This window comes from Cryobacterium sp. M91 (assembly GCF_002929615.1).
GTDB classification, from domain to species: domain Bacteria; phylum Actinomycetota; class Actinomycetes; order Actinomycetales; family Microbacteriaceae; genus Cryobacterium; species Cryobacterium levicorallinum.
On sequence record NZ_PJJT01000083.1, the window covers coordinates 57,672 to 115,342 of the forward strand.

Here is a 57,671-nt window from a genome sequence, read left to right on the forward strand (position 1 = left end):
TGCCAGGTCGGCGCCGGTGAAGCCGGGCGTTTTACGGGCGAGGACCTCGAGGTCAACACCGTCGGCCATCGGCTTGCCCTTGGAGTGCACCTCGAGGATGCGCTTGCGACCGAGCATGTCGGGCGCATCAACGCCGATCTGCCGGTCGAACCGGCCAGGGCGAAGCAGAGCGGGGTCAAGAATGTCTGGTCGGTTGGTGGCGGCGATCAGAATGACGTTCGCCTTCACGTCGAAGCCGTCCATCTCGACCAGCAGCTGGTTCAGGGTCTGCTCGCGTTCGTCGTGGCCGCCGCCCATTCCGGCACCACGGTGACGACCAACGGCGTCTATCTCGTCGATGAAGATAATGGCCGGGGCGTTTTCCTTGGCCTGGCTGAACAGGTCACGCACGCGGCTGGCTCCGACGCCGACGAACATTTCCACGAAGTCCGAGCCGCTGATCGCGTAAAACGGCACGTTGGCCTCGCCGGCCACGGCCCGGGCCAGCAGCGTCTTTCCGGTCCCGGGAGGGCCATACAGCAGAACGCCCTTGGGGATGCGGGCTCCGACCGCCTGGAACTTGGCCGGCTCCTTGAGGAAGTCTTTGATCTCTTCGAGCTCTTCGATGGCTTCATCGGCGCCGGCGACGTCGGCGAAGGTGACCTGTGGGCTTTCCTTGGAGACGAGCTTGGCCTTGGACTTGCCAAACTTCATGACCTTGCTGCCACCGCCCTGCATCGAGATCATGAGCCAGAAGAAGGCACCGATCAGCAGCACGGGCAGCAGGAAGCTCAGTACGGAGAGCACCCAGTTGGGCTGCGGCACCTCGTCGGTGAAGCCGTCCTTCGGGTTTGCTGCGGTCACCGCGGTGATGATCTCTTCACCACGCGGAGCAACGTAATAGAACTGAACCTGGGTGCCGAGGTCGCCGCTGGCCTTGGTCAGCGTGAGGTCGACGCGTTGTTCGCCATCGACGATAGTCGCCTCGGCGACGTTGCCCGATTCAAGAAAGCTCAGGCCCTCTTGTGTGCTGACCTCACGAAATCCGGACATGGTGATGAGGCTTGACCCCACCCAGACGGCGATGACGGCGAGCACAATGTACAAAATGGGGCCGCGGAGTAGCTTCTTGACGTTCATGGTGACCTCAGGCTAGCGCGCGTTTACAAGGGAATGCCGTGTGTTCGCCCAAAGGAAAACTCGGGCGCAGAGCCGAACGCTGTTAGAGCGCGGCGGCCGCGACGGTGGAATACACGTGCGGGGCGAGAATTCCGACCGAGCGCAGGTTGCGGTACTTCTCGTCATAGTCGAGGCCATAACCGACCACGAACTTGTTCGGAATGTTGAATCCGACGTATTTCACGTCGATGTCGACGCGCGCGGCATCCGGTTTGCGCAGCAGTGCGCAGATTTCAATGGATGCCGGACCGCGGGTTTTCAGGTTCGCCAGCAGCCACGAGAGGGTCAGGCCGGAGTCGATGATGTCCTCGACGATGAGCACGTTGCGGCCGGACAGGTCGGTGTCGAGGTCCTTGAGAATGCGCACGACGCCGCTGGATTGCGTGCCGGAGCCGTAGGAACTGACCGCCATCCAGTCCATCGTGATCGGGTGGCGCAGTTCGCGGGCCAGATCAGCCATGACCATGACGGCGCCCTTGAGCACGCCGACCAGCAGCAGATCGGTGCCGGCGTAGTCGGCTTCGATCTCGCGGCTCATTTCGGCCAGGCGATCGCGGATCTGCTCCTCGCTGATCAGGATCTCGGTGAGGTCGCCGTCAATGTCGCGAGGTTCCATATGAAAGGTGCAGTCCATTTCTTCAGATTTATGCTGGCACGGAAAAAATCAACAATCCGCCCTGCCGTATAACTCTAATACCCGGCAGGCTGAGTGCCCCCTGTCCATGCCAATCGGTCACGAGGGCCGCCACCGCCAGGGTCTGCCGCCGGTCGAGCCACACCCCACACTCCTGCTCCACTCCCAATCGGATCACGCGCTGCCGCACCGCAGCCGGCTGCGCTGCGAGAGCGGCCGCGTCGATCGTGCCATGAGCCCAGTGCCTGCGCGCGACCGCGTCGGCAAGCTCATCGAGCGCGTCGGAATCCTCGCGCAGCGCCTGAGCGGTGCGGGCGAGCGCCACGGCGACGCCGGGACCGAGCTCGCTTTCCAGCAGCGGCAGCACGGTCTCGCGCGCACGCACCCGGGCATAGCGCGGGTCGAAATTCTGCGGGTCGGTCCACGGCACGAGGCCGGCATCCGCACAAAATTGCCGGGTAGCGGCGCGACGGATGCCCAGCAACGGTCGTAAAATCGGCCCGGTTTGCGCCGCCATTCCGCGCAGGCTGGTCGGCCCGGAGCCCCGGGCTAGCCCGAGCAGCACGGTTTCGGCCTGGTCGTCGAGGGTATGACCGAGCAGCACGCCGCTCGCCCCGGTCTGCTCGAGCGCCGCAGTGAACGCCGCATAGCGTGCGGTGCGTGCGGCCGCCTCCGGGCCGGTTCCGTCGCCGTCGACCGTCACGCTCCAGACGAGCACGGGGTCGAGGCCAAGCTGGCGGGCGGTCTCGGCGGCTGCGACTGCGACATCCGCTGAACCGGTTTGCAGATTGTGATCGACGATGACCGCGCCGGCACGGATACCCGCGCGCCCGGCCTCGAAGGCGGTCGCCGCGGCCAGCGCGAGCGAATCGGCGCCGCCGCTGAGTCCAACAAGCACGAGCCCCTCGGTCGGCAGCAACGCGCGCACGGCCCGGCGAATATCGGCGATGGCCGGGGTCAGACGCGGGCGGCGGGTGGATTCCATCCAGTAACGTTATCCGCAGACTTAGATCAAGGGAGAAACAACGCCATGGCCGAATACGACGCAGTTATCGAAATCCCCCGCGGGAGCCGCAATAAGTACGAGGTGGACCACGAGACCGGCCGGGTCTATCTCGACCGCGTGCTCTACACGAGCTTTATGTACCCCACCGACTACGGCTACTTCGAGAACACCCTCGGCCTCGACGGCGACCCGGTCGACGTTCTCGTGCTGCTCGACTACCCGTTGTTCCCGGGCGTTGGCGTCTCCGTGCGTCCGGTCGGCGTGTTCAACATGACCGATGACGGCGGCTCAGACGCCAAGGTCATCGCCGTTCCGGCTGGCGACCCGCGCTGGGACCACATTCAGGATGTCCTCGACATTCCGGAGTACACCCGCAAGGAAATCGAGCACTTCTTCGAGCATTACAAGGACCTCGAGCCGAACAAGTGGGTCAAGACCGAGGGCTGGGGTGACGCCGCCGAAGCCAACCAGATCGTGGTTGACGGCATCGCGAAGCTGGCCGAAGAGGGCCACTAGCCCGCAGGACCTTCCTGAGGGGGCCCAAATCGACCTAAAACCGGTTTCGGTTGAACGGTTTGCGCCCCCTCAGCGCGAAACAGCAGGCGGGCGCTACGAACAGGGGCTCCGGTCACCGGTTATCCGGCGGCAGGAGCCCCCTTTTTGGTGTCTGGCTCGGGGCCCCCACCCGCGGGGGCTACATCAGAAAATCCGCCAAGTGCTGGTGCGGTCGTCGCACTGGTCTGCTGGCCATCGCGCGATCCCGCGAAGATCTCCAGAATTAGCTACACGTCCGGTCTCATGCGGGGCCTGAGAGCTCCGCGCTACGCTGCGGGGCGACCGACGTAGGGCGCAACAGCCCAGGACGACCAGATGCTGTGCACCCGCACGCGCGCCGAGGGGTTCGGAGCTTCGAGAATCTGCCCGCCGCCGACGTAAATCGCCACGTGGTAGTAATTGCCGGGGCTGCCCCAGAACAACAGGTCGCCCACCTGCACCTGCGCGAAGGAGACGAGCTTGCCCTGCCGCGCCATGGTGTTGTACTGGTCCGTGGCCGAGTGGGTGCCGATGTAGATGCCCGCCGCGGCGTAGGCCGCCTTGGTCAGACCCGAGCAGTCCCAGGCGTCGGGGCCGGAACCGCCGAAAACGTACCGGTCGCCGAGCTGGTCGCTGGCGAAGGCGAGAGCGGTGTCGACGGCACTCGCATTCGGCGCCGGAACGGTCGTACCGCCGCCAGCCGGAGCGCTCGGCACGCTCGGCACGCTCGGCACCACCGGAGTGACTGCGCCAGACCCCGAACCATTGCCGGAACCGGAACCGGACCCAGAATCCGAGCCGGAACCCTCAGCGGCCGCGGCGTCCTGCGCCGCTGCGGCAGCGGCAGCATCCGCTATTGCCGCAGCGGACGCCTGAGCCTGCGCGAACGCTTTCGCTGCAGCGGCCGCTTCTTCGCCGACGTGAAAGCTGCGCTCAGCCTCGGCCGTGGTGTCCTTGAGCAGGGCGAGCTGCTCGAACAGCTCGCTCGACCGGCGTTGCTGAGTGTCGTAGGCTGCCTCGGCCGCCGCTGAGCTCGCAGCCGCCGCCTCAAAGGTGGTCTTGGACTCTGCGGTGAGGCGTTCGCGTTCGTCGGTGGCCGACGCCGCCTGGTCGCCGAGCGACTCGGCCGCGTTCTGGTCCTGGCGCGCTTCGGTGTAAATCTGCTCGGACTGCTCGCTGAGCTTGCTGGCTGTACCGAGCTGACTGAGCAGGTCATCGGCGCTGTTGCCGCTCAGGAACAGGTTGAGTGAGAGACCGTTGCCGCCGGACTTGGCGAGGTGGGCCGCGATCAGGCCGGCCCGCATCTTCGACGTCGCAGCGGCAGCCTCTGCCTTTTTCGCCTGCGCGTTCAGGCTGGCTTCCCGCTCGGTGGCGGCAGCCAGGGAGTCCTGGGTGATGCGATATTCCTCGGCCGCCATCTGTGCGGTCGTCACGGCGGTCGCCGACTGGGCGGCCAAACCGTCCAACAGCTCACCCAGCGTGGCAATTTCAGTCTGCTTGGTCGACTCGTTCTGCTTGGCCTTTTCGACGTCGTTCCAGCTCGGGTAGTCCGGCGCGGCAAACGCCGCCCCGCCGGCCGCGGCAACGGATGCCGTCACGGCCGAGACCGCGCCGATCGCGACGGCCGAGAACAGTCGCTTCGATCGTGCGTGAACTCGTGCACGTGCAGTGGTGCTCGGTAACGCTGCGGTATTCCGTGCAGGTGTGCTGTTGTTAGCCAAGTGCTGCTCCCCGGTCGGCCATGAATGGAACGGGATTGATGCGGTTTCCACCAATCCAAACTTCGAAGTGCAGGTGGCAGCCGTTGGCGGCCCCGGTCTGTCCGGAGCTGGCGATGAGCTGCCCCGCCGATACCGACTGGCCGACACCCACGTTGTACCCGCCGTCGCGAATGTGGGCGTAGCCGGTCGAGACGTTGTCGCCGTGGCTGATCTTCACGAAGTTACCGTAGGTGCCGAGGCGTCCGGCCCAGGTGACGACGCCGGCGTGGGCGGCGTAGATGGGCGCGCCGCAACCGGTGCCGAGGTCTGTCGCGTAGTGAAAGCTTCCGCTGCACTGTCCGCCGCTGCCGCAAATGGTCGAGCGGGGGCCGTAGCCGCCGGTGATGCGTCCGCTGGCCGGTACGCCCCAGCCGGACATGCTCACCGTTCCGCCGGAGCCGCCGCTGGCGCGCGCTGCAGCCGCGGCCACCCGCGCACGTTCGGCCTCAGCCGCCACCCGAATTGCTTCGAGGCGGGCACGTTCGGCCACGCCAGCCTCGTAGCCGGCCGTTGTCGTGGCCTGGGCGTCGCGCATGAACTGCAGCTGCTGCTCGAGCTCGATGCCCTTGGCTTCGGATTCGGCGAGGGCATTGGCCGCCGCCTCGGCCGCGGTCTGTGCCGCAACGAGGGCGGCCTCGGCGGCGACGCGCAACACTTCGCGTTCCGCCTGGGCGACCTTGGCCTGGTCCCCGAGCGACTGGGCGTTGTTCATGGCGGACTGCGCCTCGTCGTACACATCCGAACTGCGCTCAACCAACTTGCTCATACTGCCGAGTTTTGCCAGCAGCAGGTCGGCGTCGGCGCCGTCCCCTCCGCCTTCCAGGAACAGGTTGACGCTCAGGTCCGTGCCACCGGTGCGGTAGAGCTGGGCGGCGAGCTGGCCGGCCTGCTTGGTGGCGGTATCCGCTGTGGCCTTGCTGTCGTCTGCCTGCTTCTGGATGTCCTCGGCCCGACGGGTGGCATCGTCAAATTCTCGCTGCGCGTCTTCGAGTTCGATGGCGCTCTTCTCGGCGGCGGCCTGGGTCTCCTGCACCTGCACCTGCAGGCTGGCGATGAGATTCTCGATCGCGGTCACCTGCGCGGCGGCGGCACTGGTGTTCGCCTTGGCGTTCTGCAGATCCTGCCACGAAGGGTAATCGACCGCCCGCGCCGGGGCGGCCGGGGCAACCAGCGTGACCAGAAGGGTCATGGCTGCGACGACGCTGGTTAGCGCCAGGCCGTGCCGCGGCCACCGACTGCCCGCTCGAAAACGGCTGGCCGGAGCGTTTCCGGAGCGGCGGATCACGGCTGTAGAACGAATCATTGTTTCCCAACGGGCTTTCCAGCTGCAGCTTGCGCCGCAGCAGACTCTTCAGAGTAACAAATTGAGCAGGTTTGGCCCAGTTTCAACGCCGAATCTAACTCGCGAAAAGGGCTGTGGCCCGCACATTTGTGGGCGCGGTGCGAATTGGCGTCACAAAATGGGCAGCTTTCAAACGGATGCTGCGCGCGTCGATTTGGCCTTCGCCCCACAAGACCGTATGCTTACTCTTCGGCAGCCATGAACTTTATGGCTCACGGCCCCATCGTTTAGCGGCCTAGGACGGCGCCCTTTCACGGCGTTAACACGGGTTCGAATCCCGTTGGGGCTACGCAAACTGCACGTGCACACAGAGTAAGTGAAAAAGTAGTAGAGAAATAGAATAGTCTTACCGAGTGCCTCGCACACAGATTCACAATTTTCACCTCGAGGCCCTGTAGCGCAGTTGGTTAGCGCGCCGCCCTGTCACGGCGGAGGTCGCCGGTTCAAGTCCGGTCAGGGTCGCAAAGGAAATATAGCCCTTTCGAAAGGAAGGGCTTTTTTTCTTAGAAGACGCGTTTTGACGTATCTTTGGGGCCCTGTAGCTCAGTTGGTAGAGCGTTCGACTGAAAATCGAAAGGTCACCGGATCGACGCCGGTCGGGGCCACCAGAATCCTCGTAAGCCCAGTGCTTACGGGGATTTTTTTGTTTCTATGAAGTTTTTCAGTCGGCCGCCCCGCATAAACCCCGCACTTTCAAATTAGGCCATCGAGCCGCTTTTCCATTACTTCAGCAGCCCGCTTCGATCCCTTGACTGTGTTCATGTATACGTCTTGAGTCATGGACGGGTTCTCGTGACCGAGGTAATCGGCGATCTCAGTGGCCGAAAGCCCCTCCTTGTCGAGAATCGTCGCCACCGTCTTGCGAAACGAATGTGTAGAAAGTTCGGGATAGCCAAGCACGTCGCGCCGGTCACGAATCTCGCGCTGAGTGTTCGACGGATCGCGTAGGCGCATAAGCGGCGTAGGGAACAGGAGCGTCGTGAACTCCCGCAGTCGTTCATTACGGCGGTGGAGCATCTCCATCGTCTGCGCCGGCAAGGGTGTAATGCGTGCTGACTTCTCGGTCTTGGGAAAGTTCTGCCGCACGACACCCTTGCCCTTCACCCGAACGTTGATGGCCTCGACAGTGGCCGTGCCGGCTAGAAAATCCACCGAGCCGATTTCAAGGGCGCATACTTCCGCCACGCGCCAGCCGGATGAAAGCATGAACTCAATCAATCCGACAGTGTCCCACCTCATCAAGTCTGCATCGGCCCGGGCCCGGCCCAGAAATGCGGGCAGTTCGTCGATAGGGATGGCGGCGCTGCCTCTCCTCTTCCCTCTGCTTCGGGAGATTCGCTCCAGCTCACGCACGGGGTTCTTGTCTAAAGCGCCGTTGACAACGGCCAAAGCCATCATGCCGCTCAGTGTTGAGCGGCAGTTTTTCGCGGCGCCAGCCCCGCTCTCCTTCTCGATGCGGTTGAGGAACGGCTGCAGACGCTCCGGCTTAGCCTCGGCCACGGTGAGGTCGCCGATCTTCGGGATGATGTGGGCGGACACCGCATAACCATAGGTTTCCAATGTGCCCTCAGCTCGCCCCACATCACGCTTGGCGTTCAGAAACATCTGCGCGAGAACACGCAAGGATGTGGTCGGCTTCAACTCTCCGCCCCGATCCGCCTCGATGGTCGTGAGCGCCTGTTTCAGCGCAGTCGTCGCCTTTGCCCTACTTGAACCATATTTTTCCACTTGACGGGCCCTCCCATCGGTAAATCGGTAGCGGGTGCGCGCGCGCCATTTCCCGGTCTCGAGTTCACTCGTGTTGATGGTGCCGTACGTCCCAATTCCCATCCTCGGTCTCGCCATCAGCGCGCCTCCTTCATGAACCCTCGGATCTCGTCAACGAGCACGCGAGTTACACGGCCGCGGGCCTGCGGCGCGCTATCGGATCCGGCACGGCGGAATGACTCCTCCTCGAGCGAACGCGTCCAAAGGTCGAGAGCTAGCTGCCGGAGTCGGACGATGCTTATGCCGAGTTTCTTGGCTGCGCGTTCCTCGGCGAGGCTGCCTGCATTGCCTTTGGTCGGGTTCCGGGTCGCCGGCTCAGGGGGCATTTGGGACTGATCGAGGAGCTGGGAAACCTGGTCATATCGCTCAGCATCCGTCGCCTCCCGACCACGCATCTCGCGCATCTTGCGCAAAACCTCGTCCTCTAGCTCATCGTCCATCTCGTAGTCACTCTCGGAATCGACCCGATTGTCGAAGCTCGTGGTCACCTCAGCGCCCCTAAGCACGCCATCGACCCATGAGCGCTTCACCGGGTTCAGGCCGCCTGACACCAGAGTGAGAACCTCCGCGTCTCCCAGCAGGGCGGAGAGCGTGAGCGACCGCCCCAGGAGGTCCCCCAGGGCAAGCGCCAGCAGCAGCAGAGTAGGCAGCGTCAACGACGCCTGCCCGCGCTCGATGTTACTGACGCTGCTGGCGCTCCAACTCGCGCCGTAAGAACGGGCAGCCCGGGCGATCTGATCCAGGGTAAGGCCTCGTTCCCGTCGCATTTGCGAGACAAACGCGCCCACTGCAGCAGATATTGTTTCGGATTCTCTCATCTTTACAGGATACAGAACTTGTAGAAGAAAAAGAAAGCCGCTAGCATCTAGTTACACGTTATAGAACTTGTAGAAGGGAACATTGCAATGACAGTGCACCACCCAGAAGCGCGTCCATTCGCACTCCTAACGGCTAGGGACCTCTCGGCTCAGACCGGTATGTCGATGTCCACCATTTACCGCAAGCGCTCGAACGGCGAGTCTCTGCCTCGAGCCGTGAAGCTCGGAGGGCACGCGGTTCGGTGGCGTCAGTCCGACGTCGACGCCTGGATCGGGGAGCAGCTTGAACCCGAAGCGCGGTGAACCATAAGGCGCGGCCGCCACTCCCCCCGCCAGGAAAAGCAAAACGCCCCGGCAATTGCCGAGGCGCTCTACACGATATTTATCTCCAGCCGACGAGTTACCGCTCATTGTTCGGCTGAAAGGACGTAGTTATGACTCTAACAACAGACGCCGAGGGAGACAAGGACGCACACTCCAATCCCGTGAAGGGTTCGGAAGGTTCTCCCGAAAGCACCAAGAAGGGTGGCATCACTGCTGATAGCGTGCACGGACTGCACGGGCTTGCCGAACTTCTCTCTAATATCTTCTCTCACACGGAAGTTCCGCAGAGCTGTGCAGTCCGTGCAGTCCTCGCCCTAACACCCCCGAGCGGGGGTGAGCGCTGATGCGCGTTGAGCGGGTTTTGGAGCAGCTTGAGCAGGTCTCCGGTCCCGTGCGGTCCGGCAGTGGGCACAGGTGGAAGGCCTGCTGCCCGTCCCACGACGACAGTAGCCCGTCGCTCTCTATTTGGGAGGGCCCCGACAGCAATGTTCGGGTGAACTGCTTCGCCGGGTGCGAGCAGGCAGCTATCCGCAAGGCGCTGAGTTGGTCTGACGTCTGGATGCCGGGCAACGTACGTCACCAGATGACGTACCCCTATGTTGGCGTCGCTGGCGACCTGATCTTCGAGGTTCTCCGCGGCACCAAGAATGGAATGAAGGAGATCTCCCAGCGGGCGCCGGACCCAGAGTCCCGCTCCGGATATCGGTGGAGCTTGAAGGGTCTCACCGTTGAGCAGCGGCAAACAGTGTTCATGGCTCCGGCCGTAAGAATGGCAATCGACGCCGACGAAACCATCTATGTCGTCGAAGGCGAGAAGGACGTGCTCTCGGCGATGGCCCTCGGTTTGACGGCGACGTGTAATGCCGGAGGCGCCGGTAAGTTCACAGAACTTCACGCTCAGCAGCTCACGGGTGCTGACGTTGCAATTGTTCAGGATAAGGACGACGCCGGGCGCATGCAGGGCGCACAGGTTTATCGCCTGCTTGCGGGCGTCGCGAAAAGCGTGCGGCTTTTCGACGTCCATCCGAAACTGCCGGAGAAGGCGGATCTCACCGACCATCTGGGAGCGGGGTTCACTCTCGCGGATCTCGTCGAAGTGGATCCCACGCCTCTGGCTACGTCGAACTGTGGAAACGGCGGGAACGGCGGGAAGGTTGCGTCGGGCAGCAGCCCGGCCGACCCCGTGCCGTCGGGAGGTTCTGACTCTGAAGCATCGGAACGCCTCGTCGCCTGCGCGCTCCGGGGCGCGTTTCTGTGGACGAGGGCGGCTGACTGGCTGAGGTGGAACGAACGGGTGTGGTGTCTCTGCAGCGTTGAAACTGTAATTGAAGTCGCGCGGCGGTGGGCCAAGGCGGAAGTCATGGCAGCCGTAACCGCGTATGACCCGGACAACCAGGAGTCCGTGTCTACCCTCAAGAGGGCGCAGAGTCTTCTGGCGAAGAACAAGCTCGGTAATGTGGTCGCTCTTGCTAAGGGACAGCTTGAGTGTGACTTCGACGAATTCGACCTCGACGCGGACATATTCGTCGCCCTCAACGGGGTCGTCGATCTGCGGACCGGCACGCTCATGAAGCATGATCCGGCCCGGCTGGTGACGAAGTCCTCGTTGGTGGCGTACCGCAGCGGCGCGACACACCTGGACTGGCTTGCTGCGCTAGATGCTGTGCCGGACGATGTGGCCCATTGGCTCCAGGATCGCTTCGGTCAAGGAGTCACAGGCCACGTGCCGAATGACGACGTTATGGGTGTGCTGGAGGGCGGCGGGGAGAACGGGAAGTCGACGATCCTCGGTGCCGTGCTGAAGGCGGCTGGCAACTATGCCGGCATTATCCCGGACAAAGTCCTGCTCTCGGACAAGGGGAGTCAGCACTCGACCGAACTCATGACTCTGAAACAACTTCGGCTCGCGATCATTGAGGAGACCCCTGAGGAGCGGTTCCTCGATGTGGCCCGGATCAAGAAGATCCTGGGTACACCCGGCGTGGTCGCCCGGTACGTTAATCGCGACAACGTGACCTTCGACCCGACGTGGGCTATCTTCATTTCCACCAACTACCCGCTCGGTGTCAATGAGGTCGATCATGGCACCTGGCGACGGCTTGCGAAAGTCGTCTTCCCATATCGGTACCGTGACCTGTCCAAGGGCGATCTGATCGAATTCGCGAGTGACCTTCCGGGCGATCCGGGTCTGCGCGACAGGCTGAAGCATGGAGCAGCTCAGCAGGAGGCGGTTCTCGCGTGGCTGATCGAGGGTGCTGGCCGTTGGTATTCGAACAATCGGAGGCTTCCCGGCCAACCAGCCTCGGTCCGTGAAAGCACTCTGGAATGGCGAAAGGAGGCTGACCAATGGTTAGCCTATGCGGATGACCACCTAGTGCTCGAACCGGGCGCTGCAATCTGGCTCGAGGATGTGCAGCGCGCGCTCAACCTGTGGCAGCAGGGTCGAGGTCAGCGGACATGGGGAATGTCGACCTTCAAGGCACGTCTGCAGGCCAACCCGTGGATGAAGCAGGAGAGCGTCGCGTTCTCCGGGCAGGAGGTCCGCGACCCGGCGACGTTGAGCCGCCCTGACCAGCTGGTGATGGACCTGAAGCCAGCCCCATCCCGCCCTCGCTGCCTACTTGGTGTGCGGTTCCGTACGCCGGAGGATGACGTCGCGGTTCTGGAGGCCGTGGCGGCGGGGATTTCCGCGTCTCACGCGACGAAGAAGCGCATCCCCGTCGAGTCCGGTCGCCCGATGCCCGTCATCACCGACATCGACGAGGCGGAGGCTGCCTGATGCGAACCGTCTTCTTCGACCTCGAGACAGCTTCAGCCACGGAACTCTACACTCACGGCCCGAGCTTCTGTCGACTCGCCGGCTACGCCGTCGACGATGGTCCCGTTGTGCTCACGACGGACATGGCCCACCTGTGCGCCGTGCTCCGGGACGCGGATCGCGTCGTGGCGCACAACGCGATTATGTTCGACCTCGCAGCCCTAGAACGCTGGCACGGGCTCGATGTCGGTCAGCTGATTGCCGAGGGCAAGGTCCGGGACACGCTGTTGCTCGCGCGGCACAACGACCCTCCGTTTGCCGGCCATGCTGATGACCGTCGGTACAATCTCGACGCGATTGGGAAGCAATTATTCGGCCTAGGGAAAGATCTCTCGGTCTCCGGTGAGTCGACCCTTGACGAGCTGTCAAACAAGTTCGGTGGCTACGACCAGATACCCGTCGATGAGCCGTCGTATCGCAGGTACTTGGTCCGGGACGTTGAACTCTTGCGCGAGGTCGCCGCATACCTGAATTGCGACGAGTACGTTCTCCGGGAGCATCGCGTCATCTGGCGGCTGACTCACATCAGCAAGCGCGGTTTCCGTGTGGATGTCGTCGAGGCCCGCCGCCGGCTGGTTGCCCAGCAAAGGCGTGTGTCCTTACTCAAGCAGCGTATGGCGCAGAACTATGGATTGCCGACCAGCGGCACGGCACCCCAGCGAACGAAGGCCGGTATCGCCGCTCTCGAGAAGGCCTTCACCGATTGCGGCGTCGAGCCGCCACGCACGCCGAAGGGGGCGTTGGCGACCGGTAAAGACTCGCTGGGTGGCCTGCTCCAGGACCATCCCGACAACGAGGCACTCGTCGAGCTGGTAGAGACCTTGCGGGCGCTGAATGGAGAGCGGTCAGTGACCCAGACGACGCTCGACCACACCGGATCCGACGGTCGAGTGCACCCATCCGTGGACGCACGGCAGACCACGGGGCGGATATCGGTGACCAAGCCTGGATTGACGGTAATGGGCAAGCGTGACCGTGCGAACGTGCTCGAGCGGGCTCTACTGCTTCCGGACCAAGGCGACGTTCTCATTGCATTCGACCTGAGCCAGGTCGACGCACGGGCGATCGCCGCACACTGCCAAGACGCCGCGTATGTCTCCGCTTTCGAGCGCGGAAAGGATTACCACACCGAGATGGCGGTAGAACTATTCGGCGACGCCTCCCGTCGCAACGACGCTAAACCCGTCACCCACGCGACGACTTACGGAATGGGTGCGAAGGGTTTGGCCGCGTCGGCAGGGATCGGGCATTCCGAAGCTCAGGCGTTGCTAAACAAATTGGACGGCCGCTTCCCGGGCCTTGCCCGCTTCAAGAAGCAAGTGCGAGCAGAGGCCGAGAGGAAGCACATCCTCTGGAATGCGTTCGGACGCCCGATGCGTGTGCAGAAGGGCAGGGAGTACACCACGGCCGCTGCTGCTATGGGTCAGGGCACGGCACGGGACTTGATGATGGAGGGAATTCTCCGCCTGCCCGAATGGCTGTTGCCGTGCCTGCGAGCAATCGTGCATGACGAGATTGTGCTTTCGGTTCCGACCGACCGCGCCGAGGAGGCCGAGACCGCGGTGATGAATGCCCTGCAGTTCTCCTTCGCGGTAGCTGACGCCGATACTCCCGTCCTCGTTCTCGCCGACAAGTCGGAGCGCGGTCGTGACTGGGCGGACTGCTACCGCACTGAGAAGAAGGCGTGGCCCGAAGTTGCTCGCGCCCACCGCGAGCAGTTGACATGTGACGACATTCGTTGCACGTGGCACACCACTGATAACGACATCAAGGAAGGAAGTGAAGCATGAAAACCGAGAAAGGGTCCTCCGCTCCAGTTCGCGTCCCCCGTTGGCTGACCGCTGTGGCTGCAGTGTTGGTGGCTGGTATATCCATGCTCTCCTTCGTCTTGTCGTTCGAGGTGTTGCGTGACCTCGCGTCGCGCTCGGGTGTTCCTGCCGATATTGCGTGGGCGTGGCCACTGATCGTGGATGGCAGTATTGTCACCGCGATGCTCGTGATCTTCGCATGGCGGGGTCGTTCACGCCGTGCGACGACGTGGCCGTGGGTCACGTTGTCAGGGTTCGCTACCGTGTCGGTGGTTGGAAATGGTGTGCATACCGCAGCTGTTTACGACCCCACTCAGGGCATCTCGATAGGATTCGCAATCTTCGTGGGGGCAATCCCCCCGGTCGGGCTGCTGCTGTCCAGCGAGATGCTTGTACGCCTGCTGACACCCGCTGAGGAGCTTGTAACGGAGCTCGTGTCAATCGGGGAAGCTGTCGTGCCACTATCACCTGTGCCCGTCAGCTTGACAGTCGTGAACGATAAGGTTGCCGCAGCTGTCACGGCTGTCACCGCTGTCACTGTCCCCGAGACAGGCGCGACATCGCGGGTCGCGCCTGTCTCGATCCGCGACACGGCTGTCGTGATTGATGTCACTCCTGACACGACGCTGCAAGAGGTGACCGTCACGCTGTCCACGGGTGCGACAGAAGGTGTCGCACTTGTGGATCCGGTGACGCACCGGCACGCAGGTGTATCAATACCGACTGACCGGGCAGGACAGGTCAATTGGATCGTGACGCGGGCCACGACAGGGCGTGACGTGACAAAAGAAACACTGTCACAGCTATTCGAGCAGGCCGGTAATCCGGTGACCGATCGGACAGTGTTGCGTCGTCTCGCCGATGCTCGCCAGCAGTTTCCTGATGTCTTCCGCGCCAACGGGCCAGCGTATCTCGAACTACGTGGATCACGAGAAGAAGAGCTGGCGTGAGGCACACGGTGCCTCAACTCCATGCTGAACAGATCGCTCAGCTCCGGGCGACCGGGACGCTCACGACAGGAACGTAAAAGACGCCCGGAATGCAGCTGCGTTCGCCCGTTCCGCAACGTTCGAGAAGCAGCCCATGACGCTCGACGTGAGGTCGGAGCTGCTTACGACGCGCGAAGGCAAGGACCGACCGGTCCAGGTCTCGGCCTACAAGGACGAGACCAAAAGAGACGTGCGCCTCGTTGAGGCGGTTGGGTGCCTTGTCGGCGAGCGAGACGTGCGTGGCTGGTGCGTCCCAGCAGCAGCAGCCACACGCGGCGGCGGCTGCTTCCGGTCAGACGACGGGCTTCTACCTAGTCGAATGACCGGTGCGTCACCACAGCATCTGCCTTGGCGACGCGCTCGACGAAACCCCGTCGCTCCGCAAGGTGCGGCGGTGTTTCGTCGTCTTGGAAGGGGGGGGACCCGCCGTAGGCGGGGGGAAGGCGCCAGTCGTCCCCCAGGTGTCGGACCGGAGGTCTGACCAAGGAGTTACCCAAAGGCATGAGCAAAGCGATATGTCTGACGGATAAACTGCTTGCCCGTTCTTCTTGTAGGCTGATACCACCCTTGCGGAGCGTGGGAGATACAGGACCGGACTACAAGAAGAACCGAGCGGAGGGGGCGGACTGATGACGAGGACCGATGAGGCAAGCGGAGCGACGCCGAAGCGGCCGAGGAAGAAGGCCGTCAACTTCGCGAAGCGGCGCACATTGCGGTTCAGTGACAGCGAGGAACGAGCTGTCGAAAACGTGCGCCGGGCCTTGGCCAAGTCCAGCGGTCGCGACATCGCAGATGTCACCTTTAGTGAGGCGCTTCGGCTGCTCATTACGGACAAGATCGGCACCGCCGAGATTGAAGCGCAAGCGCTCGCAATGGAACGTCACGGCGTATCGCCGGGAGCGAATCTTGCCAGCATGTCCGACCGGCTCGGCTACGAGCTGGGTCCAATCAGAAATTTCCTTTCGCATATTTCTGGGAACGTAAATCAGATCGCGAAGAGGCTCAACAAGGACGATCCCGTGACAGCCGCCGAAGTCTCGAACGCACTGGAGGGCGTCGCTGAGATGAAGGCAATGCCTGACGAGATCGAACGGCGCATCGCGCACCTCGTCGCGCAAGGCCTCCCATCGCGCAGGGGTGCATAAATATGCCTGTCGTAGTGGCAAGTGCATCGCGCTCAGGCCATGCCCTCATCAGCTACGCCCTCGACGACAAGCCCGACCAAAAGGGAGAGCGCTACGTCATGGCTTCCGGCGTCGGTGGGCTCCTCGTCTCGGTCGCGAAGCAGCAGATGCGAGACGTTCGAAAGAAATGGGGCAAAGACAAACCTGGCGCGTTCGTTCAGGCGTACCACGTGATACAAAGCTTCGCGAAAGACGAGCTCGATCCAGATGATCCTGACTCTTGGATGACGGCGCAAAAATTGGGCCGCGCAATGGCTGTGGACCGTTTCCCTGGTCGGCAGGTGCTCATTGTCACGCAGCGCGACGGCAAGACAGGCTGCGTGCACAATCACATCGTCGTGAACAGCGTCGACACCAAAACAGGGCGGAGCCTCGACAGCAGCATCGTCATGCATTCCCGTCTCGTCGAAGCCCACGAGCGCGTCCTCGAAGCCGAAGGGTTCGAGCAGCGCGCTGACCTCAAAAAGGCGTTCTCCGATGCGACTGAGCGCCGAGAGCGTGGTGAGCCGAGCGGGCTCCGCAGGGTCGACTCCTCGCAGCGAAGTGAGCTTCGAGAGTTCCAGCGGTACATCATGTGGGAAGCAGACAGCGACATCGCCGACGAGTTCGGGGCAGCGCACAAAGCAGAGCCATTCAGCTCGACAGTTCTCAAGTCCCGCATCGAGCTGGCGCTTGCAGATCCGGCGGCTATCGACTGGGCGAGTTTTGTCGATGCGGGCCGCGCGCACGGCATACATATCGAGCAACGCGGCAAGAAGGGTCGCGGTATCTCGTACGGCATGCTGCGGGAACAACCGGACTGCACGCGCGCTGAACCTTCCGCAAGCGACCGTCGGCGGTGTGCGACGTTCGGTACTGGCTTTGAGATGGATGCGGTAGATCAGGCGCTGGCGCGCAACAGTGAGGCTCAGCAGGCTGTCGCCATTCCTGCTGCTCCCGTTGCGGTGCAGATGACGCTCCCCAAGCCACAAGACCGGCCGGCTCAGAAGGGATTGACTATGGAGGAACGCTTACGGGCCGCACTGGCTCGGGTCCAAAAAGAAGAAGACGTCAATACTCAGCGCAGGGTCGCCGAATACAAGACAACCAAGGCCTCCGGTGCTGAGGCGCGGGTAATTGAAGAGGCTCCCACGCAGCCCGACCAGCGGGCTGCCACGCAAATTCCCGGCGCTGTGTCGCTCTCCCGTCTGCGGGAGGCTCGCGCGGCGCACGAGGCCGCTCACATCGCTTTAAATGCAACGATTGAGCCCGAAGCCGCTGAGGTGGTCTCGACGCCTCAGGAAGTCCAGGCGGACGCCCAGAAGCTGCGCACGATCAACGAGCGTAACCGCCGGCTGGGTCTGCCAGCCGTATCGCCTGAGCAACACGCTGCCAACCAGGCCATGGCGCCCGAGATACGTAAACGCCGGCTGGAGCACCCCGAGTGGTTCGACGACACTGAGCCGGTCATGAAGCCCGGTGAACAGGAGCACGTGCTTTGAGGCTTCCACAAACGATGGACGGCCACCGGGACAGAGCGGTATCGATAGCGTCTCGACGCACGACTATAGTCAGCGGCATGACCGCTGAAAGCACTAACGCGTCCACTGCCGATCCGTTCGTTCACTGGTGCGAGTCGTGCGGCCGCGAAGAGATTCTGAGCACACAGGATGCTTTCGATGCCGGGTGGGATTTCCCGCCCAAAATGGGAACCTTCGGCGTAATCTCACCGCGCACGTGCCCTAATTGCTTGATGAATAGCACCGTGTGGTGGGCGATCTCGGTGGAGAAGGGCCGCATGGACGATCTGACGCCTCGCCAGCTGCAGGTTCTTGGCCGCATCCTCAATGAAGTCCCACCCAGCACGCGAAACGTGCGGCGGACGTCTCCCCTGCCCTAGGTCTGACGTTCGGGAGACCTACCTCGAAGCAGGCGGGGCAACTGACCGTCGAGGTCTTAGCTAACGACTCAACTATTCGAAATCTGCAAATCCTCTGGGAAACCTCCAGATCACGCCAATATGTGCGGTCTATCAGTTGCACTCATATCCGAGAGGAACGCGCACAACGCCAGGCAGTGGGGACTTTCCGAGGTCGATTTACACGCTCGCAACGTCGCCGAAGTGCCTCTACCATTCCACTCATGACCCCTTTCGTACCCACCGCAGTCGGTGCCGATGGGCGCATCGGCCAGCTCGTCGCGGAGGCGGCTGTTCGCCGCAGTGGTTGGATCTGCTCACACGCAATTCCTGTTCCTTGGCCGAAGGACCGGCGTCCAGAGCATTCGCACGCGGTCAGAGGGCAAAAGCCCGTGCCTCACGATCGTCCCTGTAGCGCAGTACATAGGACACAGGCGCCGGCTTATGCATGGTCAGGATTTAACATGTGCAGGCGGCAAGAATGAATGACCCGATGCCTCACCGAAAGATTGATCGAGTTGTGGTGGCCGTCCGGGCCAGCCGACTCGCGTTCCGGGTGGAGAGGGGCCTGGAGAGCTACCTGGAGGTCCAACTATCGCTTCTCCTCATGAATCTGGGACAGGACCTGTTGATCATTGGGAGACAAGTGAACACGGTCGGACGGCGCGTCGATCTGCTCGCGATCAACGCAACCGGTGTCATCTACATCATCGAACTGAAGCTGAACGAAGCCTCGCCCTCGATCATCGCCCAAGTGCTCGATTACCGGCGCTGGATCAGGCAGCTGACCAGGGCCGAGTTTATTCGCGTCGTCGCTGACGGTCCGCTGCACGTCGACTTGGTCGACGCCTTCCAACGGCACTTTGGCCACGCACTAGTGGATGCCGTGAACGAATCCCAGGTACTCATGATCATCGCCGCGTCCATCCACCCGAGAACGGCACGCGCCATCCTGGAGCTCAAGGACATCGGATGCTCGATCACAACATTCCGATACGTCGTCCGGTCCGGCGCCGTCAGCCTTATCCCGTGCTGTCGTGATGATCAGGACACGGAGGACTTGCACGCCGAGACGAGGCCCCCGGCTCTCCTGAAACGTTCGACACCTCCGGTGCTGCATTGGTCACCGAGGTACAGGGTGGGTATTGAAGAGCACGTTCGAGAATTCTGGCTGACCCACGCTCCGCAATTCGCATCACCCATCGTGCTCTTCAGCGTCATCTACGCGCAGTACAAAGAATGGTTTCGCGAACAAGCGGCGGAAGGCCTACAGTCCCCGGTCGTGGTAGGGCTATTCGGTCGACAGCTGGCTGCGATCGTGGCGGCGACTGACGAATGGGCCCACGTCTATGTCCCAACCGGTATCACTATGGAAACGCTCGCGGCGTTGAAAACGTTGCCGCCGACTCGGCCCCGCCAAGCAGCCGGCTTTCATACTGTGGCGTACATGAGAAACCCGGCCTCCCGGGAATTGGACCACTAGTCGAAACCGGCGCATTGCTACAGCGCAGCACGTCTCACTCGATTCGGCGCGCGAATTCAGCCATCTCGGCCATCACATCGGTGCACGATTGCGCTTGCGGTTGGGAAGCGCTGGTCGATGGTGTTTAGTACGCCGTCGACGCCTAGGGCCAGCAGGATGCCGGTGCCCGGAAAAGATCCAACGAAAAGAAGCACCCTGCACTCTCGTGGTCTATAGCTGTCACCATGCCATTTCATAGCCGGGGTTCAAGCCGGTTGCTAAAGCTGGTAACGGATGTAACGGCTGATAACTTTATCAACCATTACTGTGAATCTCTATTAACTTGTATTAATTCAATTGACATTCCGATCCCTCAGTCGGACCAAACGTGTGCCCCATGATCGCGGTCAAGGAATCGCTCGGCATGCGCGAGCTGATCGCCGTCAAACGCAGAGGTCATGTACTTGATCTCAGCAGTACTACTGCTGTGCTTCTGCGCTGTTTCGCGCCAGGTGCTGACCGCGCTGGTCATGCGGGAGAGGACCTCCGCGGCGTCATGCTTCGTGAGCCTCTCTGACGGCACATGTCGTACGTGCAGACGTGTCCCTCATTGCGGCTCCTCTGGATCAACGATCGAATCATTCGCGAGTTCCCGCCCTCCCCGAAGGTCGCAAGCCCAAACTGCGTTGCCCGGGCTGCGTCTACCAGCCAGGCGGGACATCGCGGTCAGGGTGTCGGTCCTCATCAATCGATATTTAGCGCGGATCTGATCTCCGGACACACACACCCGCCGCGACCCCAGCACGGGCTGTCTGGATGCTTTCCCTGATACCGGGCTGTGCCAGCCAGAAAAGCGTTTCCTGAAGCGACTCCCAGTCGTCGGCACCAATGAGAACAGCGGCAGGCTCGCCCTCGCTCGTGATCGTGACCGGCTCGTGCTTGTTGATCACAGCGTCGATCACCTCGCTGAGCTGTTTCTTCACTTCAGCAAGCGTAAAGATTTGCATGAAGTCATGCTCTGTCGGAATCACGCAGCGGGCACGATCTTTCTTGCGATCATCTGAAACTTCCAAATGAACGGTTGACGGCGGTTCGTGCAGCCGGGCAATCGCCGACTCTGCTCGCTGTTGCGGCTCCATCGCGAAGCGCACCCATTGTAGGGATAAGTGCGATTATCGGGGGTAAAAGACCAGACCCCTTGAAGTGAGACGAGGCTGAGTTAAAAAGGGGTCGGGGCGACACGTTGCGTGGCAACTCGTTGTGAGATTCGCTTGGACTTGACGCATGTTTCATCCGACTTGACGCATCGAGTCTGGAACGCGACCAACGCCCGGTTGGCTGCCGCTTCGTTCCTGTGGCGTAGATCACAATCGTCTTCCTCATCAGGCAATTGGGGCCACCAGCGGAGAGCTCTCGTGCAGGAGGTGAGTCGAGTAGCCGGGTTAAATGTCAACTCGGATGAAACGGCGAGCCTGGTGCGACGGTGCAAGACCCGCGGAAACAGTGGGGTCACGAACGCGAAATGGCGTCAGCTTCGATGGAATCTCACAGCTATACAAGCGGCCTGGCCGACCGGGCCGACCCGGCCACCAGCTGGGACGGTCGGTCCGGACAGCTCTCTCCCGGCCAACTATCCGGCCACCGGCCGCCTTGCTACGCGCTCAGCGCGACGAGCAGCCGCTCGATTCCCAGGTCGGCGCCCTCGATCATGGGGATGATGGTGCCATCCATGCGGATAGCTCCGATCGCGTTCTTGAGCAGCTCGCGGTCCCGTCTGCTCATTTGCCCAGCCAGTTGATCGCCACGGGTGATGAGGGTGGCGAGAACGGCGAAGTCGATGAGGTGCCGTTTCACGCCCAGGTCGAGTGGAACCGTGTAAGCGGCAGCCTTGAGGACAAGCGCTCCAAGGAGGTTCGGTCGTCAGATCATGGCCTGGCGCCCGTCATGGTTGACAGTGACCAGCTCAGCCTGGTCGATTGCTTGGTTGGATCCTCGGGCCTCCAGGGTGGTGGTGCCGGTGACACCACGTCGGTCTGCGGCCCTCTCACCGACCTGCTTTTATCGGCCAGCAGCGCGGGCGAGCCGTGACGCTTCAGCGCGCGCGAACGCCAGGGCGGCGTCTACGTCGGCGGCACCCCCGTCGGCTGCTCTGAGGCACTCCACGATGGAGCGACCGTCGAGGTCGTCGACGGGGGTGTTGAGCCACATGGCGATGGACCATTCATCAGCGAGGCCGGTGGAGAGTGTGCGGGCAGCGTCCATGAGGTGCGGGAGGGTGTCCCCGTCCTCGGTGAACTGAAATGCCGGGTAGAGGATGTCGTTCTTTTCGGTGTGCACGGCGAGGAGGGTCTTCCCGATCCGTTTGTGAATGGCTTGCCGGGAGACGCCAAGCCATCGGGATAGGCCGGCGGTGTCGTAGAACGGTCCGACGGCGGCGTCGAGCGCGGCGGTGGCCGGGTCGGCACGCAGCGTGGGTTCGGGCTTGCCACGCTCGAGATCGGCCCTCTCGAACTCGCGCCCGATCCGGGCCCAGTGTCCGACCTGTTGCGCCGCGCTGCGGCCGGCAACGGCGCCCGCTGATTTTGCCGCCTCAAAAATGTCGGCGTCCACTCGCACCTGGATTGTTGCGCTCATGCTGTGAAGGGTAATCCATGTCCAGTGCACCCAGACGGCGAGTCTGCGTTGGGAGCAGTCCTCCCAGTAAAGTGTGTGGGTGGCATCCAAAGGCAGCAAGTCGTCGAAGCGAAGTGCCGCGCCGCAGCCGAAGACCAAGCCGTCGCCGACCGATGTGCACGACATCGTCTACTTCCAACGGCACAAAAGCGATGACCCGACTATGTCAGCGCCCGGCCGTGCTGAGTTGCGCAGCTGGCCCGGGAGCGTCCGCGCCAAGGTGGCCGCCGTCGCGGCCGCTGTCGCCGCAGCGCCGCCGAATCGCTTCTCCGGTGGCGGATATTGGGAAGCCATGCACGGCGAGATGACGGGGTGGTACGAGATTCGCGTCGACGGTCCGGGCCGCGAGCACTTCCGCTTGTTCTGCCAGCTTGACTATGACGCTCTCACCAAAGACGGTGCCCCGGTAGATAAGCCCTATCTGGTGATCATCGACGGTCGGCGGAAGGCCTTTCGGACCACTCTTTCCGAGAGCGAGTACGCGAAGGTCCGAGCGCTGGGCATCGAGTACCGCAGTCGCAACAAGCCGCGATCGGCAATCTAACCAGGGGTCAGGCTGCGGCTCGCATCGGCTCTGTGATCTCGAGGCGTTCGGACTTCGTCATCTTTTCAAGCGTCACCCGGAATCCGAGGGTGGCCGCAACCTCGACAAGAGTCGACACCGTCGGGTTGACCGTGCTGGCTGTGAGTAGCCGGCGCACGGCAGCTGCTTGCATTCCTGCCGCACGCGCGATCTCGGCCTTGGTGAGCCCTTCGGCTTCCGCTGCATCATTCAGTGCGTTGACGATCGCGTCGATCGTGCGGATGCGAATCGCTTCACTGGCGTAGGCGCGCGCGAACTCGGGATCGTGTACGTCGTTGGCGACGTCATCCCAGAATGCCCCGGTCATGATCTTCTCCTGCTGTCGATTGGGTTAGCGTACCATTTATGTTACACCGCAATATCGCAGCCTGGTGAACTCATACGCCGTCTTTTACGTGGCATTTTCAGGCACCCTCGCGCATAATGAGCACAGGATCAGGAGGCACACCATGACGATCAACGAAATTCAGCCATGCGAGATTCAGCAGCGTCAGAGCGACAGCCGTCCCAGTCCGAAAGCTCAGGCTGTAGCCGCGCGCGTACGAGTGAACGCAGACCGCCGGGCCGGCGTGAAGACGCCACAGTGGATCGTCAAGCTTTCTCAGACGCCTGCCGCGAAGTAGTTTCTTTTCTCGCCAAGACAGCGAGCTCGTAACCGGTTAGATGTCTTCCTCGAGTGCGTGCCGCGGATCGAAATCGTTAGTCAAAACCTCGGTGCGCGTTACGATTTCGAGGCTCATTTTCACGCCATCGCCGCCTGGATTCGTCGGTCAAGATCATCCAGCTCGGCCAGCGCCTCTGACGCGGCCCACACGCGGTTCTTCTTGCGGCCGGTGATTTCCTGGATGTACCCAGCTCGGGTGAGCTGGTCGATGGCCCGGTAGGCCTGGGAGGCCACGGACCCGGACCGTGTCTCGATCTCGGCCGCACTCATCACAGGGTGGTCATAGAACGCCTGGATCAGTGCGGCGGCCGCGGATCCGGCGCGAGGGCGCAGCTCTGCTACCCAAGCATCGGGCATCGCCTTCAGTCGAGCGATCGTGCCGCGTGAGCACTCGGCGGCAGCACGCGCTGAGTGCGCGAACAAGCTAATGAGCGGCCCGGGATCGCCGCGGCGGTAGGCGCCGAGCGCTGCGAAGTAGTCGTCGCGGCGGGCGAGGAGACCACTGGCCAGCGGTACAACAGCGTTGCGGGTGACGCCGCGGCGACGCAGCACAGCGGATACCAGCGCACGTCCGATGCGACCGTTGCCGTCGGTGAAAGCGTGGATCGACTCGAACTGGGCGTGGCCGATCGCGGCCTGCACCATCACGGGGACGTCGTCGCGGTTGAGGTACGCCACCAGGTCTGTCATCAGCTCAGCGACTCGCGCAGGCGCCGGCGGCACGTGGAGGGCATCTCGGGGTGAGTAGTCGCTTCCGCCGATCCAGTTCTGCATGTCCCGCAGGCGTCCTGCGTGGCTCGCTTCATCGGGGTCGTCCAGCATCAGCGCGCGGTGCGCGCTCTCGATGTGCTCCAGCTCAAAACGGCCGTGCTGCTCAACGGTGGTGATGAGTTCGTGCAACGCAGCCGAGGCGGCGACCATGCTCATCGCAGAGGCATTGCCTCGGTTGCCTGCAACCGCTTGGGCGTAGTCCAGCGCCGAGGCAGAGATGTGCTCGATCTTCGAGGAAGCCACAGATTCCGAACGCACCATGAAACGGCTCAGCGCCGCGGAATGGCCTTCCGCGTCGGTATCAGCCTGCGCGACGGCGAGAAGGGCTTTCTCGGTTTCCAGCAACACGGCCAGAGGTGGCATGTAGTCGAGCGTCTGGATCATAGGTGGGATCGTCGCGTCGACCGAACTCAGCATCCGGTCTTCACGCGTGCCGCTGCGTATCTGCTGACGCCAGGGCAGAGTCTCAACCTCATGTGGAGGCCAGGCAGTGTTGGTGACTTTAGCGTGCATAATCACAATTTTACCCTGTCTTGATGGTGTTTGTTATCGCTAAACACGAATTAGAGCGAGGATGGTGGTGATTAGCTCCTTCAACGCCTAGACGTCGTCGATCAGGGCCTGCGCCGGTTGATGGGGCCGGAGAGCGCGTTGGATTGCCAAATAAAGTGTCGCCTGCGGTTATCGCCAACCCGGATTCGCCAGGCGTTGCTTTCACGCGTCAGCTCCTTGCAGCCAGCGGGTGACGGTAGTGGGAGCCGCTTCATCCCGATGGAAAGGCTGGGGCCGGTAACGTAGGCGTGTGCCTAAGTCGCTATCGATGAATGAGATCCGTACTCGAGCTGCGCGGTTTAGCCGTGAATGGAAGCACGAGCCGGGTGAAGAACGTCAGCAGGCGCAGTCATTCGTTCGGGATCTGCTAGGCGCGTACGGGATAACCCAGACCCGCGCCGCGTTCTACGAGAAGCGGGTCAAGCGTTCCTCCACCGGCTCCCGCGGCTACATTGATGCGCTCATTCCCGGTCTAGCGCTGATCGAGATGAAGTCTGCGGGAAAAGATCTGATCGCTGCGGAGCGGCAGGCCCTCGACTACATCGACGACCTGCCAGATCCCGAGGTTCCTCGATGGGTTCTCACAAGCGACTTTCAGAGGTTCCGGTTGCTGGACTTGCATGCAGAGATCGGCGTGGGTCCGGTGGAATTCTCGCTCAGCCAGCTGCGGGACAACGCCGAGAAGCTGGCGTTTTTGGCCGGCTACGGTGAGCGCACTTTCGGATCGAAGGCCCAGGAGGCCGCTTCGATCAAGGCGGCAAAGCTGATGGCGTCATTGTACGAGGCGCTCGAAGGCTCCGGGTACGACGACGACCACGAGGCATCGGTGTTCCTGGTTCGCACTTTGTTTGCGCTGTACGCGGACGACGCCGGCGTGTGGGAGCGAGACTTGTTTCTCGAGTTCTTGGAAACTCGCACTGCGCAGGACGGATCGGATCTCGGCCCGCAACTGTCACTGCTCTATCAGGTCATGGGCCGCGCCCCCTCCCGCCGACAGTCGAACCTCGATGAGCTGATCGCTCGGTTCCCGTACGTCAACGGGGGCGTTTTCGAGGACTCTCTGTCGATCCCGACATTCGACGCGGAGATGCGACGCCGACTGGTCGAGGCGACCATGTTCAATTGGTCGGCTATCTCGCCGGCCATCTTTGGCAGCCTGTTCCAAGCAATCAAGGACAAGACCGCGAGGCGCGAGCTCGGCGAGCACTACACGACCGAGACCAACATCATGAAGGTCATCGGGCCGATGTTCCTCGACGAACTCCGGCAACGCTTCACCGACGGTTTCCACGACACACGGGCATTGAAGAAGCTGCGCACAGATATGGGCGAGATGCGGTTCCTCGATCCCGCGTGCGGGTGTGGCAACTTTCTCGTGGTCGGTTACCGGCAGATGCGCGCGCTCGACCTCGAAGTGCTCCAGCGGATTCAGGAGCTCGCGACTGATACCGCGCGCACGATGTTCTTCACAGAGGACAATCTCGCAGTGCGGCTCTCCAGCTTTCACGGAATCGAGCTCGAGGAATGGCCGGCGCAGATCGCCGCGACCGCGCTGCACTTGGTCGAGCATCAGGCGAACCAGGCAATGGAGCTCGCGCTTGGAGCCGCCCCCGACACCCTGCCGCTCGTCAAAGTCCGCAGCATCCACGTCGGCAACGCGCTGCGCACTGACTGGGCCGACGTCGTCGAACCTAACGAGCACCTGTACATCATGGGCAACCCGCCCTTCTTAGGACATGCGACCCGCTCACTCGAGCAGGCACAAGAGCTGCGCGACGTCTGGAGGAGGGACGACATCGGCCGGCTGGACTATGTGACCGGTTGGTATGCAAAGTCTCTTGATCTGCTGAGCCGCCCCGGGTACGCCGGCGAGTTCGCTTTCGTATCGACGAACTCGATCGCCCAGGGCGAGCCGGTGCCTGCTTTGTTCGGGCCGGTCTTCGCAGCCGGATGGAGAGTGAAGTTCGCCCATCGAACCTTCGCGTGGACGAGTGAAGCCCCCGGCGCTGCCGCAGTGCACTGCTCAGTGATAGGTTTTGACCGCGCAGCGAGGAAACGGGCCCGGCTGTTCGAGTACTCCGGCAACCTCCGAGGGGAGCCAGTGGAGATCCCGGTGGTCGACCAGCTCAACGGGTACCTGGTCGACGGGCCGAACGTGCTCGTTGACCAGCGGCGCGCTCCCCTCTCCCCAGCGCTCCCTCTGATGGTGTTTGGCAACATGGCCCGCGACGACGGCAACCTCATCATCGAGCCAGACGACTACGACCACGTCGCGGCCGACCCAATCGCCGCCAAGTACACCCGGCCTTTCGTTGGTGCCCGTCAGCTGATCCATAACGAGCCACGTTGGTGTCTCTGGCTCGTCGATCTCGATCCGAGCGATATCGCCCGCTCTCCGATCCTCCGCCAACGTCTTGATGCCGTCCGTCGATTCCGCGCAGCGTCCAAAGCGCCCTCCACGAGGCAGATGTCTGAGACACCGCATCTGTTCGGGCAACGTTCCCAGCCCGACACCCCATACGTATGCGTCCCGCGTCACGTCAGCGAAACGCGACGATTCTTCCCAGCGGCTCTGTTCGGCCCCGATGTCATCTGCGGCGACGCAAACTTCAAAGCCGATGACCCTGACGGTGTCGCGTTCGCTGCGATTTCCTCTTCCGCGTTCATCGCCTGGCAGCGCGCTGTCGGCGGCCGCATCAAATCCGACCTGCGATTCTCAAACACGCTTACGTGGAACACCTTTCCTCTCCCGGCGCTCAACCACGAGCAGCGAGCCGCGATCATCGCGGGCGGCCATGCCGTGCTGGACGCGCGAGCACTCCGACCGCAACGGTCCCTCGCGGACCACTACAACCCTCTCGCGATGGCCCCCGAGCTACTGCGAGCACATCGCGAGCTCGACGCCGCAGTCGATACTGCCTTCGGGTTGCGCGGCGCCGTCACCGAGATTCATCGGCTGCGGGCGCTGTTCGCCAGCTACTCGAACTTTGCCAAAGCAGGACAACTTGTTATAGCGGCAAAGACGCCTCGCCGGCTAACAGTGAGCACGACGTGACTGAGGCGATCGACGAGTGGCCGTACCCGACCGTTTCCGTCGACGGAAACGCGACCGTGGACGACGACGGCGAGAACCAACTGTGCGAGTGCGGGAACGACTCGTGGGCGGAGGATTGGCGCCACGCAGACCGGGATGGCAATCTGTCCTTCGAGGCGTCCGGCTCATCCGACCCCGCCGAGTTCACTGTATGCCCAGTCTGCGGGCGGGTGTACACCAACCTCTCCCTGTTCGACGCGCGCGCCGTCGCCGCGGCCGCCGTCGCTCAATACGACGTCTCTAGTCCCCTATTCGCGGCAGCGCTCGCACGGTATGACCGCGACGCCTATGGGGCCACTCCGCCGGCGGGTGCGCGAACCTCGACAGCCCCAACGTTCAGGACCAGGCGCGCGAGCTCGCACGATGAGGAGGCCTGATGGTCTACGAAATCTCCATTCATGCGCAAGATCCGAGCGTTGGCCGGGTCGGTGTTGTGCTCGAGGCACTCGCGGACGCCTCCGAACGGGCCGGCGCCTATGAGTACGTCGACGTCGCGGTGGCATACGCCTCGGGCGAAGGCGTTCGTCTGCTGGATGAGAGGTTGTCCAGCGAAATTTGGACTGCGGCACGCAAACGGTTCCTCGTGAGCTTTGACTTTGGCTTCACTCAGCCAAAAGCACTCGCCCGCCTCAGCGCACTCAATAATGCGGAGGTCCGAATCCCGAACGGACGCGCAGTGCTGGCGTCACCGACCCTGCGTCCTCCGTCCGCGTTTCACGCGAAGGCATTCATCTTCCTCGGAGAGGAGTTGACAAAGGGGTGGCACCGTCCGTGCGCCCTGACCGTGGGTTCGGCCAACCTCACCGCCAGTGCACTGTCGACCGGGGCCGAGGTCGTTGCACAGCAGATTTGGATAGGTGCCCCTTCGACTCCAGAATGGCATCACATGCTGCTGGCAAAGCCAGTCCAGGACTGGTTCGAAGACACGTGGGAAACCGCAGATCCACTTTCGGACGTACTCGACGAGTATCGATCACGCCATCGCTCCCTACCCAAGCCTCGGCAACCGCCCGAGGAAAGAACCCCGGCGACGCGCCGCTACCTCGCATCGCCGGCCAAACACGAAACTAGTGGGCCTCTCGCTGTCCAGCTCGCTGCCGCCAAAGTTCTCTGGGTAGACGCATCCTCGATCATCAGGAACTTCGGTCCGAATCGCCCAGGCAGCCAACTCAATACACGCCGCGGAACAAGGGTCTTCTTCGGGTTTGATGCGGAGAAGGTTCCTCATAACACAACGCTTGGCAAGGTCGACATGCGAGTGGCTGGCCATGGGTTTGCAGAACGCACGATTCGATTCGGCGACAACGGCATGGACGTCATTAATTTGCCAATTGCCGAGCAGAACGGAGTGGATACCTACTTAGGTACATTCCTCGTGTTCACGCGCGAGCCGCTCGGAAACGACGGACGGGGACGGTTCACTTTGACAATTACCAACGCTGCTGGAGTTGACAGCCTAGAGGCCTCTGCCGCGAATAGCGTCGAACTTTCCATGCACGGAGGTAGAAGATACGGCCTGCTTTTCTAGGCGACGGCGACGGGTGTCCAGATTCCACCCGACTCGAGAACCTTGCTGCCAATTCGACATCGACGGAACCGATTTGAGGGGCGCCACCCTTGCGCCCACGCAGGGTGGCTAAACGAAGAGCTCGCCGTCGGCTGGCGTCGCCATGGTCGCCAGCTCACCGCGGGCTGTCGCATGGAAATACAGCTGTGCGCGCAGTTCTCGCTTCTGTGGCTTCGACAGCCTGCGGAAGTCGACGAAACAGTGCCCTGGCGCCCTCTTCCGCGCGTCTCCGAGCGGGCGCTGGGAGTCGTCGACGACATGACGACCTGACTCGATCACCTCGCCAACAGTGAGACCCCACACGCCGAGCGAAGGGCTCTTTGCATTCTGAGTGTGCCAGTCGCGGGACTCCTGCGGGCTTACCTCGTCCGAGCGGGAGTATGACGGCATGTCCTGGTCAGCAGAGCTGGGGCCGAACGCCGTGGTAGCGATCCGGTCACCGTCGACCATGTGCTGGGTCACCTGCCTGTAGGCAAATTCGCCTTCATTGATCATGAGCTGCTCGCCGTCGACCAGCTCAACGTCTGCGCCTGTCATGCTTTCTCCGCTTCGATGAAAGCGATTGCCTTAGTCAGGTCGGCGGTCTCCGAATTCTGGCTTGAACGTTGAGCGCGCTGGAGCGAGAACATTTCAAAGGTGCCGTCGGCCGTGATCTCAACACTCCGGACCCTCTCGGGGCTCGCCCACTCGATGAGCACGCCACCTTCGGGGTTCGGAAAGACGCCCGGCCGCTCGATCAGAGCCCTGTCCACAACGCGGAGGAGCATCTGCGCGGCTTCAAGGGCCACGGAAGAGATCTGGTCCCCCTCACCGTCCTCCCATCCGGACGGCAGAGATGCGAACTCAGTTAGCCTCGCACCCCACGCAGTGTCGTCAAACTGGATTCGTTGGATCGAATCGACGTCTTTGAACCGGAACGGCTTCCCGTCTTTGGTCTGGAGAGTTCCCGATATGCGGGTGAGCGGTCCCTCCTCGGTTGAGTTGACCACAGCACGAAAGTCTTCGAGGAGTTCGGGGTTCTGGCGATACCAGCCGTGAACCTTCGTCCTGTCAGCAAGTACAAGCGTGAACCTCTGGTCGTCTGCGTTCAGGATGGTGACCCGGCCGACGAGACTCTCCTCCGCTGATTGCAGCCCCTCCGTCGTAGTCGAGGAGTCGGGCGGCACGAGGAAGTCTTCGATGCGCGACAGCTGTTCCACTGCATTCCTGCGCGTCTCGACGGTAATCGTCACGGGCTGGGCGTCGGAAGGATCTAGATAGAACTCGATGCTCTGTTCAGACCGGAGCGTGAAGCCTATTTGAGAGACCGCTTCGCGAAACTCAAGGTCTTCCGCCAGCGAGAGCGCGGGCAGTTCAGGAATCGGAGCAGCAGAATACGCGGCGCCAATAATAGCGTCCGCTGCTTCCTGAGCCCCCGCCTGGTATTGCACGTACTCTGCGTGCTGCTCAAAAGCGAGAAAGATATCCGCGCTGCCCTCGTCAATGCGCTCAATGGTGAGGCTTATCGAGTTGCGAAGGTCACTTGGCGGTTCCTCGCCAGGATGCTCACGCCGCCACTCTGCCACGGCCGCGATTCGGACAACATCCTGATATCTCTGGAGCTCTACAAGCGAATCAACCGGGAGGCGGCCTCCATCAAAGCGCGCACCCGTGAGGCGCACGCGCTTGACACCTGGTATTCGCTCATCCCCCACATCAAACATGCTAGCGGTGCCGCTGCTCAACGCGAGACTCCGTATCACTGCCTGTCCATCAGGGTGTACCCAGTTGAGCAGTTCAAAAGTGCATCAAAATGTGACCGCGAGCGCTTTGTGGCGACGATTTGCGATCCCTCCTTAGACATCGAACTGATCTCCGGCACCGGCTTAGGCCAGGGTGATCGTCTTGTATCCGATGGGCGGTTTCGAGACCTATGGGTTGCGAGACGCCTCGGCTGCTTCGGGAGGGCGTCTGAGTGTTTACTTGACAATTACCTGAACGAGGTCTGCTAGCCGGTGGAAAAACGTCACCATCGGCTAGACCCGTCGCATGATCTCCTATTAGACGGTCGATAGGGAAGGTGTTTCTGCACAATGATTGTCGTACGACGTGGGAATGCGTCGACATAGGGGGCACCGTGATCCAAACCATTGAGCGTATCGACCGAGTTGGCACACTCAACGGCCTAGATGGATCGGCGTACCGGCTAGCGCGGCTCTCGCTCATCTACGCGGTCAACGGCTGCGGTAAGTCGACCCTGGCGTCCGTTCTGACTGCAGCCGGGAGCGGCGATGGGCGCTCGCTAACTGAACGACAATCGCTCGGAACGACAGTCGATCCGCACGTCCGGTTGATGCTTGCAGACGGAACAAAGCGTGTTCTTAGCCATGGCCAATGGACGGGCTCGGCCCCTCGCGCTCACGTATTCGATACCCAGTTCATAGATCAAAACGTTCACAAGGGTGGGGACGTAAGCCCTTCGCACCGTCAGGGATTACTTAACGTTGTGATCGGGCACACCGCAGTTGAGCAGCAAGAAGCACTGGAGGCAGCACAGCTTCTCGTGGCGTCGGCGAAAGAGAAAGTCGAGAAGCTTGATAGCGAAGTGGTCGCCATGGCGCACGCCATTGACCCTTCCATGACGTTCTCCACCTTTGAACGCCTCCCAGTCCTCGATGAGGGCGAGACGCAGGAGCAGCTGGCGAAAGCTGAGGCTGCCCTGACGGCGGGCAGAAACATTTCTCAAATTTTCGCCCTGCCAAGGCCCGTTGAACTAAGCAAGATTGACGTTGATCTGAATGACCTCTTTGAGGCTCTAAGCGCGCCGCTGTCCGCGCTTCATGGCGAGGCCAAGCGCCGCGTAGCTGAGCATGTGGCACATATCGACGGGAGAACGACCGTCGCAGATTCCGAATCGTGGCTGCGTACCGGGGCCGCTATTGCCCCTGTGGGAGAATGCCCATTCTGTGGGCAAAGTACCACGGGTATAGAGCTGGTCGACCTCTATGCCGAGTTCTTTGACAGCGCTTACGGGACCTTGCGCGACCGTGTTGAACGCTTACGCGCGCGGCTCGGCAGCTCGGCGCAAGAGGCGCTAGTGAAACAAACAACTACGGAGTACGAACGCGCGAGGTCAGCGGCGGCCTCGTGGGCAAGCCACTTAAACGTTTCGCCCTTACCTGAGCTTGTCCCAATCACACAAACACTGTCGGACATTGGCAGGCTTGTAGATGGGCTGATCGCTCGCAAAATTGAAAACTTTGAAAAGCCCGTCGACGCGGTCGGCCACGTCGATACACTCATCACCTTTGCTCACGCACTGCCCAACATCATTGAGGATGTCAACGCAGCTGTTCGTCAGGCTCAAACAGAGATCAATACATTCAAGAGTTCGCTCTCGGCCGCCGGAGTGCATCAGCTTGAAAAGGAGCTTGCCGCCGCACGACTAGCGAGCCTACGAGGAAGTAATGATGTGGTGCGGCTCCTCACGGAGCGGTCTGCGGCAAAAAAAGAAGTGGGACAGCAAGAACGGGCGGCAACAGAAGCGCGCGACGCCAGCAAGTCCGCCATGAACCAGATTCTCTCTGAGTTCGAAGTGAACATCAACGATCATCTTCTCAAGATGGGTGCGCAATTCAGTATCGAGAAAGTTACCTCAACCTTTGCCGGTGGCACGAGTCGGGGGAACTATGGCCTAAAACTACGAGGCACATCGATCGACGTATCGAATGGCCTGCCGCCGTTTCGTCTCGCACTGAGTGAAGGTGACAAACGCACGCTTGCCTTCGCGTTCTTCTGCGCGATCGTCCTTCAAGACAACGACCTGCGAGGGCAGGTAATCGTCGTCGATGACCCCGTTACGAGCCTTGACGCACACAGGCGCAGACACACCACTAATACTTTGAATGAGATATCTCTCCGTGGCGCACAAGTAATCATTCTTGCCCACGACGCAACTTATCTTCGAGACGTCCGCCAGTCCTTCAAGAAGAAGGAGAAGGACAACTACAACGCTTTGCGCACGTCAGCAGAGCTGCAGTTGATGCGTCCGAGCAGCGGCGATGCGGTCCTCACGAGCCATGACCTCGATCGGGAATGCGAGAGCAAGTACTTTCGCCATTACCGGCTGCTCAGGTCGTTCATCGCTGGCGAAAGAGAAAGTGGCGCGTGGGTCAGCCACACGGTTGCGGCCAATGCCGTCCGACCTCTTGTCGAGGGGTATTTACACCGACGTTTTCCTGGACGCGTTCCGGAGAAGACCCTCGGGGCTGTCGTCGTTGACATTAACTCGGCAACTTCCAGCGACGTTCTTGCACATGCGAAGCCCCTAGCTGCTGAGCTGAGTCAGATCAATGACTGGGCCGCGGGACCACACCATGACACCCAGTCTGATTTCGCAGGGCAAGACGCAGATTCGCAAGAAGTGCGGGCGTTCGCTATTCGTGCCCTGAAAATCGTTCACGGCGAGCCCTAGGGCGTCGCCAAGCCTTCGGTCTAATCATTGGACGACGGTATTTCGATCCCGTAAAGGTGCGGGGATCAGGAGAAGCGGTAGCGAAGGTACTCCGGCGTCCGATGCCCGCCCACGCACGCCGCCTGCTTCACCAACCAAAGCCGAACGAGTTGCCCTAGCTCCGGCCGCGATGTATCCCACGAGCGGGTCGCCGTCCTCGGCGAGGGCATCCATGACTCCAGCTGGCGCGTCGGGGTTCATCGCGACCAAGAGGGCGAGGTCGATGCTGCTGCCCGCGAGTGCAGCCAAAACTTCGGGTGGCGTCGCACCGTTGAACGCGACCGCGTGGCGCACGTCGGTGTCCTTATCGTCGGCGAGAAGCGCGAGGGTTGACGCAGGCGTATTCGGGTTGGCAGCGACGGCGCGCCTCACCAACGCGCTACCTCGCTCGCCGCCGAGAAGGCGAAGAATATCCGGGGGCGTGCTCGGGTCTAATGCGACTTGCATCCTCACTTCCGCGCGCGTATTCGCGACCATCTCCTCGAGCTTTGCTCTGCTCGTGGGTGACACCGGGTGCGCGTGTACCCAAGCGGACGTGGCCGCATCGCGGCACTCCGCGGTTGTCGCGGCGTTATTGAACGCGGCTGTCCGCACGGACCTGTCGTCATCCAAGAGCAAGTCGCCCAGCACAGCAGCATCAAGCCGCGGGCACCCCGCGGCTCGTGCCCGCACGATGGGTTCCTCGTCGTTCGCGAGCGCAATTATGAGGGCAACGTCCAGGCTCTCGTTGCCCGCCGCGGCTGCACGCACCCGATGAACCGGATCGGCCGCCAGCGCTGAGAGCGTCTCAGATGGCGTGCGGGAATTTCCCGCGACGGCGCAGCGCACAGACTCGTCGGCACTCTTGGCGAGCCGAGCCAAGGTCCGAGCTCCTGTGCGTTCGTTGTCGGCTGCTGTCCGGCGCATGTCAGGGTCACGAACGCGGCTCTTAGAGATTCTCTCGAGCGCGTCCTCAAATAGTTCATCCGTCAGCTGAATGTCTGGCCGTGTAGCCACCGTTTTAAGCACTTGGAGCAACTCCTCGCCCGTGCTGATCTTGAGGAGGGTCTCCGCAATGGAAGCCGCGAGTGCCACGGGCGCTCTCGGGTTAGCTACAACCGCCAAGCGAACCGACGGGTCCTGATCTTCGGCCAGGCTAACTATCATCTCGAAGGGTGCCGCTTCGTTTCGCGCGAGCGCTACGCGCACTCGAGCATCTCGGTCGCCCGCGAGTATCCTCGCGGCAGCCGATGGGACCTTGCTAGAGGCGGCGAGCCGTTCGCGGGGCTCGAATGATCTGGTTGAGCGCAGTCGTGGCAAAAGAAGCGCAAGATCCTCGGCGGGGAAAGCAGAGTTCTCGATGAGTGCCACGAGGACGTCGACTGATTTCGTTCCCGCTAGGTCGCGGAGATTAGCGAGAGGCGTCGAGGGGTGAGTTGCGACGAGCTCCAGTGTCTCCTTTTCGGACTCGGCAGGGGTGCGGCTGCGAACCCAGGCCGGCTGGTTGTCTCCCTCCGTCCGGAACCGGATGCGCTCCTCCCGAGAAGCGGCAAGCTCACCGAGCAAAGCGCCGAAAAGATCGTCTGGAACGTCGACAGTGCGCTGAAGCGCCGACCAGCGAATCTTGGGATCGGCATCAGCGAGGAGTGTGGCAAGCACCGAGGAGTCCACGACGGGCAGGTCCAAAGCGACCATCTGTCTCACCCAGTCCGGGCGGTCCCTACGGATGAGGTCCTCCTTCACGATGTCGGGTATTCCCACCATTAGCCAGTTGGGAATAGCGGTCGACCGCCTCATTTCCGTTGCCCAGTATTCACTGGCCATCGGGAGAGGAATGCGGGATCTAAAGCCCGATGAGGTGCCCCTCGTGAGAGCCAGGAACTGCGAAAACCATCGCCTGTCGAGCGCCCCGTCATCGCGGTCCTGCAAGATCCGCACGACGGAAGGCCCCGATTCGCGGGACTGGGCGACCTCACCGCCGGTCACCGACTCGATGGACAGTCGCGTCGCTGAGGAACTTACGACGACATGTGCTGCCCCCAACACCTTGAGATGAGCTTTCGGGGTCCGGGGGTTGGCGGTGGCCGCACGTCGGACGACGACGCTCCTATCATGGGCCAGCGCGGCCAGCACTTCCGTCGGCGCGCTTTCATTCCCCGCTACGCCCTCGCGGACTGAGGCGTATCTGTCCCGTGCCAGCTCGCGCATCGTCGCCTCGGGGATCATCGCGTTCCGCCCGATGCGGAAGCGGATGCCCGCGTCACTGTTCCGGGCCAATTCGGCGAGCATGTACTGCGGTGTGTTCTTGTTGTCGGCGAGCATCTGGTTTTTGCGGTGCTGAGTGACCGGGACGTGAATACCCATTTGCTGACCGCCAGCTGCTTTGAGAAACCCCTCCCGCAGCGTGGGCATCAGCTCCTCAGGGTCGCCGCCGAGAAGCATCTCTAGCCCCCACGTCCTCGTCAGGCCCTGTCTCGGGAGCCACACGCCGACAGTCCGGATGCGCAGGGAGTCGTCGAGATCGAGCATGACGTAGCCGAGAAGCTGCCTTAGGCAGGCTCGCAGCTTCGGAACGGTCAGCTCCGCGTAGGCCTTACTGTCGATGAGGACGTCCCCAACGAGCCAGTCGGCATCCGCGCCACCAACGAGCCGCGAGCCCGCGAATACAGGGTTCGGCTCGAAGCGGTCACCGTTGGCTATCTGCTCCCGCCATAGATCGATCTGGGCGCTGTTGGACTCCATCATCGAGCGAAGGTCTGCCAGAGAGGGCGTGTCGAGGCCGTTCGCGAAGTCCTTGCCCCCGGAGGCAAGATCGCAGGCCGTTCCGACAGACCCTTTCAGCACTTTGATCATGGCGCGGTGCATCTGCTCGCAGTGCGCGAGCAAGAGGGCCGCACGGTCGAGGTCGGCTTCGCTGGACGGGGTCTCGAGGATCTGCACGGCCACGTCGAACGCCTCAGAGAGGACCTTCACCCGGTGGGCGCCGTTCTCGACTTCACCCTGGTGCAGGGACAGATCTGCGACGCCAAGGGCTGCGGCCGAGTCATGAGCATCGAATCCACCGAGCGCGATGCGCACACGGAAGTCGACGGCCGTTCCCGCCCGCGCGACATCCACTCCCGGGAAGGGCGGCAGGATCGCGGTGCTCGCCGCAAGCTCGATAAAGCCCAGCGCGTCGGCGGCTGCACGCGCCCCGTCAGTTCTGCCCGTCAGGGCTAACAGGACTGGCGAGATCCCGTCGATGTATGCGCGGACCGGCGACTCGGCATCTTCCAAGTGCTTCGTGAGGCTCACGAGTCTTCCCGTGACGAAGTCGACCGCTCGGGAATGCCGGGCCGAGGCTTCAGTCGGTGCAGGCCGTGGGCCGTCTTCGATACAGACATGTGCCAACGCTAACGTGCTCTTGGCAGCTTAAAGAGTGACCTGCTCCGATGCGCGTCGGGTGCCGCCGTCGATGCGGAAATTGCGGTCGCCCAGCGGCCCCCTACGGAGTGACGGGAACGCGTGTCCAAGGACTAGCTCAACCGCGATGCTAGATAAATGCAACCGTATGCACTGCAAGCGTCAGGTGCCGCTCAGCGAACTTCCGCTCCGACTCTTGGCAACAAGAAGTTTGGTGCCAGAGCGAGGGCGAGCACCCTGGACTGCCCGCGAACCCCGCATCTATTCCGCAGATTTGATAGCAGAAGAAGAAAGCGGATGAACGCGAATAGCAGGCCTGATCAGGGAAACTCGAAGAAGCTGATAGCCCGCAGAAATCCCTGATAGAGCCATACTCTTACTCGAAAGGTCACCGGATCGACGCCGGTCGGGGCCACCACCGCCACTCCCTAGGAAACTCACTCGTGAGGGACTCGGGGAGTGGCCTTTTTTATGCCCGGTCCGAGTCTCGGGCAGCGCGCCCTCGACATTGCGTCCGCGACAGTGCGTCCTCGACAGGGCGGGTGCGAGCTGCAGCTCACTTGCATCGTTGTCGTCGGGTTCCTGCGGCCCGGTGGCCTTGGCGACGGTTCGCGACGGCGAGATGGCCCTGAGCCAGAAACTGGTTCTGACTGCAGAAACGCTGTGCCGGCCCAGGCCTGAGCTCACGGTCGACGGCTCCAGCCCACTCGGGAAATTCCTCGGGCTGACTCCTTGACGGTGAGCACATCACGAAAAGTGAACCATGTGACGGATGCCCTCCCGACGCCCACCGACGACGGTGCCGCCGATCACCTGATCGGATTGCACCTGCCTGACATCGCCCTTGCATCGACATCGGGCGGTGAGATGAGCATCAAAAACGTCTCGCCCGGGCGCTGGATCATGTTTATCTATCCACGAACCGGTGTTCCGGGCCAGGCCGAGCCAATCGGATGGGCAGGCATTCCCGGAGCAAAGGGGTGCACCGCCGAAGCCTGCAGCTTTCGCGACAACCTGGCCCAGCTCTATGAGGCCGGTGCGCGATGCGTGACCGGGCTCTCCGTGCAGAGCAGCACTTACCAACGCGAGGCCGTCGAGCGGTTGCACCTGCCCTACCCGCTCCTCTCCGACGAGAATGGGCGATTGGCCGGGGCACTCAAACTCCCAACCTTCACGGTCGCAGGCTTGACACTTCTCAAGCGGATGACCCTCGTCGTCGACGGGCAGACCATCAGGCACGTGTTTTATCCCGTCTTCCCGGCGGACGCTCATGCAGAACAAGTCCGTGCCTGGTTGCGAGCAAATCCCGCGGACTGATGTCCCGAGAACAATCGCTGCCGGTCACCGTTTCAGGAAGCGCCCGTACGCGGAATCGAGCGGGACGGACCATCCATTCACGAGGCAGCGCGCATCAGGTGCCGAAGGTGGCAGCACCGACATCATCCGAAAGGAACACCTAGGCTCGAATGATGACCACGCGCACCGTTCTTATCCTGCTCGACGTCGATGGGGTACTGAACCCGCGGGTCGTCGGCCAGCGGCTTGTGCTCGATGCGCCGCGCCAGGAGCTCGTGCGGCGGCTCGCCGAGCTGGGATCCATCGTCTGGGCGACCACGTGGTCACCCACGCACACGTTTCACCTGACCCGGGACCTCGGCCTGGCAGCAGACACCGAGGGCATCGCCTTTCCGCGCAACCTGCACGCCGCTCCGTCAGCTCCCGCACCGACAGCGAAGCTGCACTGGGTCGCCCGCTGGCTGGCCCGGCAGGAGCCGCAGCCCGACGCGGTGATCTGGATCGATGACATCCTGCGCCAGGATGCCGTCGCCTGGGCGGCCGCCGAGGCGCGACCCACGCTTCTGGTGCAGCCCGACATGAACATCGGACTCACCGCCGCGCACATCGACGACGTGCAGCGCTTCATCGCGCGCCTGGTGCCGACCGACACACCCACCAACCCACGGAGCGAGTCATGACCAGCACACCATCAGTGATCGTATTCGATGTCAACGAGACTCTCTCCGACATGTCCCCGCTGAGCGCCCGATTCGTGGAGATCGGCGCCCCGGCCGAACTGGCCCGAATCTGGTTCGCCGCGCTGCTGCGGGATGGCTTCGCCCTCGCCGCCGCGGGTGGTACTGCAAAATTCGCGACGATCGGTTCGGAGATTCTGCGCGGACTGCTCCGCGATGTGGCGCTCACCCGCAGTCTCGACGATGCCGTGACCCACATCATGAACGGCTTCCAATCGTTGAGCCTGCACCCGGACATCGCTGACGGAATCCGGGCCCTGAAAAGCGCGGGCATGCGCCTCGTGACATTGTCCAACGGATCGGATCAGGTAGCCGAGTCCCTGCTGACCCGGGCCGGGCTGCGGAGCGACTTCGAGGCCGTACTCACGGTAGAAGACGCCCCAGCGTGGAAGCCGGTTCAGGCCGCCTACGACTATGCCGCGGCTGCGTGCGGGGTTACAACGGGCGACTTGGTGCTGGTGGCCGTGCACCCCTGGGACATCCATGGGGCGGTCAGGGCAGGCCTGGGCACCGCGTGGTTGAACCGCACGGGCGAGGCCTACCCGAGCTACTTTGCGGCACCGGAGCACACGATCACCGCTTTGAGCGACCTCGCCCGTCGACTCAACTAGGGTACGAATGTGGCCGCTGAACGTCGGTTTGTGTCCGTCTGCGTCCAAAATGGGCACATGAGGACGATGACATCACCGAATACACACTTCCCGGTCTCCGACATCGTTCTCGGGCTGATGCGAGTTGTTCCCCTCGCCGACCAGGAGGTTCGATCCTTGGTTGGAGCCGCCCGGACGCCGGCATAAATTTCTTCGATCACGCCGACGTGTATGGCGGCGAGCCCCACGAATGCGAGCGGCGTTTCGGCGAAGCCGTCACGTTTTCCGCCGAAGGACGGGCAAGCGTCGCCATCCAGTCCAAGGTCGGCCTTCGATCGGGCTTCTGGACTTCTCCAAGGGGCACATCCTACGGTCCGTCGACGAATCACTCGCGGCGTTGAAGACCGTTTACCTCGACCTGCTGCTGCACCGTCCCGACGCGCTCATGGAACAAGATGAGGTCGCCGAAGCCTTCAAGATTCTGCACGATGCGGGGAAAGTACTCAATTTCGGCGTCTCCAATCACACTCCCGGGCAGGTCGAGTTACTGAAGCATTCGGTGGCGCAACCGCTCATCGTCAATCAGGTGCAATTGAGCATTACGCATGCGCCGCTAATCACCGCCGGCGTTTCGGCCGTGGGGTCTCATATCACCCTCACCAGGGGAGAATGGTACCGACTCTTCACTGCCACCGGACATATCTTGCCGTAGTCAGTCCCCTGCAACTCTTGGCGGTAAAAAAATGAATGTCGCACTCGGTCTTCTCACTCTCGTCGCCGTCGTCTGCGCGGCCAGTGCTCTCGCGAGGCGCCTGAACCTGTCCGTTCCACTGCTGCTGGTGGTCGTTGGAGTGATCGGCTCGTACCTGCCGTTTATTCCAGCGATCAAGCTGGATCCGGAACTGGTATTGGTGGGCATCCTGCCTCCATTGCTCTACGCGGCCGCCATTCGTAACTCCCTGGTCGAGTTCCGCACAAACCTGCGTTCTATCGCACTACTGTCGGTCGGCTACGTCATTTTCGGAACCGTAGCCATCGGCCTCATCGTCTGGTGGCTGATCCCGGAGATTCCGCTGGCTGCGGCGTTCGCCCTAGGCGCGGTGGTGGCTCCGCCGGACGCGGTAGCGGCGACCACGATTGCCCGTCGCGTTGGGCTACCGCGCCGGGTAGTGAGTCTTTTGGAGGGCGAGTCACTGGTCAACGATGCGACCGCACTGGTGCTCCTTCGCACGGCGATCGTTGCTATTGGCGGCAGCGTCACCGTCTGGCAGGTGGCGTCTGACATCGCTTTGGCCGCTGGTGGAGGTATCGTGATCGGACTAATCGCGGCGTGGCTCCTGTTGCAGATCCGAAAACGGGTGCGTAACGTCGCCATAAACACGTCCATGTCTCTCGCAGCCCCGTTCGTGGCCTATATCCCGGCGGAGGAGATCAACGCATCGGGCGTGTTGGCTGTCGTCGTGGCCGGCCTCGTGATCGGCACCAAGTCGCCAGCGATGCCCGGCGGCGCCTCCCGATTGAGTCAGCGCAGCAACTGGGCCACCGTCCAGTTTTTGCTCGAGAACTCCGTCTTTCTGCTGATCGGGTTACAGGTGCGCACAATTATTGAGGCGACCTCCGGCGATTCGCTTGGCGCCGCGCGCATCTGGGGCACCTGTATTGTCGTATTCGTCGCGGTTCTCCTGTTGCGCCCGGTGTGGGTGTTCCCGGCCATTTATCTGCCTCGGCTGATACCCAAAATTCGCACGGCTGACCCCGCACCACCCTGGCAGTTGCCCACCATCGTGTCTTGGGCGGGTATGCGCGGTGTGGTCACCCTGGCTGCCGTGTTCGCCCTGCCAGAAGACGTCGCACACCGCCCCGTCCTCGTTCTCGCGGCCCTGGGAGTCGTGGCGGGAACGCTGGTTGTGCAAGGCCTCACCTTGCCGTGGCTGGTACGGGCCCTCGGCGTGCACGGCCCAGATATCCATGCGGATGCGCTCAGCCAGGCCGCGCTGATGGACCAGGCCACCGCCGCGGGAATCGAAAACCTGCGCCAGCACACCCGGCCCGGCGATTCTCCAGAGGTGCTGGCCATGCTCGAACGCCGCACGCAGGAACGCAACAGGGCAGCATGGGAGCGCCTCGGGCGTTCGGAGCTCGCAGACCGCACTCCCAGCAAGCGCTACGTGCAGCTGAGGCTGGCCATGCTCGATGCGGAGCGCGCCAGGGTTCTCAAACTGCGTCGCACCGGCGATTACGCCCACGAGGTGATCAGTGAAGTGCTGGAGATGCTCGACGTGGAGGAGTCCATGTTGGATTCCTCCACCGAGGGTGCGGACATCGACGCCCGCACCCCGGCCCGACCCGCCAATCGGCGCGACAACGACGAAGCGCGCCTGGGCGCGGGCGGCTGCGAGCACCTACGGACCGTGGGCGAGCAGTCAGTGCCGCAGGACCCTGAGTGTAAGGACTGTGTGCGCGAAGGCACCACCCCGGTACACCTTCGAATGTGCCTGGCCTGCGGAAACGTGGGGTGCTGCGATTCATCCGCGGGTCAGCACGCGACCAAGCATTTCCAACAGTCCGGCCACGCCATCATGTGCAGCGCCGAGCCGCGGGAATCATGGCGCTGGTGTTACGTTGACGAACTCCTCGGCGAGCGCGTGCTCGTCGACTCGTTGTAAGAACCGTCCCCGAGAGCTGCAGCTTTGGGCGGGGTGTCGACGAGTTTGAGGCCGACGATGCAGCCGATCAGGCCGAGCAGCAGCGCGATCTTCAGCCACGACACGCTCGCATCGCCGCTGATCATGGCCCAGACCACGGTGAGGGCCGCGCCGATGCCGACCCAGACGGCGTAGGCCGTTCCGATCGGAATCTCCCGCATCGCCCAGGCCAGACCGCCCATGCTGAGTGCAAGCGCACCGCCGAAGATAATGGTCGGCCACAACTTGCTGAAGCCCTCGGACTTGCCGAGCGCCGTCGCCCAGACAGCTTCCAGCACTCCGGACGCAATGAGTACGATCCACGACATGACTGCTACTCCTCGGCCAGTCTTGTCTTGTGCCGGGTACTGATCCGTCGTCCGGGGCCGCATTTCGCGACCTCCCTCGACCATAGGCAGACCCACTGGGCAAAGCCTGTGCAGAGCCGCACGAAACAAGCGGATGCCGCAGCATCCGTTCACCGGCAGCAGCCGTTACGCGATAAACGCGCGATAGGCGGGGTCGTTCGCGCGCAGCACGCGCAGCACGTTCTGGTAGCCGAGCTTGGCCAGGTCAGCGTCGCTCCAACCGCGACGCGACAGCTCGGCGAACAGGTTCGGGTACTCCGAGACGTCGGCCAGACCAACCGGCATGTCGGGGCAGCCGTCGAAGTCACCGCCGAGGCCGATGTGGTCGACGCCGGCCACCCGCCGGGCATGCTCAACATGGTCGGCAACGTGCGCGACCGTCACGAGCGGCTTGTACCCCGCCGAGCCTTCGTCTTCCCAGCGTCGGTAGTCGGCCGAGATGAACGCGGGCACGAAGGTGATCATCTGCACACCATTGTTGGCCTTGAGCTGGGTGAGAATCTGATCCGGCACGTTCCGCGGGTGGGGGTTGAGGGCAAAGCACGACGAGTGGCTGAAGATGAGCGGCAGCTCGGTCGCGTCCAGCGCGTCCTGCATGGTCGCGGCCGAGACGTGCGAGAGGTCGATCATCATGCCGATGCGGTTCATCTCCGCGATGACTGCTCTACCTCGATCATTTATTCCGTCGTGGGTCACATCGCCCACTGCTGCGTCAGCCCACTCGGTCGAGGAATTCCAGGTCAGCGTCATATACCGCACACCCAGGCGGGCGTATTCGCGCAGCACGGCGAGCGAGTTGTTGATCTGATTGCCGCCTTCAACGCCCAGCAGCGACGCGATTCTTCCATTCAGCTGGGCGCGCTCGACGTCGTCGGCCGTGACGGCCCACTCGAAGTCGTCGGGATACGCCGCAATCAGGCGGTGAATGAAGTCGATCTGCTCGAGGGTTGCCTGGACCGAATCCGTCCCCTCCAGATCGGTGTGCACCCAAACCGACCAGAACTGGCCGTGTACGCCTCCGCGACGCAACTTGGGGACATCCGTTTGAAGCGCGCTGCGCCCAGAATCCTGCTCGGAATCGAGTCCGCTGACGGAATAGTCACGATGCGCGCGGCAGGCCCAGGCAAGATCGTTGTGTCCGTCAATGACAGGAAATCTCGTAAATCTTTCGGTCATGTGAATTCTCCCCGGCAATGCGTTGGCTCCGATCAGCCTACGACCCGCGCCGTGCGGGTGCGCGGCCGCCGATAACGCCCAAGTGTGCCGCAATACCGCACGTTAATGAGACGCCAAGCCGTTCGTGGCGACACAAACATGGCCCGTGACGGACTGCCCTACCCGGCACGGGGAAGCTGCCCCCCGTTGAGGTTACAGCGCGGCCGACTTGAATCGGGGTAGTCTCTGCCAGTAAGTTGCTGAGAAAGAATCATCTTCACTGCCGCGCTCCACCGAGAGACAAGTGCCAGCATCGTCACCTTGTCGCTAAGACCACCTGTTCCTGTAAACCCGACTGCAGGGAATGCAACGTGACACACACCCCGACCCGTCGCTCCACCGTCAGCGCAGCCTGCGCCAGTCCGGTGCCTCGCGCACCCGATTGCCCCTATCTGGCCGCGCCCTGGCGTTCGATCACACCGGGAAGCACGCATGAGTGAACCCGACTCCCCCGCGCCACTCCCGGTAGGCGATTCCCTTCGTCGCGCGCCGAAGCTCCGTCTCGTCGACCAGGCTGCGTCAGCCACCTGTGACATCGCGCTCGACACCCCGTCGTCGGGACTCATCTGGGCGCGCCGCTACCGCACGAAGCTGCGACTGACCGATGTCACCGTCATCGTGCTGGCCGTGGCTGTTGCCCTGGTCTTTCGGTTCGGTGTGCGCGGTATTCCGGCCGTTCCCGGATCGTTCAGCGCCAATTATTGGCTGGTGTCCCTGCTGATCGTGGTGACCTGGCTCGTCGCTCTCGAGCTGTTCCATACTCGCGATTCGCGCGTGGTGGGTGCGGGAGCGCACGAGTACAAACAGGTGGTGAATGCGAGCGCCGTGACCTTCGGCATGCTCGCCATCGCCTTTCTCATCTTGCAGGTTGACATCGCGCGCCTCTTTTTCATTCTCGCGCTGCCCCTCGGCGTGATCGCCCTGGTATTCGAACGGTGGTTGTGGCGCAAATGGCTGCTGCACCAGCGCACGTTCGGCCACTATCTTGCCCGGGTCATCGTGGTGGGAAACCGGGAGGACGTTGAGTATGTCGTCAGCCAGATCGACACCAAGTCTGGCGCCGCGTACTACATCGTCGGGGCCGCACTCGAAGAGAGCGACAGCGCTGAGATAGCCGCTGGCGACCGCCTGGTGCCGATCGTGTCCGATCTCGAACATGTCGCCGCGGCCGCATCGGCCATGGGCGTCGACACGGTCATCGTGGCCGGACAGCCCAGCGGTGGCAGCGCCTACATCCGCAACCTCGGCTGGGACCTCGAGGGCACGTCGGCCGAGCTCGTTCTCTCCAGCCGGCTAACGGATGTCGCTGGTCCCCGCATCCACTTCCGTCCCGTTGACGGCCTCCCGCTGATCCACGTCGAAATCCCCCGGTTCGAAGGGGCCCGTCATGCCCTCAAACGCACCCTGGACATCGTGACGACCGGACTCGCCATCGTGTTTCTGCTGCCCGTCCTGGCCGTGATCGCTGTGCTGATCAAGATCGACAGCCCCGGCCCGGTGCTGTTTCGCCAGGAGCGTTGCGGCCGCAATGGCCAGACCTTCCGCATGATCAAGTTCCGTTCCATGGTGGAGACGGCCGAAGACGACCTGGCTGGCCTCCTCGACCAGAACGAGGCCGCCGGGGTGCTGTTCAAGATTCGCAATGACCCCCGCATCACCAAGATCGGCCGGGTGCTGCGCAAGTACTCGCTCGACGAGCTGCCCCAGCTCTGGAACATCTTTGTGGGTGAAATGAGTCTGGTCGGCCCCCGTCCGCCGCTTCCGGAGGAAGTGCAGGGCTACGAGACCCACGTGCACCGACGCCTTTATATCAAGCCCGGTCTGACCGGCATGTGGCAGGTCAACGGGCGTTCCAACCTGAGTTGGGAAGACAGCGTTCGGCTCGACCTGTACTACGTCGAGAACTGGTCGCTGGCCGGCGATCTGATGATCATCTGGCGCACCTTCAAGACCGTCATCCAACCAGTAGGGGCGTATTGACATGACCGTGGGGACCGAACTCACTGCGCCCACCAGCCAACGACGCCTGCACATCGCAATGATCGGCACCCGCGGAGTACCCGCCACCTACGGTGGTTTTGAAACGGCCGTCGAGGAGATCGGCCGGCGAATGGTCGACCGCGGCCACGACGTAACCGTGTACTGCCGCCACACGGTAGAGCCCGCGCCAAAAGAATATCTCGGCATGACGCTGGTTGAGCTGCCGGCCCTGCGGCACAAGATTCTCGAAACCCTCAGCCACACCGGGCTCTCGGTGCTGCACGCGACCACCCATCGCCGCCTCGATGTCGCGTTCGTCTTCAACGCCGCCAATGCACCGTTCGTCCCTCTGTTGCGCCTGCGCGGAATTCCCAGCGTTGTGCACGTGGACGGACTCGAGTGGAAGCGCGACAAGTGGGGCCCAACCGGCCGCCGCTATTATCGGTGGGCCGAGGAGGTAGCTGTTCGTGAAGCGGATGCCCTGATCGCCGACGCGCAGGGAATCGTCGACTACTACCAGGATGAGTTCGAGGTGCCCACCGCGCTGATCTCGTACGGCACCAAGATTCTTACGGACACCCCGTGCGATCGGCTCGCCGAACTCGGCCTCCTCCCCGGCGGCTACCACCTCGTCGTCGCTCGGTTCGAGCCGGAGAACCATGTCGATGTGATCGTCGAAGGCTACCGGGCCAGCGGCGCCCTGCTTCCGCTCGTGGTGGTCGGCTCTGCACCGTACGCGGTCGATCACATCAATCGCATTGCCGACCTGGCCGCCTCCGATTCGCGTATCCGCATGATCGGAAGCGTCTGGGACCAGGGCCAGCTCGACCAGCTGTACGCGCACGCGCGCACCTACCTACACGGCCATTCCGTCGGCGGAACCAACCCCTCGCTGCTGCGGGCGATGGGTGCCGGCACCAAGGTCATCGCCTGGGATGTCGTCTTCAACCGGGAGGTGCTCGGCACCCACGGTGCCTACTTCAGCCACGCGGACTCGCTCGGCGCCCTGATCGAAGACTCCGAGCGGAGCCCCGATCGCACCGCCGAGGTCGGAACCGCGCTGCAGGAGCGGGCGGCGAAGTTATACAACTGGGACACTGTCACGGCGAGCTACGAGGGCCTTGCCCGCCGTGTGGCCGCTGGCTACAGCACGCACCATCAGAGCAGCGGCCGTGCCGAGGAGTCAACCTGGAGCCTGCCCGAGACCATGAGCCGGCAACCGTCAACCGCACCGTCCAGGGGAATCACACTATGACCAGCACGCCAGCCCCGACCGCGCAGCCAACGGAAGGCTATTTCGACACCGTACGCCGGTTGTCCTCCGCCCAGAAAACCGCCACCCGCGGTGCGCCCGCCTACTCGGTCTACGTGAACCGACGAGTCGGCCGTTACATCGCGGCCGGCGCCTATCGGAAGGGACTCAGCCCCAATAATGTGACGGCGATCAGCGCCGGCTTCACGTTCTGCGCCATCGGGCTGCTCGCGATCGGCGAGCCGAGCTGGCTGCTCGGCATCACCGTGTGGCTGCTGCTGGCCGTCGGCTACGCCTTCGACTCGGCCGATGGCCAGGTCGCACGATTGCGTGGTGGTGGCTCAGCCTCCGGCGAATGGCTTGACCATGTCATCGACGCCATCAAGATCTCCACGCTCCACCTGGCCGTGCTGATCACCGCGTTCACGCATTTTGCCTTCACTGATCCGGCCTTGCTGCTGGTTCCGATCGGGTTCACCGCGGTGGCGGCCGTATCGTTCTTCGCGATGATCCTGAACGACTTGCTCAAGGCCAAGCATGCTCCCCTGGCTCCGCCATCGACCGCTCGCCGCACGGTGTTGCGCTCGCTCCTGGGGGTGCCGACCGATTACGGTGTGCTCTGCCTCGCGTTTGTGCTGCTCGGCGCTCCCCCGCTGTTCTTCGGGGTGTACGCCGTGCTCTTTGTCGCTAACGCACTGTATCTGGCGCTCGCTTTGGCCAAGTGGTTTCGGGACATGACCGCGCTGGGCGGCGTCGGAGCGACCCAGCCGTAGCTGGGCATCCGCTGCATCTGGACCGAGTATTCCAGCGCCCCTGAACTATTCGGCGACGTACCTCCTACTGGGGGATGTGCTGCGGCCCGACGAATGTGAGTTTTGATCAGCTTGATTGTAGTGTGGGCGCAACTGAACGGAGAATGCTGTGGAACCGATCGACTATTTGAGAACCATCACGAGGCGATGGCTGATCATCCTTATTGTCGGGCTGCTCGGCGGTGCGGCAGCGTGGGGGTATGCGGCGAGCCTGCCCCCGCAGTTCCAGGCCACCAACAGTGTTTTCGTCACGAGCGATCGCGGTGAGACCACCAGCGAACTCCTGCAGACCTCCACCTTCACGCAGAATCTCGTACAGTCCTATGCGCAGCTCGCGACGACGCCGACCGTTCTCGGCCCGGTGATCACCCGATTGGAACTGGATACGACCCCCCAGAGCCTCGCCGCCCAGGTGTCCGCCGTCACGCCGCTCAATACCGTGTTCATCAATATCACCTCCACCAGCACGTCAGCGGAGCAGGCCGTCGAGCTGGCCGACGCCGTTTCACTGTCGCTCGCCACGACGGTGGAGAGCCTGGCACCCAAGGGCCCCGACAATTTGCCGTCGATCTCGGTGAAGACCGTGTCACCCGCGCAACTCCCCGGTGCACCGTTTTCGCCCAATACCAGACTCATCGTGCTCACCGGCCTGCTGCTCGGCCTCATGGTCGGCGTGCTTTATGCCCTGGCCCGGGAGGTTCTCGATACCCGGGTGAGCACGCAGAAGGACCTCGACCGGGTTTCATCGGACCCGCTGCTCGGCATGGTCGGGCGTAAGCGGCGCTCCGACCCCGCGGGCCTGGCCATGCGGGTCATGCCCCACAGCGCGCTGGCCGAGGCCTACCGCCGGGTGCGCGCCAATCTCGAATTCATCGACGTTGACAGCCCGCCGCGCAGTACAGTCGTCACCTCCGCCGTCGCTCGCGACGGAAAATCCACGACCGCCATCAACCTTGCGCTGGCCATGGCCGAGCGCTCCGCGAAGGTGCTGCTGATCGACGCCGACCTGCGACGCCCGTCTATCGCCGAGCTGTGTGACCTCGAGGGCGACGTCGGCCTCACCACAATTTTGCTCGGCGACGTCGGACCCGAAGATGCCATCGTGCGCTGGTCCGATGGTCTCGATGTACTGCCGTCCGGTGCCGTCCCGCCGAACCCCGGGCGACTGCTCGGTTCGGCCGCGATGAAAACGCTGATGAAGCGCCTGCTCGAAGACTATGACTTCATCGTCGTCGACTCCCCTCCACTGCTTCCGGCGACCGACGCCCTCGGGCTATCTCACCTCACCGACGGCGCCATCGTTGTGGCTCGCTACAAAACGACCACCCGTCAGCAGCTCACGACCACCCTCGAGTCCCTCGAAGCGGTCAACGCCCGCATTCTCGGCATCGTACTGAACCAGGTGCGCGAACATCGCGCCGAGGTCTACTACGGACCGCTCGCACCCGTGAAGGGGGTGTCCGCACCAATGACCGGACCGGTCAACCGAGTCACGGCCACCCGAGCGCCCAAAGCCGCGTTCGATGACTCCGGCCGCCGCGACTCGGAATCGGCGCGGACCAAGTAGTGCGCATCCTCCAGTCGTTTCCGGAGGGCCGCGCCACGACCAACCCCTACCTCGTTCAACTCGACCGGGGGCTGCGGGAGCACGTGCAGGTTGACGGATTCTCTTGGTGGCGTGCGTTGATGGCACCATACGACGTGTTCCATGTGCACTGGCCAGAGATTCTGCTGCAGGGGCGCACCCCGGCGCGCGCTCTGGCTCGGCGCCTGCTGTTCGCACTTCTGCTGACGCGACTGCGGCTGCGCCACACGGCCGTGGTTCGTACGCTGCATAACCTGCGCAGCCACGAAGAGAAGTCACCGACCGAGCGGCGCCTGCTGCAAGCGTTCGACCGCCAAACCACCCTGTGGATCCGGCTCAACGCGTTCACTGCGCTTCCGGCGGGCGCGCTCGAACGTACGATTGCACACGGCGATTACCGCGAGTGGTATGCCGGTCAGACCTGCCCCTCGACAGTTCCCGGTCGCCTGCTCTATTTCGGCCTGATTCGCCCCTATAAGGGCATCAACACACTGATCGAGTGCTTCACGGCGATAACGGATGCTGCGGAATCGTCCGCAACGCTGCGGATCGTCGGTCAGCCCCACACGCCAGAGCTGGCCCGAACGTTGGGAGCTCTGGCGGCCGGAGACCCACGCATCGAATTCAGCCTGGGCTACGCGAGCGACGAGACGCTCGCCCACGAGATCGGCGAGGCCGAGCTAGTCGTCCTCCCGTACCAGGAGATGCACAATTCTGGCGCCACACTGTTGGCCTTGTCTCTCGGCCGCCCCGTTTTGGTGCCGCGGAACGCTGTCACCGAGGCGCTGGCGAACGAGGTGGGCGGCGACTGGGTGTTGACCTACCCCGACACACTCTCGCCCCAGGACCTCACCGATGCGCTCGCCGCCGCTCGGTTCTCGTCCCACACGGCTCGTCCCGATCTCTCGGCCCGCACCTGGGAGACCGGCGTGGCCGGGCACCTGGAGGCGTACGCGTGCGCGGTGCGCGCCGTTTGAGCGCGCTGAGCGCCCATCCACCGAGTTGGCTTTTCTAGCGCGTCCCGACGAACATCCAGGCGTCGGCGGCCAGGCGCCCGTCGACCGCCGGCAGGTCGGCCACGCCAGTTCCTACCCGCTTCTGCAGGGCGTGCATGACCGCGTTCGCCAGGGCCGGAACCCCGGCCCCGGGGGCGACGACGTCGTGGCCGTGCTCGGTGAGCCAGTCCGCGAGGCCGGTCTCCGACGTGGTGACGATATTGCACCCGTGGGCCAGGCCCTCAACTATGGGCAGGCCAATTTGCTCGCGCCACGTTGCCGTTGGCTGAGACGGCAGGGCGAGCACTCTCGCGCGCCGCAGGTGAGCATGAATTTCACTGCGCGGCGGGTCGATAATGACCTCTATCGTCGGGTCCTGCTCGGCCGTTTGACGGGCCCGGTCTTCGAGGGCCCCCTTGCCGATGATGGTCAGCCGCGCTGCGGGGATGAGAGCGGTGACGCTCGGCCAGGCCGCAAGCAGTTCAGGAAAGCCCTTTCGTGCCACGAGGGCTCCGAGAAAAACAACGCGCGGCTCGCCAGGGCCGGAATCGACCGGGCAGGCACACGGGGCGGGCAAAGCCGGGATGACGGTGCTCGTGGTTCCGGCCGACGGCCGACGCAGGGCGCTGCCGTAGGTAATTCTCGCGGCATCCGTGCCGAAGGCGATGCGATCGGTGTGCCGCCAGACAAACCGCGACAGGCGGCTGTTGGCGAAGCGCCGCAGTCGACCCTCCTCGCCGACCGGGCGGACCAGAGGATTTGAGTTTTCCATGGCGTAGCTGACGATCGCCGCGCGCGGGCCACCGAGCAGCGACCGCGCTCGCAGGCCACTGATGGCCAGCGCACTGCCCCACACGCTTGAGAGCATAAGCGGTTCGTTGATTTCGAGGGTGGTCACCTTCGACCGAGCCAGCAGCCAGGCGGCGCGCACCGGACCGGCCTGCACGACGGTGAGCCCCTCCACCAGGGATTCGTGAAAGTCGTATCGTTTCGCCCGATAGAGAATGGTCGCCTCCGGCAACACATGGGCACGCTCAAGATAAGCGCTGCGCAGGGTTCGGTACAACCTCGCCCGTGTGGTTACGATCCGCATCCGGCGCGATCCCTTTCCTGCTCAGTGCCTGTCATCGAAATAGCGCCTTGCCTGGACAAATTACTGGGGCATCACAGCGATCAGGTCATCGAAGGTCGCCGTCATCGGGCTCACGGTGGCCGAGCCACTGACGTAGAACGCCACCCCGATCGAACCGGCCTGCTGCAGGGCGGCCGTTGAGTCCGTCGCACTGACCTGCCAGATATCAGGGGCAGGCTCACCGAGCTTCCACGCCATCGCCTTGAGCGTGGTCGGTATGGTGCCGGTGACTTGCACCCGCAGCTGCAGCTGATCGCCCGCCACGTAGCTGAGGCCGGGGATGGTCAAGGACTTGAGACTCGTCGCATAATGCAGGATCTGCACCTGCACCGCCCCGGAGGCCAACAGCTTAACGCGGGCCCGATAGTCGTCCGTACCAACCCGACGCCCGATCGCCGTGAGGTAGACGCCGCCGCCGGTCACTGCCTGCTGCACGCTCGTTGTCACGGTCAGATCGGTTTCAGTGGTTGACACCGTGCTCAAATAGCCGTTGAGCATCCTGCCTGGCACGGCACGGAGTTTGGCCACGCCGTCACCGACCGCGTAGTTTGCTGCTGATCCGGTCGTGGTCCATGACCCGCCGAGGTCCGCTGCGCCGAAGCCGGTGCTCATGGCTCGGCTGAAGGCATCCGCTGCGAACGCCGTCGCCGGCGCTGGCGCCGGGTCGGTGACCACAACGCTGCGGGAAGCGCTCGCCGTTGCACCGGCATCGTCGGTGACCGTGAGCACGATTTCATAGGTGCCGGCTCCCGCGTAGCCGTGGGTTGCCGTTGCCACGGCGGCAGATTCGGTCGCGCCGTCTCCCCAGGCCCAGGTGTAGCCCGCGATCGTGCCGTCCGCGTCAGTCGAACCGACGCCGTCGACAGCGACCGCAAGATCGGTGGCCGTCGACGTGAAGGCCGCAACCGGAGGCGCATTCTCCGGGGCTGGCGGCGGGGCGGCGGTGACCGTGACCGACTCGGTGACGGCCGAGGCGGCCCCGGCATCGTCGGTCACGGTCAAGGTGACCTCGTATATTCCCGACTCGGCATACGTGTGGCTCACCTGGACAGCGGTGCCGGTGGCGCCATCGCCGAACGTCCACGCATAGCTCGCAATCTGTCCGTCGGAATCCGACGACGACGCCGCGTCAACCTGCAGGGCCAGGTCGTCGACCGAGGAGACGAAGGCTGCTGTCGGTGGCAGGTTGGCCGTGCTTCCTCCCGATCCGAGCGTGAAGTGCTGACCGATGACCCTTGGCGCCAGGGCGGTGGAATAAACCGCAACCTCGTCGAGGGTACCGGCGAGCGCCGGGCTGCTCGAGCCCCAGGTAGGGTCGCTGCCAATGCGCCAGTATCCCGAGTAGGCCTGCGCCGCCGGTTGCGGATTCGTGCCCACCAGTGCGCCGTCGACGTAGAGCTGCATGCCGGCGGGAGACTGCACGGCGACTACGTGGTGACTCACGCCATCGTTGTAGGACGCGGCTGAGGTGACCGTGTTTGCTTTGCCAGTCCAGGTGCCGAAGACGAGACGCCCATCATCCTGCAGGTAGACGTGACGGTCATAGTTGGTCGACAGCCCGGTCTGGCGGTTGCCGAAGCCGATGATTTTTCCGCCCTGCGTCGTGGTCGTGTTGAACCAGGCCTCGAGCGAGTACGTCGTCGGATTCACGAATTGCGTGTCGCTGCTGACCGTTCCGCCGTTGAAGGTGGCGGCGGTATTGCTCGCCCCGGCGATCAGTGCGTCCGCACCCTTCGTGACGGCTCCGGAATACGTTCCGGAATTGCCCAACAGGCCAGCATCGAGGGCGCGCGTTCCGGCAGCTTCGCCGAGCCGCCAGTACAGGTCGGGTTCAGCACCGTACACGGCGGCACCGTAGGCATCGGCGGGGGCGGCCGGCACCGGTGAGGTGCGGCCGGATGCGACGTAGTGGTCGAGCACCTGCTGACGGCTCAGCGGGCCGTTGTACAGCGCGACCTCGTCGATATCGGCTGCAATGTACCCGCTCGTCGGCTGGCTGGTCCAGCTGCTGAGGGTATCTCCGCCGATTCGCCAGAATCCCTGGTAGACCTGCCCGGTCGTCACGTCGGAGCGATGGGCCGCGCGCGTGCCATCGATGTACAGCGTCATGCCCGCCGGGCTGAGGCTGGCCACAATGTGATGCCATTGCCCATCGTTATAGCTGTCACTCGTATTAATGGTGCGAAGCGCGCTGGGGTAGGCGCCGAACCAGATCTTGCCGCCGTTGTCCATATAGACGTGGCGGTCGTACCCGGCCGAGCTGCCGGTGGCCTTGTCACCAAATCCAACGATTTTACCGCCTCGGGTGGTTGTGGTTTTCACCCACGCCTCGACACTGAAGTTGTTCGACGATTCTTCCGCCGTTGCGGTCGAGGCCAGCCCGTTTGCCGTTCCGTCGAAGCGAGAGGCGGCCTGCTCAGCAATGGCGCCTGAGATATCTCTGGTCACGCCCGACCGCACTGCCAGGTCGGCTCCGCCGGTCCAGTCGAAGGCCGTTGTGCCCTCCGGCTCACCCAGTGGCCAATAAGACCGTGGTGAGTCACCCAAAACGGATGCCGCGTAGTCACTCAGCCCCGCTCCCTCGGCAACCGTGACCGAGGCCACGGCACCGATGCGACTGTTGCCGAATGGGTCGGTCACGCGGATGCGATAGTCGTAGCTTTGTCCCGGTGTCAGCCCGGTGTCGCTCCAACTGAGCATCGGCCGGTCCCAATCGGTGGAGTCGGCCAGGATAGTCGCGACGCTCACACCGTCCCTGAGCACTTCGTAGCTGAGGTTTTCGTTGTCACGGTCGTAGGCGCTCATCCAGCTCAGCCGGGTGCCTCCCGGCACGAAGGACGCGACGGACGGCACGAAGTCTGCGGCCACGAAGGAGGTATTTGTGACCCGCGGGCCTTCTTTATTCGGGGCGATGGTCCGAGCCGCGAACCGCGCGAGCCCCTGCTGCCCTTTATTGTTGACGATCGTGAACTCGCCGCCATAGAGCAGGTAGTCCTCATTCGCGGTGATGTTCCATGGTCCCTGCCCTTGACCGGTGTACGTGCCCGAATTGATATCCGGGTAGAAGGTCAGCAGGTCGGGCCGGGGCGTTCCCTCAAAGTTGTAATACGAGCCGCCTGTCCGGTTTCTGGTGATGATTCCCTTCGCCTCCGATGTGAACGTCAGGGTGCGGTGGAAGGTCCACGGGTCGGTCTGCGGCGGGCCAGCGATGTTGCCACAAAAGTGAGCGTGCGAGGTGGTGTAGACGACGTCGCCCACTGGCACGGCAGAGTAGGTATCGCCGTGGCAGTCCTCGACCCAGATCAGCGCGCCCTCGTCCCAGCTGGCGCGAAACGCACCCTCGAGAGTTCCGCCGGTTCCGAAGACATAACCGGTTCCGATCACGCCCTGATCCGACGAGGTCAGGCTCAAGATGGCGGCGTCCTTGCCGCCGTTACGAATGATCGAGTTGATCTTCCACGGAAGGGACGCGCCGGTGGCGGCATCCGTTGCGGCCATGCCATAGCCGGGGTTGGAGCTGCCGTTGTACGAGGTGAACGCGCCGCCGATGACGACTCGGCCCCCGTCAGGCGAGATGGTCAGTGCGTTGACCCCGCCGCCGGCCGGCGTACCGGTCCAGGTGCCGAGTGCACCGTTGGACGCAGCGAATGAGGCCGTCATGGCGCGAGCCTGTCCCCCGGCGGTGGAAAAGGTTCCTCCGGCATAGACCGTGTCGCCGAAGAATCCCAGCGCCTTCACAGAGGCGTTCACGACCGGCTTCCAGGTGGAGACCAGGGCGCCCGTACCGGTGTCAAAGGCCGCCAGGCGGTACCGAGTGTCCGAACCGACCCTGGTGAAGGACCCGCCGGCGTAGACCCGGGTACCGTCGGCCGAGGCGACCAGAGCACGAACGGCTCCGTTGACGTTGGGGTTGAACGAGGAAAGGAGTTGTCCGGTGGTGAGGTTGTAGGCGAGCAGGTTGTTGCGCACCACCTCGTTGGCACCTCGGGCCGAGCCGGCCGGGCGAGCCCTGGTGAATTCCCCTCCCACGTACACCGTGTTCCCCACGATCAGCTGAGTCCAAACGACACCGTTGATCTGTGTCGTCGGCAGCGAATCCGCGGCGACCGTGGCCGGAGTGCCGACATCGACCGGTGCGGAATCCGCCAGCGCCACCGCTGGGACGCTCAGAACTCCGGCGATTACGGCGACCGCCGTCGCCAGAGCGAGCCAGCCTGCCCGTGCCAGGTGGGCCAGACGCGGGGTTCCACTGGGCGCTGGATCGACAAGACGGCGCGAAGGAATGAGCAGAGGAGCAGCCACCAGAAGGCCTCACTTAGGGTTTGGACCGTAGCCGTCGAATAGCCACCGCACTAGTTCGCAGTATATTGAGTCTTTGTCAGTTACCAATGCCCCCCATACAGGGGATTGGTGCTGGGCTAGCGCTTGTACTCGTGATAAATCGACCCCACGGAGCCGCTCAGCATGCCGGCACCGCGGGCAGCGGTGCGCAGCCCCCGGGCCCGATGGGGCAATTGTCCGATGATCAATCCGGTCAGGTAGCGGGCAAGGCCGCCCAGTACCCGCGCGGTGCCGCGGGCGACCATGGTGGCTCGCACGAGCATCCGTTCGCCGTGCGCGGTGTCGTCGAGATTGATTCGACTCCAGGTGTTGCCCATGCGGAAAGCGCGCTGCAGCACCCATTCTCGGGTGAGCCGGCTGGCTGGGACCACGTCGATGACAATGGCCTCATCGCACCAGATCATTTGCCCGCCGAGGCGATGCAGCTGCCGGGTGAACAACGAATCCGAACCGCCGGAAATGCCGAACCGTTCGTCGAACTGCAGGCCGAGGCGGCGCACCTGAACGAGGTCAAGGAGCAGATTGTTGGTGGCGGCGAGCGAAACCGGCGTCCCCGTGGCGAATCGGCGGCGCTCAAAGAAGCCGCCGGCCCGAATCCACGGTTCAGGCTCCGTGTCGTATCGCGAGAGCACCGGACCGACCACGGCGGCCGGGCGAAAAGTAGCGTAGGTGTCGAGAAGCTGCATGAGCCACTGGGCAGTGGGCCGCTCATCATCATCGATGAAGATCAGCACTTGGGCATGATCTGCTTCCGTCAAGGCCCGATTGCGACCGGCCGCGATCCCAGGAATCGGTTCATGCACGTACCGCACCGGCACGGAGCCACTCGAAGCGGCGACCGCAGCCACCTGGTCACGTGCACCGCCGTGCGGATCGTTGTCCACGACGAGAATCTCGATCGACCGAGAAACCGTGGCGGCCTGGTCAAGGAGCTCTGGCAGCAACTCCACCAGGTCATGGGCTCGACAATAGGTGAGGACCGCGATCACGACGCTGGCCTTACCACCCGGATATTCTTTGGTCACGATTCCCCCTCTTTGGCATTTCGCCATCACAAATCCTGCACAAGCAGCGGTGCCGCTCACCTCCGATCAGTCACGCTGATCGGCCTCTACCGGCATCGGTCAATTGAAGCGCAGGGCGACGAAATCGTCGAAGGCCGTGGTGACCGGAGTCATGGTAGCCGTTGACCCGAGGTAGAGGGCCAGTCCGACCGAGCCCGACGCCTGCATGGCGGGCGTGGCATCCGTCGTACTGAGCTGCCAGGCCGACGGCTCGGTGCCGCCGACGCTCCAGACTTTAGCCCGGATGGTCGTCGGCCCGGTGCCGAAAACCTGCAGCCGGACCCGAAGCTGGGTTCCTGTCGTGTAGGTCAGCCCGGCGATGTTTTGCACTGTTAAGGTCGT

General features: G+C 63.0%; 46 protein-coding genes, 3 tRNA genes and 1 riboswitch (2 of these 50 cut by a window edge). Of the genes, 28 read left to right on the top strand and 21 right to left on the bottom strand.

What is annotated here, in order from left to right; genetic code table 11:
- From ftsH to tilS, 3 genes are all read right to left on the bottom strand, one after another.
- Positions 1-1,119 carry the 5' portion of an ATP-dependent zinc metalloprotease FtsH gene (gene ftsH / locus CXY80_RS09040; RefSeq protein WP_104132302.1) on the bottom strand. Its footprint begins 891 nt before the window's first position, so only the first 1,119 of its 2,010 coding nucleotides appear in the window; its start codon is at positions 1,117-1,119; its stop codon lies beyond the left edge, outside the window.
- An 82-nt stretch (positions 1,120-1,201) separates the two neighbouring features.
- Positions 1,202-1,774, bottom strand: coding sequence for a hypoxanthine phosphoribosyltransferase (gene hpt, locus CXY80_RS09045; RefSeq protein ID WP_092451772.1), 573 nt, complete (start codon positions 1,772-1,774; stop codon positions 1,202-1,204).
- 28 nt (positions 1,775-1,802) lie between these two features.
- Positions 1,803-2,777 carry a tRNA lysidine(34) synthetase TilS gene (tilS, locus tag CXY80_RS09050; RefSeq protein ID WP_104132303.1) on the bottom strand — a complete coding sequence of 325 codons (975 nt, stop codon included), beginning with the start codon at positions 2,775-2,777 and terminating at the stop codon, positions 1,803-1,805.
- Between the two features lie 45 nt (positions 2,778-2,822).
- Between tilS and ppa the strand changes: the two genes are divergently transcribed.
- Positions 2,823-3,314, top strand: coding sequence for an inorganic diphosphatase (gene ppa / locus CXY80_RS09055; RefSeq protein ID WP_092106945.1), 492 nt, complete (start codon positions 2,823-2,825; stop codon positions 3,312-3,314).
- 305 nt (positions 3,315-3,619) lie between these two features.
- Here ppa and CXY80_RS09060 read toward each other — a convergent pair whose 3' ends face one another.
- Positions 3,620-5,053, bottom strand: coding sequence for an NlpC/P60 family protein (locus tag CXY80_RS09060; RefSeq protein ID WP_104132304.1), 1,434 nt, complete (start codon positions 5,051-5,053; stop codon positions 3,620-3,622).
- Complete coding sequence (locus CXY80_RS09065; RefSeq protein WP_233195199.1) at positions 5,046-6,395, bottom strand: M23 family metallopeptidase; 1,350 nt, start codon at positions 6,393-6,395, stop codon at positions 5,046-5,048. The genes CXY80_RS09060 and CXY80_RS09065 overlap by 8 nt, the downstream gene beginning before the upstream one ends.
- A gap of 255 nt (positions 6,396-6,650) precedes the next feature.
- Here CXY80_RS09065 and CXY80_RS09070 point away from each other — a divergent pair.
- From CXY80_RS09070 to CXY80_RS09080, 3 genes are all read left to right on the top strand, one after another.
- Positions 6,651-6,723: transfer RNA gene (locus CXY80_RS09070), tRNA-Glu, on the top strand.
- Positions 6,724-6,822: 99 nt separating this feature from the next.
- A tRNA-Asp gene (locus CXY80_RS09075) sits at positions 6,823-6,896 on the top strand.
- A 70-nt stretch (positions 6,897-6,966) separates the two neighbouring features.
- Positions 6,967-7,042, top strand: a tRNA-Phe gene (locus CXY80_RS09080).
- Positions 7,043-7,127: 85 nt separating this feature from the next.
- Here the strand turns inward: CXY80_RS09080 and xerC are convergent.
- On the bottom strand, positions 7,128-8,279 hold the full coding sequence (xerC, locus tag CXY80_RS09085; RefSeq protein ID WP_104132305.1) for a tyrosine recombinase XerC: 1,152 nt from the start codon (positions 8,277-8,279) through the stop codon (positions 7,128-7,130).
- A complete protein-coding gene (locus CXY80_RS09090; protein WP_104132306.1) occupies positions 8,279-9,019 on the bottom strand; it encodes a helix-turn-helix domain-containing protein in 741 nt (246 codons plus the stop codon). The genes xerC and CXY80_RS09090 overlap by 1 nt, the downstream gene beginning before the upstream one ends.
- An 87-nt stretch (positions 9,020-9,106) precedes the next feature.
- On the opposite strand from CXY80_RS09090, the gene CXY80_RS20735 reads away from it, so the two are divergent.
- The 8 genes from CXY80_RS20735 (at position 9,107) to CXY80_RS09130 (ending at position 19,522) form a co-directional block, all read left to right on the top strand.
- A complete protein-coding gene (locus CXY80_RS20735; RefSeq protein WP_104132307.1) occupies positions 9,107-9,322 on the top strand; it encodes an AlpA family phage regulatory protein in 216 nt (71 codons plus the stop codon).
- Between the two features lie 514 nt (positions 9,323-9,836).
- Positions 9,837-12,122, top strand: a complete 2,286-nt coding sequence (locus CXY80_RS09100) for a toprim domain-containing protein (protein ID WP_158251621.1) — start codon at positions 9,837-9,839, stop codon at positions 12,120-12,122.
- Positions 12,122-13,951 (top strand): DNA polymerase, encoded by a 1,830-nt coding sequence (locus tag CXY80_RS09105; RefSeq protein ID WP_104132309.1) that lies wholly within the window; start codon positions 12,122-12,124, stop codon positions 13,949-13,951. Before CXY80_RS09100 ends, CXY80_RS09105 begins: the two co-directional genes overlap by 1 nt.
- The gene (locus CXY80_RS09110) at positions 13,948-14,919 is read left to right on the top strand and encodes a DUF2637 domain-containing protein (protein WP_104132310.1); all 972 of its coding nucleotides are present in this window, start codon (positions 13,948-13,950) and stop codon (positions 14,917-14,919) included. Before CXY80_RS09105 ends, CXY80_RS09110 begins: the two co-directional genes overlap by 4 nt.
- Before the next feature lie 668 nt (positions 14,920-15,587).
- On the top strand, positions 15,588-16,103 hold the full coding sequence (gene mobC / locus CXY80_RS09115) for a plasmid mobilization relaxosome protein MobC (RefSeq protein WP_104132311.1): 516 nt from the start codon (positions 15,588-15,590) through the stop codon (positions 16,101-16,103).
- A 2-nt stretch (positions 16,104-16,105) separates the two neighbouring features.
- Complete coding sequence (locus CXY80_RS09120) at positions 16,106-17,623, top strand: relaxase/mobilization nuclease domain-containing protein (RefSeq protein WP_104132312.1); 1,518 nt, start codon at positions 16,106-16,108, stop codon at positions 17,621-17,623.
- Positions 17,624-17,700: 77 nt separating this feature from the next.
- Positions 17,701-18,021: a hypothetical protein gene (locus CXY80_RS09125; protein WP_104132351.1), complete on the top strand. Its 321-nt coding sequence runs from the start codon at positions 17,701-17,703 to the stop codon at positions 18,019-18,021.
- Positions 18,022-18,646: 625 nt separating this feature from the next.
- On the top strand, positions 18,647-19,522 hold the full coding sequence (locus CXY80_RS09130; protein ID WP_158251623.1) for a hypothetical protein: 876 nt from the start codon (positions 18,647-18,649) through the stop codon (positions 19,520-19,522).
- Positions 19,523-20,256: 734 nt separating this feature from the next.
- Here the strand turns inward: CXY80_RS09130 and CXY80_RS09140 are convergent.
- The 3 genes from CXY80_RS09140 to CXY80_RS09155 form a co-directional block, all read right to left on the bottom strand.
- The gene (locus CXY80_RS09140) at positions 20,257-20,640 is read right to left on the bottom strand and encodes a type II toxin-antitoxin system Phd/YefM family antitoxin (RefSeq protein WP_304466173.1); all 384 of its coding nucleotides are present in this window, start codon (positions 20,638-20,640) and stop codon (positions 20,257-20,259) included.
- A gap of 514 nt (positions 20,641-21,154) precedes the next feature.
- Entirely contained in the window at positions 21,155-21,355 is a 201-nt protein-coding gene (locus tag CXY80_RS09145; RefSeq protein ID WP_104132315.1) for a hypothetical protein, read from the bottom strand.
- 204 nt (positions 21,356-21,559) lie between these two features.
- Positions 21,560-22,135: a hypothetical protein gene (locus CXY80_RS09155; protein ID WP_104132317.1), complete on the bottom strand. Its 576-nt coding sequence runs from the start codon at positions 22,133-22,135 to the stop codon at positions 21,560-21,562.
- 79 nt (positions 22,136-22,214) lie between these two features.
- Here CXY80_RS09155 and CXY80_RS09160 point away from each other — a divergent pair, with 79 nt between their 5' ends.
- Positions 22,215-22,718 (top strand): hypothetical protein, encoded by a 504-nt coding sequence (locus tag CXY80_RS09160; protein WP_199182245.1) that lies wholly within the window; start codon positions 22,215-22,217, stop codon positions 22,716-22,718.
- A gap of 7 nt (positions 22,719-22,725) precedes the next feature.
- On the opposite strand, the gene CXY80_RS09165 is transcribed toward CXY80_RS09160, so the two are convergent.
- Positions 22,726-23,064, bottom strand: a complete 339-nt coding sequence (locus CXY80_RS09165; RefSeq protein WP_104132318.1) for an XRE family transcriptional regulator — start codon at positions 23,062-23,064, stop codon at positions 22,726-22,728.
- 142 nt (positions 23,065-23,206) lie between these two features.
- Here CXY80_RS09165 and CXY80_RS19470 point away from each other — a divergent pair, with 142 nt between their 5' ends.
- On the top strand, positions 23,207-23,380 hold the full coding sequence (locus CXY80_RS19470) for a hypothetical protein (RefSeq protein ID WP_158251624.1): 174 nt from the start codon (positions 23,207-23,209) through the stop codon (positions 23,378-23,380).
- 119 nt (positions 23,381-23,499) lie between these two features.
- Here CXY80_RS19470 and CXY80_RS09170 read toward each other — a convergent pair whose 3' ends face one another.
- Positions 23,500-24,576, bottom strand: a complete 1,077-nt coding sequence (locus CXY80_RS09170) for a Fic family protein (protein ID WP_233195202.1) — start codon at positions 24,574-24,576, stop codon at positions 23,500-23,502.
- A gap of 418 nt (positions 24,577-24,994) precedes the next feature.
- On the opposite strand from CXY80_RS09170, the gene CXY80_RS09175 reads away from it, so the two are divergent.
- Genes CXY80_RS09175 through CXY80_RS09185 form a run of 3 tightly spaced genes read left to right on the top strand, consistent with a single transcriptional unit; the run spans position 24,995 to position 29,366 of the window.
- Positions 24,995-27,799 (top strand): DNA methyltransferase, encoded by a 2,805-nt coding sequence (locus tag CXY80_RS09175; protein ID WP_233195204.1) that lies wholly within the window; start codon positions 24,995-24,997, stop codon positions 27,797-27,799.
- Positions 27,796-28,215: a hypothetical protein gene (locus CXY80_RS09180; RefSeq protein ID WP_104132321.1), complete on the top strand. Its 420-nt coding sequence runs from the start codon at positions 27,796-27,798 to the stop codon at positions 28,213-28,215. The genes CXY80_RS09175 and CXY80_RS09180 overlap by 4 nt, the downstream gene beginning before the upstream one ends.
- Positions 28,215-29,366, top strand: a complete 1,152-nt coding sequence (locus CXY80_RS09185; protein WP_104132322.1) for a hypothetical protein — start codon at positions 28,215-28,217, stop codon at positions 29,364-29,366. The genes CXY80_RS09180 and CXY80_RS09185 overlap by 1 nt, the downstream gene beginning before the upstream one ends.
- A 108-nt stretch (positions 29,367-29,474) precedes the next feature.
- Here CXY80_RS09185 and CXY80_RS09190 read toward each other — a convergent pair whose 3' ends face one another.
- Together CXY80_RS09190 and CXY80_RS09195 are read right to left on the bottom strand one after the other, a co-directional pair.
- Positions 29,475-29,942: a hypothetical protein gene (locus tag CXY80_RS09190; RefSeq protein WP_104132323.1), complete on the bottom strand. Its 468-nt coding sequence runs from the start codon at positions 29,940-29,942 to the stop codon at positions 29,475-29,477.
- Positions 29,939-31,129, bottom strand: a complete 1,191-nt coding sequence (locus tag CXY80_RS09195; RefSeq protein ID WP_146070712.1) for a hypothetical protein — start codon at positions 31,127-31,129, stop codon at positions 29,939-29,941. Before CXY80_RS09195 ends, CXY80_RS09190 begins: the two co-directional genes overlap by 4 nt.
- Before the next feature lie 392 nt (positions 31,130-31,521).
- On the opposite strand from CXY80_RS09195, the gene CXY80_RS09200 reads away from it, so the two are divergent.
- Entirely contained in the window at positions 31,522-33,858 is a 2,337-nt protein-coding gene (locus CXY80_RS09200; protein ID WP_146070713.1) for an AAA family ATPase, read from the top strand.
- 24 nt (positions 33,859-33,882) lie between these two features.
- Here CXY80_RS09200 and CXY80_RS09205 read toward each other — a convergent pair whose 3' ends face one another.
- Positions 33,883-37,170, bottom strand: a complete 3,288-nt coding sequence (locus tag CXY80_RS09205) for a hypothetical protein (protein ID WP_104132326.1) — start codon at positions 37,168-37,170, stop codon at positions 33,883-33,885.
- An 846-nt stretch (positions 37,171-38,016) separates the two neighbouring features.
- Between CXY80_RS09205 and CXY80_RS09210 the strand changes: the two genes are divergently transcribed.
- The 5 genes from CXY80_RS09210 (at position 38,017) to CXY80_RS09230 (ending at position 42,567) form a co-directional block, all read left to right on the top strand.
- Entirely contained in the window at positions 38,017-38,595 is a 579-nt protein-coding gene (locus CXY80_RS09210; protein WP_104132327.1) for a peroxiredoxin, read from the top strand.
- Positions 38,596-38,747: 152 nt separating this feature from the next.
- Complete coding sequence (locus CXY80_RS09215; RefSeq protein ID WP_134495407.1) at positions 38,748-39,254, top strand: HAD domain-containing protein; 507 nt, start codon at positions 38,748-38,750, stop codon at positions 39,252-39,254.
- On the top strand, positions 39,251-39,922 hold the full coding sequence (locus tag CXY80_RS09220) for a haloacid dehalogenase type II (RefSeq protein ID WP_092451764.1): 672 nt from the start codon (positions 39,251-39,253) through the stop codon (positions 39,920-39,922). Before CXY80_RS09215 ends, CXY80_RS09220 begins: the two co-directional genes overlap by 4 nt.
- 376 nt (positions 39,923-40,298) lie before the next feature.
- Positions 40,299-40,613, top strand: coding sequence for an aldo/keto reductase (locus tag CXY80_RS20145; protein ID WP_233195208.1), 315 nt, complete (start codon positions 40,299-40,301; stop codon positions 40,611-40,613).
- Between the two features lie 31 nt (positions 40,614-40,644).
- Positions 40,645-42,567 carry a Na+/H+ antiporter gene (locus CXY80_RS09230; RefSeq protein WP_104132328.1) on the top strand — a complete coding sequence of 641 codons (1,923 nt, stop codon included), beginning with the start codon at positions 40,645-40,647 and terminating at the stop codon, positions 42,565-42,567.
- Here CXY80_RS09230 and CXY80_RS09235 read toward each other — a convergent pair.
- A complete protein-coding gene (locus tag CXY80_RS09235; RefSeq protein WP_104132329.1) occupies positions 42,519-42,914 on the bottom strand; it encodes a multidrug efflux SMR transporter in 396 nt (131 codons plus the stop codon). The genes CXY80_RS09230 and CXY80_RS09235 overlap by 49 nt on opposite strands.
- Before the next feature lie 11 nt (positions 42,915-42,925).
- A riboswitch (guanidine-III (ykkC-III) riboswitch) is annotated at positions 42,926-42,989 on the bottom strand.
- 90 nt (positions 42,990-43,079) lie between these two features.
- Positions 43,080-44,129, bottom strand: coding sequence for a dipeptidase (locus tag CXY80_RS09240; protein WP_092451758.1), 1,050 nt, complete (start codon positions 44,127-44,129; stop codon positions 43,080-43,082).
- Positions 44,130-44,600: 471 nt separating this feature from the next.
- On the opposite strand from CXY80_RS09240, the gene CXY80_RS09245 reads away from it, so the two are divergent.
- The 5 genes from CXY80_RS09245 (at position 44,601) to CXY80_RS09265 (ending at position 50,774) form a co-directional block, all read left to right on the top strand.
- Complete coding sequence (locus tag CXY80_RS09245) at positions 44,601-46,148, top strand: sugar transferase (protein WP_104132330.1); 1,548 nt, start codon at positions 44,601-44,603, stop codon at positions 46,146-46,148.
- 1 nt (position 46,149) lies between these two features.
- Entirely contained in the window at positions 46,150-47,403 is a 1,254-nt protein-coding gene (locus CXY80_RS09250) for a DUF1972 domain-containing protein (RefSeq protein ID WP_199182246.1), read from the top strand.
- Entirely contained in the window at positions 47,400-48,173 is a 774-nt protein-coding gene (locus tag CXY80_RS09255) for a CDP-alcohol phosphatidyltransferase family protein (RefSeq protein ID WP_104132331.1), read from the top strand. The genes CXY80_RS09250 and CXY80_RS09255 overlap by 4 nt, the downstream gene beginning before the upstream one ends.
- A 148-nt stretch (positions 48,174-48,321) precedes the next feature.
- Positions 48,322-49,779, top strand: coding sequence for a polysaccharide biosynthesis tyrosine autokinase (locus tag CXY80_RS09260; RefSeq protein ID WP_104132332.1), 1,458 nt, complete (start codon positions 48,322-48,324; stop codon positions 49,777-49,779).
- Entirely contained in the window at positions 49,779-50,774 is a 996-nt protein-coding gene (locus CXY80_RS09265; protein WP_104132333.1) for a glycosyltransferase, read from the top strand. The genes CXY80_RS09260 and CXY80_RS09265 overlap by 1 nt, the downstream gene beginning before the upstream one ends.
- A gap of 34 nt (positions 50,775-50,808) precedes the next feature.
- On the opposite strand, the gene CXY80_RS09270 is transcribed toward CXY80_RS09265, so the two are convergent.
- From CXY80_RS09270 to CXY80_RS09285, 4 genes are all read right to left on the bottom strand, one after another.
- Complete coding sequence (locus tag CXY80_RS09270; protein WP_104132334.1) at positions 50,809-51,885, bottom strand: glycosyltransferase; 1,077 nt, start codon at positions 51,883-51,885, stop codon at positions 50,809-50,811.
- A gap of 60 nt (positions 51,886-51,945) precedes the next feature.
- Positions 51,946-56,226 carry a LamG-like jellyroll fold domain-containing protein gene (locus tag CXY80_RS09275; RefSeq protein ID WP_233195211.1) on the bottom strand — a complete coding sequence of 1,427 codons (4,281 nt, stop codon included), beginning with the start codon at positions 56,224-56,226 and terminating at the stop codon, positions 51,946-51,948.
- A gap of 116 nt (positions 56,227-56,342) precedes the next feature.
- Positions 56,343-57,290 carry a glycosyltransferase family 2 protein gene (locus tag CXY80_RS09280; RefSeq protein ID WP_233195212.1) on the bottom strand — a complete coding sequence of 316 codons (948 nt, stop codon included), beginning with the start codon at positions 57,288-57,290 and terminating at the stop codon, positions 56,343-56,345.
- Positions 57,291-57,389: 99 nt separating this feature from the next.
- Positions 57,390-57,671: the end of a LamG-like jellyroll fold domain-containing protein gene (locus CXY80_RS09285; protein ID WP_233195213.1), read on the bottom strand. 3,015 nt of this gene lie beyond the right edge of the window; 282 of the gene's 3,297 nt are visible here — the last part of the coding sequence; its start codon lies off the right edge, out of view; its stop codon occupies positions 57,390-57,392.

What these genes read in the sequence shown, in the direction of transcription:
- CXY80_RS19470 (WP_158251624.1), top strand. Translation starts at nt 23,207, where the DNA reads ATGACGATCAACGAAATTCAGCCATGCGAGATTCAGCAGCGTCAGAGC.
- CXY80_RS09230 (WP_104132328.1), top strand. Translation starts at nt 40,645, where the DNA reads ATGAATGTCGCACTCGGTCTTCTCACTCTCGTCGCCGTCGTCTGCGCG.
- CXY80_RS09065 (WP_233195199.1), bottom strand. Translation starts at nt 6,395, where the DNA reads ATGATTCGTTCTACAGCCGTGATCCGCCGCTCCGGAAACGCTCCGGCC.
- CXY80_RS20735 (WP_104132307.1), top strand. Translation starts at nt 9,107, where the DNA reads ATGACAGTGCACCACCCAGAAGCGCGTCCATTCGCACTCCTAACGGCT.
- hpt (WP_092451772.1), bottom strand. Translation starts at nt 1,774, where the DNA reads ATGGAACCTCGCGACATTGACGGCGACCTCACCGAGATCCTGATCAGC.
- CXY80_RS09110 (WP_104132310.1), top strand. Translation starts at nt 13,948, where the DNA reads ATGAAAACCGAGAAAGGGTCCTCCGCTCCAGTTCGCGTCCCCCGTTGG.
- xerC (WP_104132305.1), bottom strand. Translation starts at nt 8,279, where the DNA reads ATGGCGAGACCGAGGATGGGAATTGGGACGTACGGCACCATCAACACG.
- CXY80_RS09170 (WP_233195202.1), bottom strand. Translation starts at nt 24,576, where the DNA reads ATGATCCAGACGCTCGACTACATGCCACCTCTGGCCGTGTTGCTGGAA.
- CXY80_RS09250 (WP_199182246.1), top strand. Translation starts at nt 46,150, where the DNA reads ATGACCGTGGGGACCGAACTCACTGCGCCCACCAGCCAACGACGCCTG.
- tilS (WP_104132303.1), bottom strand. Translation starts at nt 2,777, where the DNA reads ATGGAATCCACCCGCCGCCCGCGTCTGACCCCGGCCATCGCCGATATT.
- CXY80_RS09215 (WP_134495407.1), top strand. Translation starts at nt 38,748, where the DNA reads ATGACCACGCGCACCGTTCTTATCCTGCTCGACGTCGATGGGGTACTG.
- CXY80_RS09105 (WP_104132309.1), top strand. Translation starts at nt 12,122, where the DNA reads ATGCGAACCGTCTTCTTCGACCTCGAGACAGCTTCAGCCACGGAACTC.
- CXY80_RS09090 (WP_104132306.1), bottom strand. Translation starts at nt 9,019, where the DNA reads ATGAGAGAATCCGAAACAATATCTGCTGCAGTGGGCGCGTTTGTCTCG.
- CXY80_RS09190 (WP_104132323.1), bottom strand. Translation starts at nt 29,942, where the DNA reads ATGACAGGCGCAGACGTTGAGCTGGTCGACGGCGAGCAGCTCATGATC.
- CXY80_RS09185 (WP_104132322.1), top strand. Translation starts at nt 28,215, where the DNA reads ATGGTCTACGAAATCTCCATTCATGCGCAAGATCCGAGCGTTGGCCGG.
- CXY80_RS09220 (WP_092451764.1), top strand. Translation starts at nt 39,251, where the DNA reads ATGACCAGCACACCATCAGTGATCGTATTCGATGTCAACGAGACTCTC.
- CXY80_RS09245 (WP_104132330.1), top strand. Translation starts at nt 44,601, where the DNA reads ATGAGTGAACCCGACTCCCCCGCGCCACTCCCGGTAGGCGATTCCCTT.
- CXY80_RS09155 (WP_104132317.1), bottom strand. Translation starts at nt 22,135, where the DNA reads ATGAGCGCAACAATCCAGGTGCGAGTGGACGCCGACATTTTTGAGGCG.
- CXY80_RS09125 (WP_104132351.1), top strand. Translation starts at nt 17,701, where the DNA reads ATGACCGCTGAAAGCACTAACGCGTCCACTGCCGATCCGTTCGTTCAC.
- CXY80_RS09240 (WP_092451758.1), bottom strand. Translation starts at nt 44,129, where the DNA reads ATGACCGAAAGATTTACGAGATTTCCTGTCATTGACGGACACAACGAT.
- CXY80_RS09130 (WP_158251623.1), top strand. Translation starts at nt 18,647, where the DNA reads ATGAATCTGGGACAGGACCTGTTGATCATTGGGAGACAAGTGAACACG.
- CXY80_RS09140 (WP_304466173.1), bottom strand. Translation starts at nt 20,640, where the DNA reads ATGGAGCCGCAACAGCGAGCAGAGTCGGCGATTGCCCGGCTGCACGAA.
- CXY80_RS09270 (WP_104132334.1), bottom strand. Translation starts at nt 51,885, where the DNA reads ATGCGGATCGTAACCACACGGGCGAGGTTGTACCGAACCCTGCGCAGC.
- CXY80_RS09120 (WP_104132312.1), top strand. Translation starts at nt 16,106, where the DNA reads ATGCCTGTCGTAGTGGCAAGTGCATCGCGCTCAGGCCATGCCCTCATC.
- CXY80_RS09165 (WP_104132318.1), bottom strand. Translation starts at nt 23,064, where the DNA reads ATGACCGGGGCATTCTGGGATGACGTCGCCAACGACGTACACGATCCC.
- ppa (WP_092106945.1), top strand. Translation starts at nt 2,823, where the DNA reads ATGGCCGAATACGACGCAGTTATCGAAATCCCCCGCGGGAGCCGCAAT.
- CXY80_RS09235 (WP_104132329.1), bottom strand. Translation starts at nt 42,914, where the DNA reads ATGTCGTGGATCGTACTCATTGCGTCCGGAGTGCTGGAAGCTGTCTGG.
- CXY80_RS09255 (WP_104132331.1), top strand. Translation starts at nt 47,400, where the DNA reads ATGACCAGCACGCCAGCCCCGACCGCGCAGCCAACGGAAGGCTATTTC.
- mobC (WP_104132311.1), top strand. Translation starts at nt 15,588, where the DNA reads ATGACGAGGACCGATGAGGCAAGCGGAGCGACGCCGAAGCGGCCGAGG.